Raw genomic sequence first — 57,671 nt, 5'->3', positions numbered from 1 at the left:
GGCCAGAATCAGATGTTCAACGAGGGATACGGTCATGGAGACCGCGATGAGGAACGGCACAGAGAAGCGGTCCCCGCGGATAAGGGGGAGAGTATTGAAAACTATCTGAAAGAGCAGCTTGACAGGAACCGGTACAGCCAGGAAGAGTGGCGCGTCATCGAATTTCTGATCAAAAATCTGGATGACAGCGGGTTCTATTCTACTTCCGTGGAAGAGACGGCCCGGCTGGCAGAAACGACGGCTGAGACGGTTGAAACCTGTCTCGAGGATCTGCGCCAGCTTGAGCCTTTCGGCATCTTTGCAGAGAATCTGTCCGGGTGTCTTTTAAGGCAGATTGAGCTGACCGGGGCGGAAGATCCGGTGCTCACCGAGATTGTCAGAAACCATCTCGGCGATATCGCGGGAGGAAAGATCAGTGCGATCACGCGGAGTCTCGGGATCTCTTCGGCTCAGGCGAGAAAATATATTGCCTATATCAAAACACTGAATCCGCGCCCGCTCTCAGGGTTCAGCCTGGGGGATACCGGATATATCATACCGGATATCCTGTTTTATAAAAAAGGCGATGAGTGGGAAATTGTGCTGAACGATGACTGGATGGGTAAATACCAGCTTAATCAGTACTATATGAAGATGACGATAGAGAGCAGGGATCCGGAACTGAAGGAATACTTCCGGAAGAAGCTGGAGAGGGCAAGATTTATTTTGAGCAGCATCGAGCAGAGGAGGAAAACGATTCTGTCTGTTTCCGGCGCGATCCTTGAACACCAGAAGGAGTTCTTTGAGGGAAAAGGAGATCTGAAACCGCTCACAATGGCGGAGCTGGCGGAGAGTCTGGGCATTCACCCGGCCACCGTGAGCAGGGCTGCCAGTGGAAAATATATCCAGTATCCCGGAGGCGTGGTCCTCATGAAGGAACTCTTCCCGCAGGGAGTCGGGGGAGATCAGGGCAGCGACAATATGACGGCCGGACAGATCAAGAAACTGATCCGGGAGCTGATTGACGGCGAGGACAAAGGCAACCCGTACAGCGACAATAAGCTGTCCCAGGAGCTTAAGAAACGCGGCGTCGTGCTCTCGAGAAGAGGCGTTGCGAAGTACCGCGAGGAGATGGGAATACAGGGGAGTTTTGAGCGAAGAATATACTGACGCGAAAGTATATTGATATATTGGCGGAAAGGATATGATGAGGCGCATATGCGCGGGAACACGGGAGCCCGGGAGTGGATGACACTTCCGGGCTCTTAACTGTCAGTCTTTATTTAACTGTCCGTTTTTATTACCCGTCATCTGCAAATTCAAAGAGATCTTCTGCTGTGATGGGAATCGTACTTTTAATCAAGGGAGCGCGGCTTGTAATATTTATCAAGAATCTTTGTATCGACTCGGTCAAGCTCCTCCTTCGGAAGCCTTCCGAGAAGTTCCCAGCCCAGATTCAGTGTCTCTTCCATGCTGCGGTTCTCATCCATGCCCTGGCCGATATAGCGCTCCTCGAATTCCCTGCCGAATTCCAGGTACTTTTTGTCGATCGGGGAGAGCTCGTCCTCGCCGATAACGGAAGCCAGGTTCCGCGCATCGCCCACTTTGGCGTAGGCGGAGAAGAGCTGGTTGGCCAGATCCTGGTGATCCTCTCTTGTGTAGCCCTCGCCGATACCGTCCTTCATCAGACGGGAGAGGGAGGGGAGGATATTGATCGGCGGGTAGATGGACTGTCCGTGCAGCGGACGGTCAAGAACGATCTGCCCCTCGGTGATATATCCGGTCAGGTCGGGGATCGGATGGGTAATATCATCGTTCGGCATGGTCAGGATCGGGAGCTGAGTCACCGAACCGTTCACGCCCTGCACAATGCCGGCGCGCTCGTAGATCGTGGCGAGCTCGCTGTACAGGTATCCGGGGTATCCCTTACGGCTTGGAATCTCTCCCTTTGAGGAGGAGACTTCACGCATGGCTTCCGCGAAGGACGTCATGTCGGTCAGGATTACAAGGATGTGCATATTCTGTTCAAACGCCAGGTACTCCGCAACAGTCAGCGCAACCTTCGGTGTGATCAGACGCTCTACAACCGGATCGTTTGCCAGGTTAAGGAACATGGCGACATGGTCCGCCACTCCGCTCTCTTCGAAAGTATTCCGGAAAAAGTCCGCCACATCGTGTTTGACACCCATTGCCGCGAACACGATGGCAAACTGCTCGTCGGAGTTCTCTCCGAGCGATGCCTGCTTTACGATCTGGGCTGCGAGCTGGTCGTGGGGAAGCCCGTTTCCGGAGAAAATCGGGAGCTTCTGTCCGCGGATCAGCGTGGTCAGTCCGTCGATGGCCGAGATTCCGGTGTGGATATAGTTGCGGGGATATTCCCTGCGCACCGGGTTTAAGGGCAGGCCGTTGACGTCGCGCTTCAGGGAGGAGACAATGGGCCCCAGATCATCGATGGGCTGTCCGATGCCGTTGAACGTGCGTCCAAGCATATCCGGGGAGAGCGCGATCTCCATCGGATGCCCGGTGAGCTTTGTGTGCGTGTTTTTCAGAGACATGTTCTCCGAACCCTCAAAAACCTGAATCACAGCCCGGTCTTCGTAGATCTCTACAATACGGCCGATTTTGTGCTCTGAGCCGTCTATGACAAATTCCACGATCTCATCATAGAAGGCGTCCTGCACGCCCTCCAGAGCGATGAGAGGGCCGTTGATGCTGCTTAAGCCTAAATATTCGATTGACATAATATCCGGTCCTCCTTACGCGTTTTTCTCAAGCACTCTCTGGTAGAATGCATCGATGTCTCTCCGGTACTGGGCGAACATTTCCGGCCGGTCGTTGGGGACATCGTATTTGATCGAGATGACCCGGTCAAAGATGTTCTCCGACTTCAGCACGGACATGGGATGCCCCATCGTGACGAGAGTGCGGGCCTGATTGTACAGATACAGGATGGTATCCATCATAAGGAACTGCTTCTCCATGGAGACGCAGGTATCGTCCTTGTGGAAGGCGTTCTGCTGAAGGAATCCGAGACGGATGACGCGGGCGATCTCCAGAATCAGCTTCTGGTCGTCCGGCAGCACGTCGCTTCCGATCAGCTTGACGATTTCCAGCAGGCTGCTCTCCTGATTCAGCAGCGCCATCAGTCGGTTGCGGTAGTCCACAAACCGGGGCGATACGTTGTCCTGATACCAGTGACTTAAGTCGTTTAAGTATTCGCTGTAGCTTGTCAGCCAGTGGATGGCCGGGAAATGTCTCGAGTATGCGAGGCTTTTGTCCAGTCCCCAGAAACAGCGGACAAAACGCTTCGTGTTCTGCGTAACCGGTTCGGAAAAATCACCGCCCTGGGGGGAGACTGCTCCGATGATCGTGACAGAGCCGTTGGTTCCGTTTAAGTTGTGCATCATTCCCGCGCGCTCGTAAAACGCGGACAGGCGGGACGCCAGATACGCGGGGAAACCTTCCTCCGCCGGCATCTCCTCCAGACGGCCGGACAGCTCTCTTAAAGCCTCGGCCCAGCGGGAGGTGGAGTCCGCCATGATTGCCACGTCGTATCCCATGTCGCGGTAGTATTCCGCCAGGGTAAGCCCGGTGTAAATGCTGGCCTCGCGGGCTGCCACAGGCATGTTGGACGTATTTGCGATCAGCGTCGTGCGGTCCATCAGGGGATTGCCCGTGCGGGGGTCCGTCAGCTCGCTGAATTCTTCCAGCACCTGGGTCATCTCGTTTCCGCGCTCGCCGCATCCGATATAGATGATGATGTCGGCGTCCGCCCACTTGGCGATCTGATGCTGGGTCATTGTCTTTCCTGTTCCGAATCCGCCGGGAATGGCGGCAGTGCCGCCTTTGGCGATGGGGAACATCGTGTCGATGATACGCTGGCCGGTGATCAGCGGCACGGAAGCCGGGAACCGGTGGTTCGTTGGCCGGGGCACGCGGATGGGCCAGTGCTGGGTCATTGACAGTTCTTTTACAGAGCCGTCCGAAAGTTCCAGCGTGACGAGAATTTCATCGATCGTGTATTCTCCGTCCTCTGCCACAGCGGTTACAGTCCCCTCCACATCCGGGGGAACCATGCATTTGTGTACGATGGCGCGGGTCTCCGGCACTTCTGCGATGATATCGCCGCCCCGGAGATACTGTCCCTTTTCCACTGTGATATGAGTCTGCCATTTCTTCTGTCTGTCGAGAAAATCGACGCTCACGCCGCGGGTGATAAACGCTCCCGCGGAGTCGGCGATACGCTCCAGAGGGCGCTCGATGCCGTCGAAAATATTATTCAGGATTCCGGGGGCAAGCGTGACCGAGACCGCGCTTCCGCTGGCGGTGACTTCCTCGCCGGGATAAAGTCCGCTTGTCTCCTCGTATACCTGTACGGTAGTCATGTCTTTGTCAAGGGAAATGACCTCGCCGACAAGCTTCTGCTTTCCCACATAAACCATCTCGGACATGCGGAAGCCGGTGTTTCCCTTCAGGTAGATGACAGGGCCGTTGATTCCGTATATTGTCGCAGTATTAGCCAATTCCGTCACCTCCCGAGAAAATAAATCTGTCATATTCATTGTCAAGCTGTGTCTTAAAGGAGTTGTCGATCAGGACGTTGCGCGTCCGGATCACGGCGCGCATCCCGCCGATGAAATCCTCCCTGCTGACGGTGAGCTGTGAGCCTGTTTCGCGTTCCAGCTCGTCTTTGCGGTGCTCATCGGATGGATTGATATAGATTGTGACCGCGGCGCCGCCGGCAAAGTGCTCCGCCTGGCGGATGCATTTGATGAGAAATTCGCGGTACGCGTCGGTTTTCATATAATCGTCGACCAGTGCCCGCACCTCTTCAAACAGCTTGTCTTTGAGCTCCTGCTGAACTTTTCCGTTTTCTCTTTTGAGTTCAAGCTGGGACTTGGCCATGGCCTGATTGAGCTTCAGTTTTGCGTTGGTCGTCTCGGCCTTGATGCGGGTTTCCGCCTGGCGGACGGCCTCTGCCTTGTGATCTTCAAACACTTTTTCAAGCGATTCCCTGTGGGAGTCGATGATGGCGTTTCCTTCCGCGCGCGCCTGCTCCATGGAGATTGCCTTGAGGTGTGAGATTTTTTCTTCCAGAGTCAAAGGAATCCCTCCTTTACAGTTTCAGTCCGATTGCTTCGGTAATATACGATGTGATAAAGTCTTTTTTTCGTCCGGTTCCGTGACGGTCCGGGATTTCGACGAGGAGAGGCATCTTCCGTTCCAGCCGGAAGGTGTCGATGATGTCGGGAAATTCCCGGCCGAATTTCTCTGTGAGAAGGACGATGCCGACGCTTTTGTCTTTCAGCACATCCTCCAGAGCCTGATGCAGTTCGTCCCGCTCATGGACGACGACGCCGTCCACACCGGCCAGACGCATGCCGGTGTAGGTGTCAACGTTATCACTGATCAGAAACATTTTCATAACTGCGCTCCTCCGTCAAAAGAATCACTGCTGCTTTTACAGATTTCCGAGTATCATAAAGGAAATGATAAGTCCGTACAGGCATACACCTTCGGCCAGACCTACGAAGATAAGCGACTTTCCGAGTACGCTGGAATCTTCGCTGATCGCTCCGAGCGCTGCGCTTGCCGCACTTGCCACGGCGATACCGCCTCCGATACAGGAGAGTCCTGTCACGAGAGCAGCGGCAAGATAGCCCAGGCCCTCTGCCAGACCGGAGCCGGAAGCGGCAGCTTCCGCAGCCTGTACATCCGGGCCGCCCAGCATCATGACGGACGCGATCACAAATGCCCCGAAGAAGAAAAAGGCATTTGTGCCGATGGCGCGTTTGTAGCGTTTCTTTGTCTTTTCACCCAGCAGATAATAGCCGAATGGAACGATGATGCTCACGATCAGAGCGATGATGAAAACGATTTTTGTTGCTAAAGTCATGGTATAATCCTCCTGATTTCTCTGAAATTTGCCCCTGCAGGGCATAGACTTTATTTCTGCTTTTTCTTTGCGCTTTTCTTGGTATAAGGATCAAATGCATGGCCGCTGCCTTTGTAGAAACGGCTGAACATCTCGTAATATTCCAGTCGGAGAACCTGGATGCCGACGATGAGTCCCTCGAAGGCACATACGAACAGGTTTCCGGCGATCACTCCGATCCAGTTGGGATTTCCGCTCTCCGCGCCCGCAAGCTGGAGCACGACTTCCATAATGGCCGCGTGGCTGACTGCGAAGGCGCCGATACGGATGAATGAGATCGTGTTGGAAAAATAGCTGAGCAGTGTCTCAAACATTTCGAAAAATCCCTGTACAAGAAACATGGCTTTGCCTGTTTCCATCTTTTCGGTACGCTTTTCGATCATATGCGTGATCGGCTCACGGAAGAGCATTACAATCAGCGGAACACCGAACATCACCGCCATGACGATGCTGCCGGGGAGCGGCCTGCCTGTCATAAACAGAATAATCACTGCGACAACCGCCGCGTAGAAGATAAGTCCGGCAAGTCCGTTCGGATCAAACCACGCAGCCCCGACGTCTTTGCTCTTTAAGGCGTTGATGATATGGAGAACCATCGCAACCATGATGAGCAGCATTCCGAATGCTACGGCAACGATAAAAACAGTGTTCAGCTTCCCGAGGAAGGGAAGGGTGGTCATGTGGTTGATGGGCCGGATCCACAGCGCGGGTATCACGTCCTCGAATCCGAAGATACTTCCGAAGAGGAAGCCGAATATCGTGGAGAACACACCGGCTGAAGCGATGATTCCGGCAAGGGGCGCCTTTTTAAAGTGGTAGATTAAAGCGCCTCCGAGAAGGAGCAGAAGTCCTTGCCCGACATCGCCGAACATGGCTCCGAATATGAACGAGTAGGTCAGCCCTACGAAAACCGTGGGGTCCATCTCGTCGTGGGCCGGGAGCCCGTACATCTGCACGAACATCTCAAAGGGCCGGAACAGCTTCGGGTTCTCCAACTTTGTCGGGGGCTCTCCGAAATAGGCGTCATGGTCATCTTCCACGACGACGAACACTTTGTCATCGTCCTTTATCTCTTCTGTAAATTTCTCCACATCGTCCGCCGCCATCCAGCCGCAGAGAATGTAGTAGTCTTCTTTGTCCTCCTCCATCCGCGCGGCAAGCTTGCGCACGTCGAAGTTGTTTGAGAGCTCTTCCAGGCGGTTTCTGGCAGCCACGAGCTGGGGAGCCCGGTCGGAGAGCATCTCTCCTGCCTGTCTGTCCAGATCTTCGATCTCGAGATTGATCCGGGCGATCTCGCTTCCCAGCGTCTGATACGCGTACGCCGGAGCACCCTCAAATTCGTCCTGGAGCTCAATCCGCTCGAAGTGAAGGGAGCGGAACACCGCGTCCACTTTCTGGGCCTCGGAGGGAGCAACAAAATAAGCTCCGTACACAAAACTCTCATCGTGTTCCCCTTCCACGAAGATGGCAGTCAGATCATCCATGAGATATTTCTGCATCTTCTGATAGAATTCCGCTGCGATCCGTCCGAAACGATAGGTGATATAACGGTAGTTCAGGACGCGGTGAAGATCACACTCCACCGGGCGGAAAGGAGCGATGAGCTGCTGCTTTGCGCGAAGCTCCTCGATTTTCTTTTTCAGTTTTTCCTTTTTCTCCTGCATGGACTGATAGTCCTCTCCGGCCTGCCGCACGAGCTCGAACATGTCGTTGAGCCCGAGGGAGGTGTCCGGAGCAACCTCGTCCGCATTAGGCAGGTACCCGACGAATTCCTCGGCTTTGGCGAGTGCGTCGCGGTAGGGGTTAATCTCCACAAAGGGCCTTAAATTGTCCACGGTTTTCAGCTCTGAAAGCGCGGACTCAAGCTGTATCTCATAGCGGGAGAGATACAGGTCAGTCACGCGGTCAATATCACCGCGCGGGCCGGAGATGTTGATGAATTTCATTTTTACGATCATTGTATTCTACCTCCAATGTATGCCAGGGTCTCGCTCGGGCTTAAGCTGTAGCGTACGCATTCCATGGCGGTGGTCAGCTTTTTGAGTTCCTCTTCTTTAAGGAAGAGATAGGTGTTGATCGCTGCGATCGAATACGGGTTGCGTCTGCGGTCGACTTTGTACAGATACCGCAGGCACTCCGTATACATCTGCTCTGTCGTCAGTTTCTGACGGAAACTATAGTGCCGGGCGTAGGTCGTCCTCGCGACGGCCGTCTCAAACGCTTCGAGCCCGTCCGCCTCCACCATCTCCTTGACCTGGTCTGTGGAGAGCTTGTAGTGGATCGGTATGAGCAGAAGATAAATATCCGCGGGTTTCATATTATAATACTTCTTTGCGCGGTAGATCCACTGGAGATTCAGCAGATCGATTCTGGAGCCCTGCTCCCGCATAATCAGTTCCAGATCCGGTTTTTTCAGCACCTTCTTCTGTTCTTTCCATGTGGAAGTGAAAAAATACAGATCCAGCGTAAGATTGTAGTCGTACAGCGTGATATTCTGTGCGTCCTTAAGCTTCTGAAGCGGTGCGTAGTATTCGGTGCCTTTCAGGTTTTCGACAAGTTCGTCAGTTGTCCTCGAAGTGATCAGCTTCTCAATCGAGATCTGCGAATAGCGGTCGAAAAATGGCTTCTTATAATCAAGATCAAAAGGCTTTTTGTAATGATTGATCACGATCCTCAGACAGTAGTTGATCAGATCGATCTCGTAATTCTTCATGATCAGTTTCATAAAACGGCGCTGCTTCTGCCCGCAGAAACGGTACAGCTTCGTATAGTCATGATACAGAGACTGGGTCAGCACCTTTTCGATATTTCCCCTGTGGATCTGATCCTCGCTGAGCGTGTCCAGAATACCGGCATAAGCGGTATTGCTCCTGAGATAGTCGTATATCTCCGGGACACTTTGGAGGTTGGCGATCTCGGTGAACTGCTCCGGTTTCAGAAGCTTTGCCTCCATTGCACGGACTTTTGTCACGATTCCGCTGTATTCGAGTAAGTTTCCCATAGGCTATACCTCGGTGATTCTTTTTAATATCTCGTGTGCGTATTCGGTATGCTTTTCTTCGTAATCTTTTCTGAGAGCCCAGAGAGTCTCGGCTCCGGAGTCGCTCTGATCACTCAGCAGAGAAGAGATCCTTATATCAAGCCCTCTCTGGATGTCATCAAGCCGCTTCTGTGTGCTGGTTTCGAGTTCCTGATCGAAGACGCGGCGCTTCTCTTCGTATTCTCTGTTGAGGACTTCCTTCTGCTCTTCCGCATGGCGGACGATGGCAGATGCGGCATCCTCGATTTCCGTCAATTTGTTTACAATAGAGTCCATAATCAGCCTCCTGTTTGTAAGAAAATGCTAATATGTTTATCATACACCATTTATAGAAAAAAGCAAGTTAAGATCGTGTAGAATATCGCAGCAGTTCTATGCAGTTCTATGGACGAACTGTTGTGATTTATGAGCAGGAACGCTTTGACCTGTATTTGTTCCCGTGTTATGATAAAAGAGAACAAAGTGCCGGTTCTCCGGGATCGGGGCAAGTTCATTTTTAAATAAGGGGAGGTCTGTCTATGAGACTGAGAAATATACCGAGGGCGGACGGAACGATCCGTGCGCACAAAGCAGTGATAAAACGGCCTGAAGATCAGAGGGGATGCTGGGGTCAGGTGTTTGGAAATAAAAATCCGCTGCGGATTGAGATTGGAACGGGAAAAGGCCAGTTCATCCTGCAGATGGCGAAGCTTCATCCGGAGATCAACTATGTGGGGATTGAGCGCTATTCCAGCGTGTTATTAAGAGCGGTGGAAAAGTTCGATACAGAAGAATTTAAGGATCTGCAGAATGTCCGCTTTGTCTGTATGGATGCGAGACGCATCGAGGAAGTGTTTGCCGAGAATGAGGTGGACCGGATTTATCTGAACTTTTCCGATCCGTGGCCGAAGGCAAGACACGCAAAGAGAAGACTTACTTCCACGGAATTTCTGGAGCGGTATGAAAAGGTGCTGCGGCCGGACGGCGTGCTGGAATTTAAGACGGATAATACGGAACTGTTCAACTTTTCACTGGAGCAGGTGAAAGAGGCGGGCTGGATGCTCACGAACTTTACTTATGACCTGCATCATAATGAAGAGATGAACAAAGATAATATCCAGACGGAGTACGAGGAGAAGTTCGCGGGCAGAGGCAACCCTATCAATAAGCTGACTGCGGTGCGGAAATAGGGGAATGAAAAGCCGGTGCGGGAATGAACGAAGAGAGCGGAGTGAAGAGCATAACCGGGAGATTCTGCATATACTGTAATAATTCCGGAAACGGTGCCGCGGCAGGCGGCGCCGGATAAAGCAGGTGGATATTGTGAGAAAAAAGTGCTGGAAAAACTGTGTGCAGGAATTGTGCTACCGCAGGCCGTGCCTGAACAGAAAACTGCTGTGCATACGCAGCTCATTTACGGAAGTCTGCAAGATTTTAAATGCAGACCATGATGTTCCTCATTCCGGATGCAGAAAATGCTGAGCGCGTATGTTCGGCGGAAAACCCGGAGAATGCAGGGGCGCTGCCGGCAGGTTTTCCCCGCCGGCAGAATGAAAAAAGGATGCGGAACAGGCAAAATCCGGCATAAAAGTAAAGAAATTATAAAAAAGAGGAGAAAAAATGTAAAAAAAGGCTTGCATTTTGCTGAAGTCTCGTTTATAATAGCTTTTGCGTCAGTCAGAAAGAGCGACGCAGAAAAATACAGGCAAGCGCCATTAGCTCAGTTGGTAGAGCACCTGACTCTTAATCAGGGTGTCCAGGGTTCGAGCCCCTGATGGCGCATTCAAAATCGCTGTTTTTGCGGACATTGTGAGCCGCGGGGACGGCGGTTTTCTTTATGTAATAATACATGTGAAAATAGTAATACATGTGAAAAGGTGTCGGGGCGCAGTGCGCATTTGCGGAATCTCTATTTCCTGCGCACAGACGACGGTGTATATCCGTACTTCATTGAGATACTGAAGGAAGGATATCCCCATATTTTTTTTGAAAAAACGGCAGAAATATTCCTTACCCAGCCCCAGATGACCGGAAATGTCCTGGAGAGAGACGGGCTCGCGGAAATGATCTTCTACATAAGTGATGACGTTCCGGATGCGGTCAAGGGTCATACGGTCGGATGCGGATGCGTTAGCGGCCGGCTTTATGGAGAAGGACCGGATGAGGCGGGCCAGTATCTGCATAATCAGGCCTTCCGCTTCCATAAGATACGCCGGTGCATTGCGCAGATAGAGGCGGGTAATATCTTCCATCAGCTTACAGACAAAGAGATATTCCGGGAACTGTTCATCCGTGATCTCGTCGGGAATACATTTAATCCGATACAGGTCGATATCCGGCCTGATGATGACAAGCGGAAGCGGAAATGCCTACAATCTGTACCGTATGATGAAATAGAAATCAGAGGTACACATAGATGGAAGAACAGGAGAATATAGGTAAAATGAAGCGCTGACAGGATGTTGAATGAAAAACATTCCGCCGGCGCTTTATTTGTGCCGGAGGGGCTTTCAATCCCGGAATGTTTCTGCATTTCCGGTGTTTTTGTATTATTGAAGGTTCACTATGTAAAAAAATCTGTGAAAATTCTGTTATTTTACGGAACTGTATTGCGCTGGTGCCCGGTGTTGGTTATATTAGACATAACTAATATAACTTATATCAGAGCACAGGAGGAAACAGTTTTATGGGCGGATTCTTTTCACGTTCCAGCAGCAAAAGAAGATATCCCGATCCGAACATGGGAGGGACCCACTATAAAAAGAAAGGTCTCTTCGGAATGCTCTCCGGTCTGGGAAGCAGCTTTTCGGGATCAGGCAGCTATAAAAGGTACGGCGGCTATCCCAACCAGGGATATCCGAATCAGAATTACGGGGGACAGGGGTATCCGAACCAGAACTACGGAGGCCAGGGATACCCGAATCAGCAGTACGGGAATCAGGGGAATTTTCAGCCGAATACACCGGCATCGGCCGGGCAGGCGATCTGCCCGAAATGCGGAGCATCGGTGCCGGCCGGATCAAAGTTCTGCCTCTCGTGCGGAGAAAAAATGACGTCAAACGCGGCATTCTGTCCAAACTGTGGGAAACCGCTCCAGCCGGGAGCAAAATTCTGCTCAGAGTGCGGAACAAAGGTGCAGTGATGGATCTGCGCAGACAGAGAAAGAAAATCGGAGTATACACCGTAGTGTCCTGCATTGGCAGGGGGCGCTACGGTGTCTGTTTTCTTGCCCGTGATCCGGAAGGAAAGAAGGTTGTTCTGAAGCGGTTCAGAACCCGGATGTGGAAAAAGAACAGAACTCAGAATCATTATGAGGCAGTCATTTTATCCGGACTGAAACATCCGGCGGTGCCGGAGCTTCTGGGGGTGGTCAACAGCCGGAGCGGGTATTTTTTTGTGCTGGAATATAAAGAGGGGCTGACGCTGAAAAGCTGGCTGTTTGACAAAAAGAAAGTATTCGGGCCGGACGAAGTTCTGCGTATCGGATCGCAGATGTTTGAGATTCTCGAATATCTGCACGGGCGGAGTGTTGTGCACGGAGATATCAGCATCGCCAATATAACGGATGACGGAGAGCACATCTCGCTGCTCGATTTCGGGCTTGCGCGCTATGCGGACGGGAACGGGATCCGATACAGTCTGGATTATGCCAGAGCGGCGGATGTGCTGCTGTATCTTCTTTATTCAGGTTATGAGGGGAAAGGGCGGCAGGCGTGGCATGAGGAACTTTCTCTTTCGGAAGGGCAGACGGAATTTTTGAAAAAACTTCTGGAAGAGGAAGAGGCATTTGAAGATACAGGCGCTGTAAAGAGAGCATTTTATGAATGTTTTGGAATATTTTGACGTTTTCCTAAGAAAAATATCCGGGTAATATTTCCACTTGAAAACAGAACATATGTTCGATATAATAAGGAGGACAGGAGAAAGATAAAGAGAGGAGAGTTACAGATGGGCGCGGAAACGTCGGAAGGCAGACGATATACGGATGACGGCAGACTGAGCCGGCGGCAGACGGAGATCGCCTGCGGCGTCTGGTTTACAAGCACTGGAAATGCGATGCCTAAAATGATAAAATACAGAGACGAAGACGGAATCATACGTCAGATAGACCATATTCACGTGGTGAATCTGGAAAAGAAGTCTTACGGCGGAAGACCCATACAGGAATACCGGTGCAGTGTGGTGTATGGGAACCGGGAGTACCTGTTCCGCCTGTATTATTATGCGGAATCATGCCGGTGGAAACTGAGCTGGGAAGGCTGGGAAGACTGAAAAACCGGGAGGGACAGAGTATGTGCGGAAGATATTATATAGATGAGAGAACCGGGGAAGAGATCGGAAGAATCGTCGAAGATGCGGCGGCAGGAAATGCGGAGGGAAGAATATGCCGGGCAGAAATGACGGAAGCCAGGGAGGTCTTTCGCGCCGGAGACATATGTCCCTCCCAGAGTGCGGCCGTACTCTGTGCCCACGGAAATCATCTGGAAGTGGAGAACATGAAGTGGGGATTCCCGGGATTTTCAAAGGGCAGCCTTCTGATCAACGCGCGTGCGGAGTCTGCTCTGGAGAAAAAAACATACAGAGACAGTGTCCTGCACAGGCGCTGCGTAATCCCGGCGAAGGGATTTTACGAGTGGAATGCGTCGAAAGAGAAGTTTGCCTTTGAAGACCCGGATGCAGGACTTCTTTTTATGGCAGGATGCTTCAACTGGTTTGAGGACGGAGATCATTTCGTGATTCTGACGACGGAAGCAAAGGGAACGGCAGCCCGTGTGCATGAGAGAATGCCGCTGATGCTTGACAGGGAAGAGATTGAAGCATGGGTCCTCGACGAAAGAGAGACAGAAAAAATTCTGCACAGAGAGACAGAGAAGGATCTTGTATGCGGGACAGAGTATGAGCAGATGAGTCTGTTCTGACGGAATATTATCCTTGTAAAATCCGGCCGACAGGGGGTATAATGCATTTGCGCCGGAGAAGCGCCGGGCGTATGAGGATGAAAATATAAAGGAGAGAGTATCTTGCAGACAACAGAAACAAAAGAAAATCCCCTGGGGTACAGGAGTATACCGTCCCTTTTAAGAAGCTTTGCGATACCGAGCATTATCGCCATGCTGGTCAGTTCCCTGTACAACATTGTAGACCAGATCTTTATCGGACAGGGCGTGGGATATCTTGGAAACGCGGCGACGAATGTGGCGTATCCGCTGACGACAATCTGTCTGGCCATTGCACTGCTTATCGGAATCGGAAGTGCGTCCAGGTTTTCCCTTTATCTTGGCAGCGGACAGAAGGACAGGGCAGAAAAGGTAGTGGGAAACGGCATCGGGATGATGGCGGCGTGCGGAATTGTCTATGCTGTGCTGGTGGAAATTTTTATGCCGGTGCTGCTGACAGCTTTTGGAGCGACAGATGAGATTATGCCGTATGCGGAGACGTATTCGAGGATTGTAGCGGTCGGCATGCCTTTTCTGATTATGACAAATGGCATGAGCAATCTTGCCCGGGCGGACGGAAGTCCGAAATATTCCATGACATGCATGCTGATCGGAGCAGTGATCAATACGATCCTTGATCCGGTTTTTATATTTGTCTTTCATCTTGGCGTTGCGGGAGCTGCCTGGGCGACGGTGATCGGCCAGTTTTTCTCGTTTCTCTTTGCCATTGCGTATATCCGGAAGTTTAAGAGTATTGATTTACATATAAGCGATATCGGGCTTGATCTGAGGGAAAGTCTGCAGACGGCGTCGCTTGGGATGAGCAACAGTCTGAATCAGGTGGCGATTACGCTTGTGCAGATTGTTCTGAATAATTCGCTGACTTACTATGGGGCTATGTCGGTCTACGGAAAAGAAATTCCGCTGGCCGCCTGCGGGATCGTCATGAAGACAAATGCCATTCTTCTGGCGATTATTATCGGACTTTCCCAGGGATCACAGCCGATCATCGGGTTTAATTACGGCGCGCGTCAGTATGACCGGGTAAAGAAGACATACAGGCTGGCAGTCACATGCAATCTGATCGTGTCTGCGATCGGATTTATCCTGTTCCAGTTTTTCCCTTATCAGATTATTTCACTTTTCGGGACAGGAGATGAGATGTACTTTGAGTTTGCGATCCGGTTTATGAGGATATTTCTGTTTATGGTAATTATAAACGGCGTGCAGCTTCTGTCATCCAATTTCTTTGCAGCGATCGGAAAGCCTGTCAAAGGGTTGGTTCTTTCCATGACGAGGCAGATTATCTTCCTTATTCCGCTGGTTCTTATTCTGCCGCTTTTCTTCGGGCTGGATGGAATTTTATATGCAGGACCGGTTGCGGACAGTATCGCATTCATTGTGACGGTGATCTTTATTGTGCGGGAGATGAGGAGTATGAAGGTGGAATAGAGTTATTACTCAGGCGGAGCGGATGATGCAGAAGCAGCCGGATAAGTGACAGAAACAGCAAACAAAAAGGAGAGATCAGAATGGAGTACAGAGACATTCCATATGTTGATAAAAAGGTGTCCCGTATCTTTTTCGGGACAGCGATGGAGCCGTTTTTAAGCGGCGGGGACGGAAGCGGTCTCCTGGACGTGGTGTATGGCCTGGGGGTCAACGCGTTTGACACGGCCAGAGTATATAAGGGCGCGGAGAAGGTGCTGGGAGACTGGATGGAAAAGAGGGGAAACAGGGACGAACTGGTGATCCTGTCCAAGTGCGGACATCCGACGCCGGACTGGAAAAAGAGGGTGAACGAGCGGGAGATGCGCAGAGATTTTGAAATTTCTTCCGGTTATCTGCACACGGACTATATTGATATCTATCTGCTGCACAGGGATGATCCGGAAGTGGACGCAGGTGAGATTGTCGAGATATTTAACGCCATGCATGCGGAGGGAAAGATCGGGGCTTTCGGCGGGTCGAACTGGACATGCAGGCGGATAGAAGAAGCCAACGAATACGCATATAAGCACAATCTGATTCCGTTTACTGTGTCCAGTCCGCAGTTTGGGCTTGCGGATCAGGTGGATGACCCGTGGGGCGGCGGATGCATCTCGATTTCAGGCCCGTTGAACGGAGAGGAGAGGGAGTGGTACCGGAAAACCAGCATGCCGGTAATCGCCTACTCCAGCCTGGCGCATGGATTCCTGTCCGGGAAAGTAAAGAGTGATGCCCCGGAGAACGCCCGGGAGATCATAGGAAGCGAAGCGGACAGAGCATACGCGTGTGAAGAAAATTTCCGACGTCTGAAACGATGCGAGGAAATGGCAGAGAAAAAGGGATGCACGGTGGCCCAGATCGCGATGGCGTGGATTTACCGGCAGAAGCTGAATACATTTGCGGTAGTCAGCGCGTCAAAGGAGGAACGGATGCGGGACAACATTGAGGCGCTTTCCATCGAACTGAGCAGTGAAGAACTTGAGTGGCTCGATCTGGCATAGGGCTGAACCGGCAGACTATACGATAATATAAAATTTATAAGCGGAAAATTAAAGACAACCCCGTCCGGGCGCTCTCGGTGAGTGCAGCCGGACGGGGAATTTTCTGCCCTGATGCACTCGGAACGGGCGGCTGTGTTTTGCTAAGAAATTTTTAAGATTTACATTGAGGTTTTGTTAAGGCGGCGATATTATAGTTATCGTGTAAACACAGAGGAGGGAGACAGAGGTGGACGAGACAATACTTGTAGTGGATGACAACAGAGAGATCGTGTACTCGATCAGCGAGCTTCTGAAATACGAAGGATATCAGGTGGTGAAGGCCTACGACGGGATGCAGGCTCTTGAGGAGATGGAGAAACAGAAGATCGACCTGATCCTTCTGGACGTGATGATGCCGCGGCTGAACGGGCTTTCCGCACTTATGAAGCTGAGAGAAAAATCCCGGATTCCGGTTATTATCCTGTCAGCCAAGACCGAGGAGAGCGATAAAGTGTCCGGGCTTGTGATGGGAGCTGACGACTATGTGGAGAAGCCGTACAACCCGGCGGAACTCATGGCCAGGGTGAAGGCACATCTGAGACGGTATCACGCGTGGGGAGGCGGGGCACCGAAGCCGGACGCCGACAGAATTGTAAACGGAGGACTTGTGCTGGACAAGAAGCAGAGGCTTGTCATTGTAGAGGGAGAACCGGTCCGGCTGACCGCAACGGAATACAATATTCTCGAGCTTCTCATGGAGCATCCCGGGCAGGTGTTTTCCGCGGAGCAGATCTACGAAAATGTGTGGAACGAAGCTTCCAGCTATGCAGTGGAGAACACGGTCATGGTTCATATCCGGCATATCCGTGAGAAGATTGAGATCGATACAAAAAGACCGAGATATGTAAAGGTGGTGTGGGGAATTGGCTATAAAATGGGAAAATACAGCTGAAAAGGCAAAACATTTTCTGAAAGAACAGCGCAGAGCCGTGATCGGCGGCGTGCTGCTCGTGTGCGGGTTTATGCTTTTATTTACGCTTATACAGGATCATGGATCTTATATAACAGATGAGGCTCTTACTCTGGGAGTTTTCGCCAACGCATTCGCGGGAGCCGGAAACTGGATATTTACCGGTGAGATGATGAAGAGAAAGTCCGGCGGCTGGATTCCTGACGACGAGGAAAGCTACGGACAGTGGAGGGAAAAAAGAAAGCGCCAGGAGAGGCGGCTCTGTATCGTGGGAGGGGCGGGGCTTCTCCTCGCATTCTGGTATATGTCATACCTTATGGACGGGGGCGTGTATACGGGTGGCTGGTACTGGAACTACGCTTCCGGCTATGTCGCAATTTTTACCGCGGTGTTTCAGTTTATTGTGACAGGGGCGGCGCTGGAGCGGTTCTGGAGGGAGCAGCTTGACTCCCTGATGGATCAGGCGGCGCAGATCAACAGGAGGAGAGTGGAAGCTGCTCTGGAGATTGAGAGAAAAAGTCTGGAGAAAGTCTCGCGAAGCGATCAGCTCCGGGTGGATCTGATTACCAATGTCTCCCATGATCTGAAGACACCGCTTACATCGATCGTCGGGTATCTTGAGCTGATCCGCAAAGAAGAGTTAAGCGATGTGGTGAGAGATTATGTGGATGTGATTTCGGAGCGGGCGGAGAAGTTGAAGGAGATGATCAACAGTCTGTTCAGCCTGGCAAAGGCGAGCAGCGGCAATGTGGAGCTTCATCCGGAGAGGTTTGAGTTGAACCGCATGATTGAGCAGATTTTTGCGGACATGGACGACCGGATTAGGGAGAGCAGACTGGAATTTGTCACGCAGCTTTCTGAGGAAAACACGGAACTTGTGTCAGATAACACCTACTTTTACCGGATCTGCCAGAATCTGGTGGAAAACGCACTGAAATATTCGGCGAAAGGGACAAGAGTATTTGTGAAAACGTATGTGAAAGGGGCGGATTCTAAGGAGAAGGACCTTTCGGGAAAGCTGTGCCTGGAGATCACGAACACATCAGGTTATCCAATGGATTTTACAAAGGAGGATATCGTGGAGCGGTTTGCCCGGGGAGACAAGGCCAGATCAGGCGACGGGAACGGCCTGGGGCTTGCAATCGTCAGTACCTATGTGAAGGCGCTGGGCGGGGAGTTTGATATCCGGATTGACTGCGACCAGTTCAAGGCGTGTATTGAGATGCCAAGAGATGTCTGACGGGAATTTACTGTCATTACAGGCAGGTCCTGCTTCAGAAATCAGAAATGTGCAGACAGAGAAACAGAAAGGAAGCGGGGGCTTTTATCAGCCGTCCCGCTTCCTGTTTTTCCATATCCAATACACGATAAAAGCCAGCGCGGTTGTCGTCCACGTAACCGGGTAGCTGAAGATGATCGCAGGGATCGTCGGGGATACCTGCATAACGATGACGAGCCAGAGGATTCTCAGCAGGCAGACGCCGATGAGTGTGATAACGACAGGAACGATCACATCTCCCATGCCGCGGAGCGCCCCGGCGAGCACTTCGATGAAAACATACACGATATACCACGGCATAATCAGGACAAGCATGTCGGCGCCGATCTGAATTACGTTCTCATCAGACGTAAAGAGCCGGAAGAGATAAGTTCTTGCCGCAATAATGACGACCACAAGCACGATGGAGACGGCCAGATCGATCAGAAGGCAGACGCGGGTGCTCTTTCTCACCCGGTCCATTCTGCCGGCTCCGTAATTCTGTCCGACAAAGGTCGTGATGGAGATTCCGAATGCGGTACTGATCATCCAGAAGATTGCGTCCAGCTTGCCGTAGGCAGACCAGGCGGCCGCGGTGTCGGTTCCGAATGTGTTGACCGCGGACTGGATGGCAATATTTGTGATCGAGAAGAGGATAGCCTCGAAACCTGTCGGCAGACCCATTTTCAGCTGGGTGACAGCCATTTTCTTTTCAAATCTGATTTCCTTTGGCGCAAGCATTAAAAGACCGTCGGAGCGCATCAGCCTCCGTGTGACAAGAAACGCGCTCACAGCCTGGGCGATCAGTGTGGCCACTGCCGCACCTGTGATGCCCATCCGGAATCCGACGACAAAGAGGATATCCAGTACGATGTTGATAAAACAGCAGACGATCAGGTAATACAGAGGACGTTTTGAGTCCCCGGTCGCCCTTAAAATTGCCGATCCCATGTTATATACAAACACAAAAATAATGCCGGCAAAATATATGCGCAGATACACAACGGAGTCACGCATAATCTCCGCAGGCGTGTTCATAAGCGAGAGGAGTGACGGCGCCAGGATAATTCCGGCAAACGTAAAAAAAATCCCTCCGGCCAGAGAGAGTGCATAGGCATTATGAAGACCGGTGTTGGCTGTTCTTCCATCCTTTGCCCCGACAAACTGGGCGATCGTGATGGAAGCGCCGGAGGAAAGTCCGGTGAAGAAACCGACCACAAGTGTTACAACCTGGGCGGCGGAACCTCCGACACTGGCCAGCGCCTCTTTGCCTACGAACTGTCCGACTATGACTGTGTCAACCGTGTTGTAGAGCTGCTGGAAAAAGGTCCCCAGCAGAATCGGGAAAAAGAAGATAAGAAGCTGTCTCCATATGATCCCCTCGGTGATCTGATTTTTTGTCTGAACTGATGCGTCCATATGAATAACTCCCATTCCTTAAGATATATGTGAGAACATTATATAGGAAGTGATTCCCATATGCAATAGGCAGGAAGAAAGAAGAATTGAGAATTGTGACCGGGTGCGGAAACAGAAAAATATGATATAATGAAAAAAGTATATATCTGAAAAGGGAAGCGCCGGTGTATGCCGGCGTTAAGAAAGAGAGGACGGTTTTATGCTTTCAGCGGCGGCTGCAGTTCTGGTGCTCATCCTGTTTTTCAGCGCCATATGGTTTATTTCCTGCATGGATGTGAGACGAAAGAGGAGACAGTATATCCGTGAGAAATTCGGCAGAATCCCGAAGAACCGTGACTGGAATGAGGCGGTCGGGAATTATTATGACATTGTAAATGACGGAAGCGGTCTGGATGATGTGACATGGAACGACCTGTCCATGAACGAGGTCTTTCAGAGAATGGATCAGTGTGATACTTCTGCGGGAGAGGAGATCCTTTACTGGAAGCTGAGAAAAAATCATATGTCCGGGGAGGAGCGGGAAATACTGGAGAAACGCATCAGATTTTTCTCGGAAGACGAAAAGGAGCGCGAGGCAGCCGAGGGGCTTCTGTGCGAGATCGGAAAGAACAGCGCTTCTTACTATATCCCGGCTTATCTGGACGGAATCGAGATGTATGAGCTCAATAACCGGTGGATCTACCGGGGGCTGCAGCTGCTTCTGGCGGCGTCTTTCCTTTCGATTGTGATCGTGGGAAACGACGTGGCAGCAGGCAGTTTCCTTGTGGCGTGCGCGGTAAATCTGGCGGTTTATTTCTGGTTCCGGATGAAGAGGGAAATTGAGCTGTCCATGGCCGGAACCGCGGTGAGTATTCTGGAAAATGCAAAAAAGATCGCAGCAAGAAAAAGGACAGCGGAACTGTTTCCCGAGCTGAAAAAAGAGCTCGGCGGACTGAAGGGCGTCATGCGGGGCTACCATATTCTGAGCATTATGAGGGCAGGACATGATTCCGGAGACGCGCTTGGCGTGCTGGCGGATTATATTATGGGAATCACTCTGTGCCAGATCACCACATATAATAAAGTGCTCAGACGTCTGAGAAAAAATGCGGAGACATATCTTGCCGTATACCGGTACCTCGGGGAACTGGATGTCGCGATCTGCCTTGCTTCTTTCAGAAAGAGCCTTCCGTGGTACTGTACTCCGGAATTTGCCGATGAAAAAAGAATCCGGATGGAGGAGGCCTATCATCCGCTGATCGAAGATCCGGTGGCAAACAGTCTTGACCTTACGGGAAGCTGTCTGATCACAGGATCCAATGCCTCCGGAAAATCAACGTTTATTAAGGCGGTGGCACTCAACGGGGTTCTTGCCCAGTCTGTCAATACATGTGCGGCAGAGCGCTTTGTTATGCCGGAGTCCGAAGTGATCACGTCGATGGCGGTAAAGGATGATCTGATGGCGGGAGAGAGTTATTTTATCCGCGAGATCAGATATCTGAAGAGGATTCTGGATAATCTGAACGAGGACAGAGTGACGGTCTGTGCGATTGACGAGATACTGCGAGGAACGAACACGGGAGAACGGATCCGGGCGTCCAGAGCGATTTTGGAATATCTGAAGGATAAGAACTGCATCGCACTTGTGGCGACACATGACAAGGAACTGACAGAGCTTCTTGGAGATGCGTATCTGAACTATCATTTCAGTGAGGAGATCGGGGAAGATGACATTGCCTTCAGCTATAAGATTATGGAAGGCCCTGCCACATCCCAGAATGCGGTGAAGCTTCTGGAATTTGCCGGATTCCCGAAAGAGATCATCGAAGCAGCGCAGAGAGATATATAAGTACAGAAGCTGCAGAGAGTGTTTCCCTGCAAAGTGCGGACAGAAGAAAAGGAAGGATAACAGAAAAATGAGAGACGAGATCAGAAAGAAGATGAAGGAAACAGCAGATTATATCTTCTGCCATCCGGAGCTGTCGCTTCAGGAGAAAAAGTCGTCCCGGAAGCTGGCGGAGTTTCTGGAAGGAGAGGGATTTTCCGTACGCTGGGGACTGGCGGGATTCGAGACTGCGTTTCTGGCAGAGTGGGGAGATGACGAGCCGGTAATCGGTTTTCTGGCGGAGTATGACGCCCTCCCGGGACTCGGGCAGGAGCCTGTGCCGGAAAAAAGCAGCCCTTTGGACGGGAAAACAGACAGCGGGCACGGCTGCGGACACAACCTTCTCGGGACGGCATGTGCCGGGGCGGCCTGCGCCCTGAAGGACAAAATGGAGGAGGAAGGACTCAGGGGAACCGTCAGGGTATACGGCTGCCCGGCGGAAGAGATTGTAGTCGGGAAAATCCGGATGAACGAGGAGGGGGTATTCGATGATCTGTCGGCCGCGGTTACGTGGCATCCTTTCGACCGCAACCGGGTGAGCTTTGACATCTGGCAGGCTCAGGATATTAAAAATTACAGATTCTACGGGACAGCAGCCCACGCGTCAAAACATCCGGAGATGGGAAGAAGCGCGCTGGACGCTGCCGAGCTGATGAACGTAGGAGTGAATTATCTGCGGGAACATGTGGCGGATGATGTGAGGATGCATTATACTTATACAAATACGGACGGACCGGCGAACATTGTGCCGCCTTTCGCCTCCACAAACTATTTTATCCGCTCCAATAAGTGGGAACGGACGAAAGACACGTCCGGGCGGGTGGACGACTGTGCGAGAGGAGCCGCCATTATGACCGGAACAAAGGTGGAGATCGAGCGTGTGACGTGCAATAAGGAGATGAAAGTCAACCGGACTCTGGCGGAGGTGTTCTACGGGGAGATGAAGAAGATTCCGACACCTTCCTATACGGATGATGAGCTGAAGTTTGCCGCGGAGATATCAGACAAGGCCGGATTTGACAATCAGGGCACTTATTTCACAGGGCTGGAGCCCCTGGAGGATGAACCGGTGCCGCTTGCGATCGGGACGGATGTGTCAGATGTAAGCCACACGGTCCCAACAGTGATGTTAAGCGCGGCGTGCATGTGCAGGGAGACGCCGCTTCATCACTGGGCCGCAACCGCTCAGGCAGGCATGAGTATCGGACAGAAGGGAATGCTTTATGCCGCGGAGTGCATGGCAATGGGGGCATACCGGCTGATGGCAGAGCCTGAACTGATCAGAAAAGCCTGGGAAGAGATGGACGATGCAGGCGGCGAATCCGGACTGCGGACGAAAATGAAATAAAGGATGAGTGTAAATGAAAAAAAGCAGTAATAAAATTCAGTTGTTTGAGAACGCTCCGATTGCGGAAGCTGTTGCAAAGCTGTCTGTGCCCATGATTTTCAGTTCGCTTGTGATGGTTCTTTACAATATGGCGGACACCTATTTTGTCGGCATGCTGAACAATCCGGTGGAGAACGCGGCGGTATCGCTGGCGGCTCCGGTTCTGCTGGCGTTCAATGCGGTAAACAACCTTTTCGGAGTGGGGACTTCCAGCATGATGAGCCGGGCGATGGGGAGGAAAGATTATGACACCGTCTCTAAAAGCTCTGCGTTCGGCTTTTATTGTTCGCTCATATGCGGGATCGCGTTCGGGCTTTTGTGCGCGGTGCTGAACAGACCTCTTCTTTTGCTTATAGGAGCGGACGCGACAACCAGTGCGGCCACCCACGGTTACATGATGTGGACGGTTTACTTTGGAGCGGCTCCTTCTATTTTGAATGTGGTGCTGGCCTATCTTGTACGGTCGGAGGGCGCCTCCATGCATGCAAGTATCGGTACAATGAGCGGCTGTTTTCTCAATATAATCCTGGACCCGTTTTTCATCCTGCCCTGGGGCTTAAATATGGGGGCCGCGGGAGCGGGACTTGCGACGTTTTTGTCAAACTGCGCGGCGTGCCTGTATTTTTTTGTACTGCTGTATGTAAAAAGAGGAGATACGTTTGTCTGCATTGATCCGAGAAAGTTCTGCCTGCGCAGAGATATTGTGCGGGAAGTCTGCGGAGTCGGAATACCGGCATCTATCCAGAACCTGCTCAATGTAACCGGCATGACCATTCTCAACAATTTTACGGCGGCGTACGGTGCGGATGCGGTGGCCGCCATGGGGATTACATATAAGATCTATATGGTGCCGATGCAGGTTGCCATGGGATTTTCCCAGGGAGTGATGCCTCTGGTCAGCTATACATTTGCGTCAGGCGACAGAGCCAGGATGAAAAAGGCCATCCTGTTTTCCGTCAAGATTATCGTGCCGGTTCTGGCGGCGGTGAGCATTATATATTATGCTGGGGCAGAGCCGCTGATCGGCCTGTTTATGAAAAACCAGACAATTATTATGTATGGATCAGCATATCTGAGGGGATTCTGTCTGGGAATTACATTTCTGGGAATTGATTTTCTTGCTGTCGGCGTATTTCAGGCCCTTGGGTTTGGCCAATATGCCCTTATATTTGCCGTCGTGAGAAAAATTGTGCTGGAGATTCCCGCGCTGTTCCTGCTGAATTACTTTTTCCCGCCTTACGGAATCGCCTACGCGCAGTTCGCGGCTGAACTGATTCTAAGCGTGTGCGCGGTTATTATACTTCGGCGCATTTTCCGGAAATACGGGAATGCGCCCTGGAATATATACTGACCGGAAAATATGACGGAGTGATCCTGGATGTCATGCTGCCCGGGATGGACGGACTGGCTGTGCTGAAAAGCGCAAGGAGCCGGGGGTGTACGGTCCCGGTGCTGATCCTGACGGCAAAGTCAGAGATAGATGACAAGGTGGAAGGGCTGGACAGCGGCGCCAACGACTATCTGACCAAACCGTTTTCGCCGAAAGAGCTTCTGGCACGTATCCGTGTAATGACACGGGGGCAGACACTGTCTGCGGACTCGTCCCTGAAACTCGGAAATATCATGCTGAACCGGGCCTCTTTCTTTTCAGATATATCCGATGATATTATTCGATGAAGCAGTGCGGATCATTCAGGACGGGCGTGAAGATAATACAGTATGTACGGCAATTGTATCAGCATCTTCGATGTGCTATAATTCAGATAATCCGTGTCCGCAAAAGAGGCATGGAGGCGGACAGAAAGAACTGTCCGCCGCAGGAGGAAAAATAATGCGGGTGTACCCGGAGGAAGTAATATGAAGAAAATAGAAAAACGGATTATCCTGGGCTCGGCTTCTCCGCGCAGACGAGAGCTGCTCTCTCAGATCGGCGTGGACTTTGAAGTCAAAGTCAGCAATAAAGAGGAAATCTATACAAGCGATATTCCGGAGGAGATCGTAAAAGAACTGGCGCTTATGAAGGCGGAAAATGTCGCCTCGGAGATGGAGGAAGAGAAGGCGGATGCCGCAGCGTCATCCGGGAAAGCGGGGGCGGAAGCAGCAGACGCAGACGGCGCAGCGGGCGGACGGCTGAGAGATACGGTCATTATCGGGGCGGACACGATCGTTGTGCTGGATGACAAAATACTCGGAAAACCGGCAGATGAAAAGGACGCCGCGCGGATGCTGAGAAACCTTCAGGGCAGATGCCATGAGGTGTATACGGGTGTGGCGATGCTCGATTATGACAGCAGGGGAGAGAAGAGAACGACGGTTCATGCGGTCGGGACAAAGGTGTATGTCAATCCCATGACGAAAGAGGAAATCGACAGCTATATTGCCACAGGAGAGCCGATGGACAAGGCGGGAGCATACGGTATACAGGGAAGATTCGCTGCGTATATCGACCGGATTGACGGGGATTACTACAACGTAGTCGGGCTGCCGGTGTCGTATGTGTATGGGGAGCTTGCGAAAGCAGAAGAAGAGACAGAACTGCCGCGCTGAAGGGAGCGTGAGGATATGGCGAAGAAGGTATCGATCGGTTATCAGGAGTTCGACGATATTATAAAGAATGATATATTTTACATTGATAAGACATCGTTTATAAAAGAATGGTGGGACAGCGCGGACCGGGTCACACTGATCACACGTCCGAGAAGGTTTGGAAAGACGCTGACAATGGACATGCTGAAAAACTTCTTTTCGGCAGAACTGCCCGAGAACGGGGAACTGTTCCATGGACTTGCCATATGGAAAGAGGAAGAATACAGAAAACTTCAGGGCACTTATCCGGTCATTACACTCAGTTTTTCAGATATCAAGGAAAACTCCTATTCCCAGGTACGGAAGAAAATATGTGAGGCGGCTCTCCGGTTATCTTCAGAAATATTACGGCAAAAAGGTGATCATTTTACTGGATGAGTACGATACGCCCTTACTGGGCCAATACGAGTTCCAATCATCTGGCGGACAGACTGATCCGGGAGGGCGGCACGGAAATTAAGATGCAGTTTGAGGAACTGCTTGGCGGCGGACATATCCGTACCCAGATTGACGAGCAGATCGTATATGATCAGCTCTCAGAGCGCTGCTCGCGGATAATCTCCGGGCGATGAATGTATATATGAACCGCGTGGCGGTAAATACATTCAGCTTTGGAATCCCGGCAGAGCAGATCCGCAGATACGGCTTTGCCTTCCGCGGCAAAGAGGTACTGATTGGAAAAGGATAGCTGACAGAAAACAGGGATATTGGGAGACGGTATTACATTATACTGCCTCCCATAGTTTCTGTCCATTCTCCCGCAGCCACTTCTTCTGCCTGCGGTAATCCGGCAGCACGGACTCCACCACTGCGTAGAATGCCCGGGAGTGGTTCATCTCTTTTCGGTGCGCCAGCTCGTGGACAACCACATAGTCGAGCACTTCCTCCGGCGCGAGGATGAGCCGCCAGTTGAAGTTTAAGTTGCCCCTGCTGCTGCAGCTTCCCCATCGGGTTTTCTGCTCCCGGATCGTGATGCGGCCATAGGTGACGCCCATGATCCGGGCGTAATACTCTGTCTTGCGGACAAAGATATCCCGGGCGATCTTCATATAGCGCGCCCGGTCTTTTTCTGAAAGCGGAGGATGGTTATCCTGCGGATGGTTCCTGCGGCGCTCTTCGGCTTTTGCAAGCTGTTTTAGCACCCAGCTTTCCTGCTTTTTTACAAAGGAATCGATAAAGGAGCGGGGACAGCGGTAGGGGGCACGCACTTTTACCGTGCCGTCAGATGTGACCTGGATCGCCACGGTTTTGCGGCTGCTGTATATAATCTCGTAGTTAAACGGTTTTTTCATGAAGTTCTCCCTGGATAATGAATATATGTTTATCTCAGTTCACCAGTGTACAGGAAAAGCAGAGAGATGGCAAGCGCGGGGCGGGAAACATTGAACCGGCGGGAGCAGAAATGTGGAGATGACAGGGACAAAGAGCCGGCAGAAACAGGCACGAATCATGGAGGAACAGAAATGGAACACATTTTAATCATAGAAGACGACGATATCCTTGCCCAGGGAGTGAAGCTCAACCTTACTCTGGCAGGATTTGATGCCGGAATCGCGCCGAACCTGAAAACGGCAGAGCAGATGGTAAAGTCCGGCGGATGGGATCTCCTTATTCTGGACGTAAATCTTCCGGACGGAGACGGCTTTGGCTTCGCAAAAGCGCTTCGAGCGGAGGAGGACGTTCCGGTGATTTTTCTGACGGCAAGAGATATGGATGAAGACATGATGCGGGGATTTTCCGCGGGAGCGGACGACTATATCACAAAGCCGTTCAACGTGCAGATCCTCGTGCAGAGGGTGCGCGCCGTGCTGGGGAGATACCGCTCGGGGAAAGAAAAGCGGGAACAGATCAGAACCGGAAATCTGGAGATAGATTTTGAATCATGGCGGATCTTAAAGAACGGGCGGGAACTGACGCTTACACCGACGGAGTTTAAGCTTCTGAGGAAGTTCTGTGAGAATCCGGGCATTGTCCTGACGCGGCAGGTGCTTTTGGAAGAACTTTGGGACAAGGATGAAAATTTTGTGGACGAGCATACGCTGACGATCTTCATGAGCAGGCTGCGGAACAAGATTTCAGATAAAGAACATTCCTATATAAAGACGATCTATGGAACCGGATATCAGTGGGTTGGAGAATAGCGGTGGAATGTCTGTGGCGTGACAGGAAAATGATATGAAAATGGCAGGAAAATGCGGAGGAAGAACGGATGATGTACCGGGTGATGCTGATCCTGGCTTTTGTGCTGCTTCTTGCGGCAGCTGCGGCCGGGATCTGGCTGGATATGAGAAGAAAATACATTGCCTATACGGAAGCGGTATGCGGCAGTATTGACGATCTGCTGGCAGGAAAAGGGACGGCCGGGTTCCGGCTTGATGAGGATACGCTCCTCTCGAAGACGCAGATGAAGCTGAAGTATCTTAATGAGATTACTGCTGCCGCGGCCAGGGAGAGCGAGCGGCAGAAACTGGAGGTACAGGGAGTCGTCTCGGATATCTCCCATCAGCTCAAAACTCCGATCGCTAATGTGGTGATGTACTGCGACACGGCGATGAACCCGACGCTTTCCGGGGAGGAGCGCAGGCGGTGCATGGAGGTTCTCAAAGGCCAGGTGGCGAAGCTTGATTTCCTTGTGCAGTCCATGATCCGCATGTCCAGGCTCGAGCAGAACATGATCACTCTGCGGCCGGAACCGACAGACTTAAGACAGCTTATGGAGGACGCGGCGGAGAGCGTTGCCGTGTCCGCGGAGAAAAAGCATATCTGCACGGAAGTCGACTGCCCGGAGGATGCCGTGCTTTCCTGCGATGAGAAATGGACGCTGGAGGCGCTCTTTAATATTCTTGACAATGCGGTGAAATATTCTCCGGAAGGAAGCAGGATACGAATCTGCTCGGAGCGGATGGAGATCTACACGAAGATTACCGTCGAGGATGAGGGCATCGGAATCTCTCCGGAACATATCAACGACGTGTGCAGGCGGTTCTTCCGGGAGGAGAAAGCGGCGAAGACGGAAGGACTCGGCATCGGCCTGTATCTGACAAGAGAGATCTTAAGCAGGGAGACAGGATATCTGAAAATCCGCTCGAAAGAGGGGAACGGGACTGCGGTGTCCGTGTATCTTTTAAATGAGGAGCCGTCCGCCGGCTGAGCGGATACGGCATATTTGTACGATTTTTTGTTTCCTGAGACTTTTCTGAAACATTTCCCTGTTATCCTTTCAATATCAACAGAAAGGAGAGGCAGAAAATGAGTATTCTGATCACAGAGAATCTGAAAAAATATTATGGAAAAGAACCGAATATCGTGCGCGCTCTTGACGGGGTGTCGCTCACTGTTGAAGAGGGGGAGTTTGTCGCTGTTGTGGGAACAAGCGGGAGCGGCAAGTCTACCCTCTTAAATATGATGGGCGGACTGGACGTGCCGACAGAGGGCGAGGTCATCATTGCGGGGAAGAAGCTTTCCGGAATGAATGACGAGAACCTGACCATATTCAGAAGAAGGAGGATCGGGTTTGTCTTCCAGAACTATAACCTTGTCCCCATTCTGAATGTGTACGAGAATATTATCCTTCCGGTATCTCTGGACGGGGAGAAGCCGGACGACACGTATATCAAAAAGGTGATCGGGCTTCTCGGCCTGAAAGACAGACTCACTGAGATGCCGGGAAACCTCTCCGGCGGACAGCAGCAGAGAGTGGCGATCGCAAGAGCGCTTGCCGCAAAACCGGCGCTGATCCTGGCGGATGAACCCACGGGAAACCTGGATTCAAAGACAAGCCAGGATGTGCTCGGACTGATCCAGGCGTCAAGCAGACAGTTCAACCAGACCGTTGTCATGATTACTCATAATGAAGAGATCGCCCAGACTGCGGACCGCATTATCCGGATTGAGGATGGAAAAATCACGGAAAGCAGGTGGACTGTATGAGCCGTAAGAGAGACAGAAAAGCAGCGAAAGCCGTAAAGAGGTCCGGGGGAAGAGCGGCGGCGAACAACAACGCCGGGTTTGTGCGCTCCCTTGCGGTCAGAAGTGTGAAAAGCAGCCGGCTGAGAAATGTCTTCGTTATCCTGACGATCGTCCTTTCCGTCAGCCTGCTTTCGGTAATGGCACTTTTCTATTCGGGGATCGAAACTGCCACGAAGCGCCAGGTAGCGGTGATGCAGCACATCATTTACTCCGGGCTTACGGAGGATCAGCTGGGAGAGATGGCACAGGATGACCGGACCAGCTACGTGATCGGCCTGAAGAGCGGCCAGAGCGTACAGATCGACGGAAATATGGTACAGCCCTCGGCCTATACGGCGCCTCTGAAAGAGGACGGGGCGCAGATAACGACGATAGAGCCGTCTGTGGGAGAGATACCGGATGAGCTTGATGAGGTGATGCTCTCAGACGCTTATTTAAACCGGATCGGGAGCACGGCGAAACCGGGAGATACGGTGTCTTTTACATGGCTTGACGGGACCACGGAGACTTACGTGCTGTCCGGCCTCTATCACACAGAAGAACATATGTCGGTATACGGAGTTTATTTCTCCGAGGAGTATGCAAGAGAGGGAAGCCAGCTCAAAGATGTTCCCTGGCAGGCTGCGGTCTGCTTCCACGGGGCGGATGAGCTGACCCAGTCAGAGTTTCAGGAAATGGCATATTCTTTCGGCGATGAGTACGGACTTGCGCGGGAAAATATGAATATCAACAACTATTTCCTCGATGTGCTGCCGGGCAACTCGCTGAAAATGCAGCAGACGTTCGTAATTATCGGCGTGGGAATCGCGCTTCTCTTTATCGGTGTGCTTGTCATTTACAGTGTCTTTTATCTGTCTGTAGTTGGAAGAATCCGGCAGTTCGGACAGCTGCGGACGATCGGCATGACAAAGCGGCAGATCCGGAAAATGGTGCGCATGGAAGGGCTGATTTTAAGCGCGGCCGGGATTCCCATAGGGCTTGTGATCGGCGGGGCGGTCGGATATGCACTGCGTCCGGATGGCTGGAGCTGGATTAATACGGCTGTCATCGCGGCGGCGGTGGCAGCGGCAAACGTCGTCATGGTGCTGATCTCCGTGCAGAAACCGGCAAAGACTGCCTCTTCGATCTCCCCTGTGGAGGCGGCGAAATATTCCGGATATGATGGGGAGAAAGCGGGAAAGACGAAGAAACTGGCGAGAAAGATTACACCCGGAAACCTTGCGTTTATGAGCCATTCCAGAAACAGGAAAAGATCTGCGCTTACGATGCTGTCCATGGGGATCGGCGGTATCCTTTTCATGCTGGCGGCTGTGTATGTGACGTCTGCAAATCTGGAGGACTATGCCCGGCAGGGTGAGCTTGGATACGGGGAGTTTCTCATCAACTATTCTTATAACCTTCAGCAGACAGCGGAGCACGGGCAGACGGATCTGCAGATCGCCCATCCTCTGGGGGACGACCTGCTGCAGCAGATTCAGGATATCGACGGCGTGAAGAAACTTCATGTGATCGAGTCCCTGGAAACTGGCTGGGAGTCAGAGGGATTCGGAGACGACTATACGAATGTACAGCCGTTTTCGCGAGAACGCACGGAACCGCTTCTGAACGCGGACGGTATGGAAGGCGAATTTGACTATGACGATATGGTTGCGCAGGACGGGATAATCTGCTTAAGTTCCGCCTACTGGGAGGAAGTGTATGGATGGGCTCCGGAGCTTGGCGATAAAATAACGCTGAGATGGTATGACGGAGAGGCCATGCAGGAACGGACGTTTACGGTCATGGGAACGATGAGCAAAGTGCTCGACCAGGAGGCCGGAGACACATATGCGGATTTCCTTCTCCCGGAGGATACGTTAAAAGAGATGACAGAGGGGATCAACCTGAGAGAGGCTGTTGTCGTTGAGACGGACATGGAGAAGATGGAGCAGATCGATGCTGCACTGAGCGGGATCGTAAAGCAGGAGCCCTATCTTTCCTGTCATACGCTGGAAGAGCAGATGCTCCAGGTGCAGTCGCAGTTTACGCTTCTCTTCTCGATTATGGTGGGCTTAAGCGCATTCATCATAGGGTTCGCCCTGATCAACCTTGTCAATACGCTGATCACGAATATCCTGACAAGAGATCACGAATTTGCCATGCTCCAGTCTGTCGGGATGACGAGAAAACAGCTTACGAACATGCTGCGTACCGAAGGAATTCTCATGGCTGCCGGAAACATTGCGATCACGCTGATCGGAGGAACGGCTGCGGGATATGCGATGATTCTCATACTGAGGCATTTTGAAGCAGACTATATGAACTTTGTATTTCCGGTCTGGTTTTTCCTCGGATATGCGGTGTTTATTGTGCTCGTTCCGGTGCTGATCACAGAGTGCATGGTGCGCAGATTTCAGAAGAGGACGCTTGTGGAGCGGTTGAGAGAGCAGTAGGCCGAGCAGCTCTATGGCTGAACTGATATAAAAATGTTCGGGACAATTCCGCAACACTGTGGTACAATCTTCTCTATCCAGAACTTAAAAGATAATGAAAGGGAAGAGGGTGCTGCATGTGAGTGAGGAGAAAAAGAAGACGAACGGTCCGGCGCCGGAAGGAGAGCCGCGCAGAAAGGGAAGGCTGAAAAATTTCGGAGAGGCGCTTTACATGGAACTGAGAGAACACAAGAGTTCGTTTATTGTATATTTTACACTGCGTGCTCTTGTGATTCTCATGCTTGTTCTTCAGCTCATTAACAGAAATTATGAAAATGTATTTTTATGCGCTCTGACGCTTCTGCTTCTTGTCATACCGAGTTTTATCCAGATTACGTTCCGGGTGGAGCTGCCGACGACGCTGGAGATTATTATTCTCGTCTTCATATTTGCCGCGGAGATACTGGGAGAGATCAGCGAATTCTATCTGGTATTTCCGTTCTGGGACACGGTGCTTCACACTGTCAACGGATTCCTGGCGGCAGCCATCGGGTTTTCGCTGGTTGACCTTTTGAACCGAAGCGAGAGGACATCATTCCATCTGTCTCCGATATTCACGGCGATTGTGGCGTTCTGCTTCTCCATGACGATCGGAGTTGTGTGGGAGTTTTTTGAATTTTTTATGGACCAGGTAGTCGGCTATGATATGCAGAAAGACACGGTGATCCATGTGATCCGCTCGGTGACGCTGGACCCGGCCGGAAGAAATGTGCCCTATGTGATTGACGGCATCACAGAGACTGCCGTGAACGGACAGGAGCTGGGACTTGGAGGGTATCTTGATATCGGACTGATAGACACCATGCAGGATCTGATTGTCAATTTTATCGGTGCGTTTATCTTTTCCGTATTCGGGTTTTTGTATGTAAAGAACCGGGGGAAGGGGATTTTTGTGGGAAGCTTTATTCCCCGGAGAAAGTCCGCTGACCGGGATTTTCTGAAGATTTCTGTGGAGATGGACGAACTGGAGGAAAAAGGAGTCAAGATCCCGCGGAGACATCCGGGGATGCTACCTCCGCCGCCGCAGGATGCGGAAGACGGCGCCCCAGAGCAGAAAGAGGAGGAAAGCCCCGGTGATGGAAGCGGTGATGTAAACTAGGATGGCCGCGCTGTTTCCGATGAGCGGCACCAGATCGCGGAAGACGATCTGCTGCATCCGGTAATCGGGATTGATGTAAAACATGTTGATTGTTCCGAAGCGGTCAAAAGACAGGTTGAAAATTTCGGCCGCAAGGCAGCATGCCAGATAGAGGAGCGTGCTGCGAAGAAACGGGCGAGGCGGATATTTTGAGGAAAGTGTGCTGGAAAACAGCACGCTTTTCCTTTTCTGCAGCAGATTATTCAGAAACAGGACTCCCGCGCAGAGCCCGATGAAGATGAGGGCAAAATGCCACAGGTATGAGTGGACGGTCAGTATGGGAAGCGGATAGTGCAGCCCGCTTGTGTCTGCGAATACGGCGATGCCGCCCAAAAGGGAATATGTCATGAGAAAGCAGAGAAGCATCCTGCGGATGGAATCACTGCGAAACCACGGCCAGGCGAGAAGTACATACATGGGAATGCTGCAGAGCTGGAAGGGAAAATACCACCAGTTGTACTGGCCGTTTCCGAGGATAAAAGTCAGAGTCAGCTGCTTTGCGGCCTCGCTTCCCGCCAGAATCAGGCCGCAAAGAAAGAAAAAGCGGTCTGAGAATGTGGAAAAATATGAAGCTTTCATATGCCGGATAAAATTCATTGTGTCAGCCTCCCGGATGCGCGGTGTGAACAAAAATGCCTGCGGCTTATCGCCAATTAGTATATATTTCCTATTATAGACAGTATTCCTGATATATCCAGAGATAAGTTTGCTATTTCAGGGCGAAATTATACCGGATTTGGAAAGCGATTTTGACAAAAACTGAATTGGGAATTTGGGGAAAAGCAAATATTACTGTACAAAATTTACAAAAATGTATGATAAAAATAGAGAAATGCATACGAAATTTAACAGAAAAAGAAATACAAAGGCTCCGACACAAAATGATAGATAAAAAATGAATAAAAATTCATATTGTATTGTTGAAAAAAAGGACAAATTGGAATAAAAAACAGGGCTTGCCAAAAAAAGAATCTGCTCGGTATAAATGTTGACAAAACCGGGGCCGGGGCGTAATATTTAGTCAGCTTTCGAGAAAACTATATAATAAGGAAAGCTGTCCTCGTCTGAGAAGAAAAATGTCTTTTCGGGCGCAGGCCTGCCGGGAACTGAAAAGTGAAAAAGGATCTAGGGGGTTCAATGAAGAGCAGCTCTTTTTTTTATGCTCAAAAGACTCTGTCCCGTATCCTTTTCGTACCTGCGGATGAAAAATCAAATGAAAAGGAGGGAGTAATACGGGAGATCTGACAGAAACACTTATGGAAGAACTAAGCTGTGAGACAGTCTTCACTCTTCCGGTCCTGGGGGATATCTCGGAGTCAGTAGCCGTCACCTGGATCATTATGGCGGTACTCGTCATTCTGTCCATTATACTGGTGCGGAATCTGCGTGTTGAGAACCCCGGAAAAGTACAGCTCGCCCTGGAAGCTGCTATCGGATGGGCACAGGATTTCCTGGAAGGGATCCTCGGAAAGGAAGGAAGAAGATACATTCCGTATCTGATCACAGTCCTTCTCTATCTGGCAGCCGCCAATACGCTCGCGCCGCTGTTCGGCTTTAAACCGCCGACAAAGGATCTGAATGTGACGGCAGCGCTTGCGATTATGAGCATGTGTCTGATTGAGTATTCCGGCATCCGCAAAAACGGAGTCGGTCACTGGCTGAGACATTTTACAAAACCTGTGCCGCTTGTGACGCCGATTATGGTGCTTGAGATTGTAATCAGACCGCTGTCGCTGTGTATGCGACTTTTCGGAAACATGTTAGCCGGATTTGTGGTGCTGGAACTTCTGAAGTTTTTCGTGCCTCTTATTATTCCGATCCCGGTCAGTTTTTATTTTGATATTTTTGACGGCCTTCTGCAGGCGTATGTATTCGTATTCCTGACATCGCTGTTCATGACCGAGGAGATGGAATAAGAACATCAAACATTAAATTCAGTTGATAAAAGGAGATTACTATTATGGAAACAATTATTGCTATCGGAGCAGGTATCGCAGTTATGACAGGTATTGGAGCAGGTATCGGAATCGGTGTCGCTACAGGAAAGGCAATGGATGCAATCGCAAGACAGCCTGAGGCTGAAGGCAAGATCAGCAAGAACCTGATTCTCGGATGTGCGCTTGCCGAGGCAACCGCGATTTACGGCTTCATTATCGGACTTCTGATCATCATCCTTCTTTAAATTCAGTCAGAGGCAGATACGGATATAAGATAGTGAGAAAGGCGGGTGGAAAAGGTGATTTCAATTAATATGAGCCTTGTCTATACCATTATAAACCTTGTCGTTCTTTATCTTCTGCTGAGACACTTCCTTATCAAACCGGTGACACAGATCATGGAAAAGAGAAGGAAACTGATCGAAGACGGGCTGAAAAATGCGGAAAATACACAGAATGAAGCCCTTCAGCTAAAGCAGGAATATGAGAATGCTCTGAGCGGAGCAAAAGAGGAATCCATACAGATTATCGAAAAGGCGCGTACAACCGCGAAAGCGGAATATGACCGTATCGTCGGCGAGGCGGGAAATCAGGCGGGCAGCATCATCGAGTCCGCGAAGGAGACGGTACGAATCGAACGCGAGAAGACAATGCAGGAAATGCAGGCAGAGATCGCAGGGCTTGCCGTTGCGTCCGCTGCAAAGCTCATTGGCAGAAATACAGACGACCAGGAAAACCAGGATCTATACGATCAGTTTTTGAAAGAAGCAGGTGAGAGCCATGAAGACGCAGACAACGACTGACGTACGATGCTCTTCTACGGCGGCCGGATACGGCAGAGTGCTGTACGAGCTGAATCTTCCGGAGGAGACCGTGCGGAAAACACGGGAGATCTTTGAGGAAGTTCCGCAGCTTACGGATATCTTTACGAATCCGACCATTGCCCTGAAGAAAAAGCTGAGTGTGATCGACAGAGTATTTCCTCAGGAAATAAGAAATTTCCTGAAAACGGCATGCAAATATCAGAGAATGGATCTCATAAAGGAGATATTTGCGGCGTATGACAGGTGCGTGGATGAGCAGGGAAAGGTACTCAACGCCGTGCTGATATGCACCACACCTCCCAGCGAGGATCAGAAGAAGGGAATGGAGGCGTTCCTCTGCAGAAAATACGGCGCGGGAGAAGCGCGTATCAAAATACGCAGGGACGATACGCTTCTCGGGGGATTTATTCTCCGCGCGGGAAGCGACGAGTATGACTGGAGCATGAAAGGACGCCTGAACAGATTGAAAGAAACATTAACCTGGAGGTGAAAAAGGTGAGTTCATTCAACTCAGATGAGATTATCTCTATACTCCGGGAGGAGATAGAGAATTTTGATAAGATGAGCAAAGACAGTGAAGTCGGAACTGTCGTTGCTGTCGGTGACGGGATCGCTACGATCTACGGAATTGACCATGCCATGTACGGGGAGATCGTCACATTTGAAACCGGACTTAAGGGAATGGTTCAGGATATCCGAAGAGACGAAGTCGGATGTATCCTTTTCGGAAGTGACTCGGAGATCCGCGAGGGCACGAAAGTGACCCGCACGGGAAAGAGAGCGGGTGTTCCGGTAGGCGACGCGTATATCGGAAGAGTCATCAACGCCCTCGGAGAGCCGATCGACGGAAAGGGAGAGATCGAGGCGTCGGACTACCGGCCGGTCGAGAACGCGGCCCCGGGTATTGTCGACAGAAAATCAGTAAGCGTCCCTCTTGATACGGGTATCCTTTCCATTGACGCGATGTTCCCGATCGGCCGCGGACAGCGTGAGCTGATTATCGGAGACCGTCAGACCGGAAAAACGTCTATCGCCATGGATGCGATGCTGAACCAGAAGGGGAAAGACGTTATCTGTATTTATGTTGCCATCGGCCAGAAGGCATCTACGGTGGCGCAGGTTGTAAACACACTGAAAAAATACGGCGCGATGGATTACACGATCGTTCTGTCCTCCACGGCAAGCGACTGTGCGCCGCTTCAGTATATTGCCCCGTATGCGGGAACTGCCATGGCAGAGTATTTTATGTACCAGGGAAAAGACGTGCTGATCGTCTATGATGATCTGTCCAAGCATGCGGTTGCGTACCGTGCGCTTTCTCTTCTGCTGGGGCGTTCTCCGGGACGTGAGGCATATCCGGGAGATGTCTTCTATCTGCATTCCAGACTGCTGGAGAGATCGAGCCGGTTAAGCGAGGAGAAAGGCGGCGGATCTATCACTGCGCTGCCGATTATCGAGACGCAGGCCGGAGACGTGTCCGCGTACATTCCGACCAACGTGATTTCGATCACAGACGGACAGATTTTCCTGGAGAGCGGACTGTTCGCATCCGGAATGAGACCTGCGGTGAACGTAGGACTTTCCGTGTCCCGTGTGGGAGGCGCCGCTCAGACAAAGGCGATGAAGAAGGCGTCGGGAAGTATCCGTATTGACCTTGCGCAGTACAGAGAGATGGAAGTGTTTACGCAGTTCAGCTCTGATCTGGATGCGGCGACAAAGGAACAGCTTGAATACGGAAGCGGCCTGATGGAACTGTTAAAGCAGCCCCTCTATCACCCGCTGTCACTTCACGAGAAGGTGATTACGCTCTGCGCGGCGACTCACAAGCTGATGCTTGGAGTTCCCCGTACAGAGATCAAGAAATTCCAGAACGACATGCTCGCTTATTTTGAGGCGAACCGGCCTGAAATCGGACAGGAAATCGAGGAGAAGAAGGTACTGTCTGACGAGCTCATCGAAAAGATCGTGGAGACGGCAAAGGAATTCAAGAAGAGCAGGTGACAACATGGCAAATATCAGAGAGATACAGGGCAGAATCAACAGTGTCAAAGACACGATGAAGATTACGAATGCTATGTACATGATCTCTTCGTCCAAGCTGACACAGGCGAAGAAAAAACTGAGTGATACAGAGCCGTATTTCTATGCGCTGCAGGGCGAGATATCAAGAATTCTGCGGCATTTGCCGGAGCTGGAGCACAACTATTTCCTCCGCAGGGAAGAGATTCCGGCTGCCGAGCGTAAGATCGCGTCCATCGTGGTGACGGCTGACAAGGGGCTTGCCGGCGCGTACAATCACAATATTGTGAAGCTGGAGGAAGAGATCCTGGCGAAGCCGGGAATCCACAGGCTCTTTATTGTAGGGGAATACGGAAGACATTACTTTTCGAGGCGCGGCGTGGAAATCGACACGCATTTTCAGTATACGGTACAGAATCCGACCATGCACCGGGCAAGAGACATTTCGGGTGTTCTGCTTGAGCAGTTTGAGGCGGGGGAACTTGATGAGATTTATATCGTATACACGCGGATGGAGAATTCGATTCAGTCTGAAGCAGAGGTGGTTAAGCTGCTGCCGCTTGAGAGAAGCTCCTTCAATGAGATGAAAATGCCGCTCAACGTACACCGCGAGTTTATTGAACTGTATCCGTCGGCGGAGAGTGTGCTGGACAGTATTGTGCCAAATTATGTGACGGGAATGATCTACGGATGTCTGGTCCAGGCATATGCGAGTGAGCACAACGCCAGAATGATGGCGATGAAATCGGCTACAGACAGTGCCGAGGAGCTGATTCACGATCTTTCGATCGCGTACAACAGAGCCCGGCAGGCCGCGATCACGCAGGAGATCACAGAGGTCTGTGCCGGTGCAAGAGCGCAGCAGAAATAGCGGAAACGCAGAAACAGAGGCGCGGAAGAAAGCAGCGGATGTGCCAAAGCCGAAGCGTGGAAGCAGAAACAGCGGAAGCAGAGCTGTACCGGCAGGGGCGATGGAATATCGGAGCGCGGCCGGACTGCAGCAGAAAGAGAGACAGAACATGAATAAAGGAAGAATTACACAGGTGATGGGGCCTGTTGTTGACGTATTATTTGAAGACGGCGACCTTCCCTTTATCAAAGATGCGCTGGAAGTTGAAAACAACGGAAAGAAATGCATCATGGAGGTGGCCCAGCATCTCGGAAACAATGAGGTGCGCTGCCTGATGCTGGCTGCAAGCGAGGGGCTTCACAGAGATATGGAAGTCACTGCGACAGGAGCAGGCATCAAGGTGCCTGTCGGAGAGAAGACTCTCGGCAGACTGTTTAATGTACTTGGCAAGACGATTGACGAAGGCGGGGAGATCACAGATTCTCCGCAGTGGGTCATTCACAGAAAACCGCCGACATTCGAAGAACAGAGCCCGGTAGTGGAGATCCTGGAGACGGGTATCAAGGTTATCGATCTTCTTGCACCCTACGCGAAGGGCGGTAAGATCGGACTCTTCGGAGGCGCGGGTGTTGGAAAGACCGTGCTGATTCAGGAGCTGATCCGGAATATCGCTACAGAGCACGGAGGATATTCCATTTTCACAGGAGTCGGAGAGCGTTCCCGTGAGGGAAATGACCTCTGGACAGAGATGAGAGAGTCCGGAGTTCTCGAGAAGACGGCCCTTGTGTTCGGGCAGATGAACGAGCCGCCCGGAGCGCGTATGAGGGTTGCGGAGACAGGACTTACGATGGCGGAGTATTTCCGTGATGAGGAACACAGAAACGTGCTTCTCTTCATCGACAACATTTTCCGTTTCACACAGGCGGGATCTGAGGTGTCCGCCCTGCTCGGGCGTATGCCGTCGGCTGTTGGATACCAGCCTACGCTTGCGACAGAGATGGGTGAGCTTCAGGAGCGTATCGCTTCTACGAAGAACGGATCAGTTACTTCTGTGCAGGCAGTTTACGTGCCGGCCGATGACCTGACAGACCCGGCGCCGGCGACCACATTCGCCCATCTGGATGCAACGACAGTGCTTTCGAGAAAGATTGTAGAGCAGGGAATTTATCCGGCGGTGGATCCGTTGGAGTCAAGCTCCCGTATTCTGGAGGCTGACGTGGTCGGCGAGGAGCATTACACAGTTGCGAACCAGGTGAAGGCAATCCTTCAGAAGTACAAGGAACTGCAGGATATCATTGCGATCCTTGGTATGGAAGAACTTTCCGATGAGGATAAGGCAACGGTAATGCGTGCGAGAAAGATACAGAGATTTTTGTCCCAGCCGTTCTTTGTGGCGGAGACATTTACCGGAACACCCGGCAAATACGTGCCGCTTGCGGAGACAATCCGCGGATTTAAGATGATTATTGACGGTGAGATGGACGAGTATCCGGAGTCCGCATTTTTCAATGTGGGAACAATCGACGATGTGATTGAGAAAGCGAAGGCAGAGGCGGCCGAAGAGGAGAATCGCTAAAACAGGAGTGGATGCACATGGAAACATTTGGTCTTAGGATCATAGCAAGTGACAAAATTTTCTATGACGGGCGCTGCCGGAAGCTGATTATTCCCGCCACGGACGGAGAAAAAGGGATTCTGGCATATCACGAAAATATGGTAATCGCCATTGCAGTCGGAATCGCTCATATGGAGCTTGAGGAAGGGCAGTGGACAGACGTGGCTGTGGGAACCGGATTTGCAGAGATCGTCAACAACCGTGTAACCCTGCTTGTGGACACGGCGGAGCGCCCGGAGGACATCGACGTGCGCCGCGCCGAGGAGCAGCGGGAGAGAGCTGAGGAACAGATGCGGCAGAAGCAGAGCATACAGGAGTATTATCATACCCAGGCATCTCTGGCGAGGGCTATGAACAGGCTGAAACTCGCCCAGGAGAAGAAGTGGAATCTGTAGAAGAGTCTGCGGGATTCTGAAAACAGAACAGGGAACAACCGGAACATCCGGCCGGCAAGGCGCTGTTTTTATACTGAGAGGCAGTATAAAGACAGCGCTTAGTTTTTGTGAGGAAATACATACATTTGTTGACACATGGGGAATCTGATGTTATATTTAGGTTAAAAATATGTAAAATAAACAGCAGGAGGAAGCCAATGTAACATATAGGATATTGCGTGCGGGACAGCACGCCGGCAGTTGTTTTCCAAGTGCTGTTTTTTTGTGCAAAAATACCGGGCCCGCATTTGCCTGAGTCCGTTTGAGCGGCATGGCATTGTAAAAGTCCGGTGTTTTCTGCGCAGTGTCAAGGAATTTCCAACAGACAGAAAGAAGAGGGAGGAACTATGGATATATCATTTTCCGGTTTTTGTGAACAGGTGTTTTCTAATCCGGTCCTGCTGATCACCGTTGCTCTTACACTGGGAGTAATCTTTGTAAACGGCTGGACGGATGCGCCGAACGCGATTGCAACCTGCATCGCGACCCGTTGCCTGAAGGTGCGCACGGCAATTATGATGAGCGCGGCGTTTAATTTTCTCGGAGTTCTTGTGATGACGAAGATCAACAGTGCGGTCGCATCGACCATCAGCAATATGGTTGACTTCGGGGGCGAGACGGATGAGGCGCTTATCGCGCTTTGCGCGGCTCTGTTTTCCATTGTTGTGTACAGTGTTGCCGCTTCCGTGTTCGGAATCCCGACAAGTGAAAGCCACAGTCTGATCGCGGGACTTTCAGGAGCCGCAATCGCCATACATAACGGAATCGGAGGCATCAATTTTGACGAGTGGGTAAAAGTTCTGTATGGACTGGTGCTCAGTCTTGCGCTCGGGTTCTTTATGGGCTGGGGAATCTGTAAGATTATCGCGATTATCTGTGCGGGAATGGACCGGCGCAGGACGGACAAATTCTTCAAGCCGGCGCAGATCTTCGGCGCGGCGTTCATGAGCTTCATGCACGGAGCCCAGGACGGTCAGAAATTTATCGGTGTCCTTTTTCTCGGAATGGCCTTCTGCAATGGTCAGAACAATGTGGTCGGCATGGTGATTCCGGTCTGGCTGATGCTTCTGTGCAGTGTGGTTATGGGTGTGGGAACAAGTGTCGGCGGAGAGAAGATTATAAAATCCGTGGGAATGGATATGGTGAAGCTGGAGAAGTTCCAGGGCTTTTCAGCCGATCTGGCCGGAGCGGTCTGCCTTCTCCTCTCCAGTGTATTCGGTATTCCGGTGTCCACGACACACACAAAGACAAGCGCGATTATGGGAGTGGGCGCGGTGAAACGTCTTTCCGCGATCAACTTCGGCGTGGTGAAGGACATGATGCTGACGTGGATTTTCACATTCCCGGGATGCGGACTGATCAGTTTTATCGTTGCGAAGATTTTCGTCGCAGTTTTATAGAAATTTTCGCCGCGGTTTTATAGAAAAACAGAAAAGAAAAAGAAAACAGAAAAAAATTAAGAAATAGAGAAAATAAGAAACATAGAAAGCAGAAAAAATGTGCCGCAGATCATGCAAGGAAAAGGCGGCCGGACAGATGTCAGAGGAGGAAGAAAAAATGGCAAAGAAACAGGATTCATTCTATTTTGACAATTTTATAGCATGTGCAGAAGATTCATGCAAAGCGGCTCAGATGCTCAAAGAGACACTGGAAAACTTTGATGTGGACAGGCTGAAAGCACAGCTCGACCGGATTCACCAGATTGAGCACAGTGCTGACATGAAAAAGCACGATATGCTGGACCGCCTTGCAAAGGAATTTATTCCTCCGATTGAGCGGGAAGATATTGTTTCCCTGAGCCAGAATATTGACAATATGACGGATAAAGTGGAAGATGTCATGCTCCGCGTATATATGAACAACGTACAGACAATCGAGCCGGATGCTCTTAAGATGGTCGAAGTTGTTGTTCAGTGCTGCGAAGCAGTCCGGGAACTGCTCGTCGAATTTAAGGACTTTAAGCGCTCAAAGAACCTGAAGAGCCTGGTAATCCGTATCAATGACCTGGAAGAAGTGTGCGACAAGCTCTTCCTGAACAGTGTGAGAGATCTTTACGCCGAGTCGAAAGACCCGCTCCGTATTATTGCATGGAGGGATATCTATATTTATCTTGAACGCTGCGCGGATGCGTGTGAACATGTGGCTGATGTGGTAGAAGGGGTTGTGATGAGTAATTCATAACTTGTGATTTTACGAGGAAATAGTATGGTTTCGCCGGAAGGAGGATGCTGGTTTCACCCGCACTTCCGTTCGGGACGCAGCGCAGCGGTGCATAAGGCCGCAAAGGACGCGGCCTAAACACCGGCGCTGCTTTACGGGGTTCAACCAGCATCCTCCTTCCGGCTGGGCGCATCCGGGAACTACATTTATATCAAATTTGTTTATGGGTCAATAAAGTTCCGTCTTTTATCTTTTGTTTTTGCTGATTTGTCGGGCGGATACACCTCTGTTCTGATGCACGCGGATGTTTATCCACTCAGTGCCCCGACAAATCAAAACTTATCCCTTTTTGTACTTTTCCAGTTCCGCGTTTGTGATATTGCAGTAACTTATAATCTGTTCGTCGCTGAGTCCCTGCTGGATCATATTCCGGATAATTTCCCGAAGGTTTTCCTCCATCCCTTCCTGTCTGCCGGCCTCTCTGCCCTCATTCCAGGCAGCTTCGCGCTCCTGCATCATATGACGTTCCTGATTATATTCAAAAATACTCATTTCCTTCGCCTCCGCCCTGTGTTTCTCCAGAAATTCTTTCAGGATTCCTTCGCTGAGACATTCCCTGATAGCGAGCTCCACGGCTTCTTCCAGTTCCATTGTCTTTGTATACTCCCGGATCTTGTCCGTGTACACGGCATAGTCCCGGAGTGTCCGGCACGCTCTTTTTAGAGGAGCGTTATTATCTCCTGAAATATTCAGCATGACGGTTTCCAGCTCCAGCCGGATCTCTTCTGTTTTGAAAGTGTACAGATCAGACAGTTTCCTGACCATCCGCTCCGGCATCTCCTTTTCCCCGTTATAGAAAATGATGAACTCCGGCGGCGGAAGTTTTACTGCCGCCGTACCGTACAGGTTGTCGTTTTTCGTCATTCCCGAGTAGAGCTGGGAAATGTAGAAAAGGAACCTCAGCGGCAGATTCGGGTTGTAGGTGGACTGATGCTCGTACAGGGAAAGCCTGCCGTCGATGAGAAAAGACAGATCGTTTCTCATGGACATGTAAATCGCATTTTTCAGAGTGTTGATTTTCAGCAGCTTGGGATCCGTATAGTGTTTTCCCGTCATTGCATTGTAAAGTTCCAGCAGATTGTTCTTATCTTCAAAGAGCATGATAAACAGTGTGGATTTGAATGTACGGTTGATCGTGTTGCCTGCACCGGCTCTCTTCCATCCGGATTTGCGGTTGCGTTTTGCCATATGACAGCCTCCTTTTTGAATAAATGGTGCAGAAGAGACTGTTTCGTCCAACTGATCCTTCCGAAAAATCTCTCTGCTGTGTTGAATGGGAATAAAAGCATTGAGATTTTCCTGAATGTGATTAGAATTTCTGAAATGGCATCGTGCATTCTTAGAATAAAAACATGCTGGAAATGGTTAATGCTTTGTGTGTATCATAACATATGCGGACGAAAGTTGCCAGTGGCAAGTTGTGATTTGACGGAGTGAGTAGGATACGTCCGCTGTAAGGAGGGTGTTGGTTTCACCCACACTTTCGTTCGGGACGCAGCGCAGCGGTACATAGGTGCGCAAAGTACGCACACCAAGTACCGGCGCTGCTTTACGGGGTTCAACCAACACCCTCCTTACGGCTGGGCGCATCCAGGCACTCTGAAAATCACGGGGATAGGAAAGAAGGCACCGAGGCGCTGGGCGGCGCCTCGATATAAAGTGTGAGTGAGGAATATGATCGAGCTATAACTCAATTATCGGAATGTGGCTTATCGCTGATGCAAAATATATTTACACTGCTGATTTGCCGGAGGAAACAGCTGATTGAATGAAGCCCAGCGTGCGGCAGGTCACGGTGTCCCGCAGCAGGCCGTGAAACAACGCTGGTGCTTAGAGCGTGTCCTTTACGCTCTTATGCACCCACTGCGTTGTTTCCCGAGCGAAAGCGATGCCTGTGAGGGATAGCGTGATCTGATGCATGCGGATGTTTATCCACTCAGTGCCCCTCTCGACAAATCAGCAATTTTTCTTGCATTTTACAGAATGGTATACTACAATAAATATGCTTATGCAATATAAAAGTGACGGCGTATGACGGTGTTTTGGACGGGATTTGACGGAGAATGACAGGTTATGCCGGAAGTGAGAGATCTGATTTATTGCAGTTTTCAGGATTAAGCAGGGGAGAGATGGAAATGAGTGAAAGTTATAAACCACGTTCTCTGATGGAGATTATAAATGATGTCCTTAGTACAGTGCGTGATTATTATGACGCGGAATATGCTTATTATATAGAAAAAGAGCAGGGGGACATCGAGTCGATTTATGAATGGTGTGCGGAGAATGTGGAGTGGCAGAGAGATCGTCTCAAACTGCTTTCCGAGGATCAGCAGCCGAAGTGGATGAAGGAAGAAATTACGGATACGACCGCAGACTGCTACAGTGTGTTCCGTCAGATCACGGATGATACAACGGTGATACTGGCTGTTGTGGGAGTGCACCGGGGCGGATGTACGCTGGATCTGATGCGTGCGCTTCTGCCGTATATTCCGCAGGCAATTGCGCTTCAGAAACTGCAGAAGCAGCAGGAATATTTAAGCTATCACGATGACCTGACGGGTCTGCTTAACCGCAACAGCCTTGTGGATTATCTTGATAATGTGGAGGAACGTTCACTGAAATCGCTCGGTGCGCTTTCGGTTGACATCAACGGTCTGAAAAATTTCAATAAGGAATTCGGACGGGAATACGGCGATGAAGTCGTTATACGTGTCGGTGAAGTCCTGGAGGAACATTTTCACGGCGGCGAAGTGTACCGCCTGACCGGAGATGAATATCTGGTTCTTATGGAGAATACTTCCTACGAAGATTTTACAAAACAGATTTACGCCGCACATACAAAACTTGACAATATCAGTCTCGGACTCGTGTCGATGGGGTATGCATGGGAAAAGATCGATATCGAGGTGGAGAAACTGGTAAATAATGCGGAAGTCATGATGCGCGATGAGAAGAAAAAGTATTATAAAAATCTCAAGAAAGGCCATCATGAACCGATTATAAAACAGGATCTGCTGGAAGACCTGGAGCATGGCAACTTTATTGTATGTCTTGTTCCGAAAGTGGATGTGCATACCGAGCGGGTGGCAGGAGCGGAAGCGGTTGTCCGTTATCATCACAAAGATCTCGGAATTGTCAACCCGGGCAAATACATTAATCTTCTGGAAGAGACAAAGCTGTCCCATTATCTGGATCTGTATGTGTTCGAGGAAGTCTGCCGGACTCTGCACAAGTGGGAAATCGACGGAATCCCGCTGATTCCGATTTCGGTGAACTTCGCAGGGGCGACTCTGCGGCAGGAGAGCATTGCGGATAAGATGCTTCATCTGATTGAGAAGTATCATGTCAGATGCGAGTACCTTGAAGTTGAGGTTTCCGAGTCGGGAAATGACATGAACCAGGAAATGCTTGCAGAGACAAGCAGCAAGATCCGGAAGGGCAACGTCAGGGTAATTCTTGATCATTTCGGCGCGAAAGACTCCAGTTTTTCGATCCTTTCACTTATGGAGTTTGACGGATTGAAACTTGATAAAAGTCTGATTACAAATATTGTGGGAAACTCACGCAGCCGTATTGTGGCGCAGGCGGTAATTGATATCTGCCGTCAGCTCGGCGCGTCGGTACAGGCTTCCGGGGTGGAGACACGGGACCAGCTTAACGTTCTCAAAGAGCTTGGCTGTGATTATGTGCAGGGGGCGCTGTTCAATAAACCGATTACGATCGAGACATTTGAAGTCAGATATTTAAGAGGCTGAGATATGGTCAGAACTTGGATAGCAGATGTTACGCCGCTTTTTGAAAGCGACTGCTATGAAAGATATTACAGGGAGCTGCCCGAATTCCGAAGGAAAAAGGCGGATGCGCTTCAGTCCGGTGTTATGAAGGCACAGAGCGCGGGAGTGTGGGTTCTGTGGCAGAGGGTAAGAAAAAGATACAGTCTGCCGGAGAATGCTCCGTTTAACCTTTCTCATTCGGGCTCGTATGTGATGTGCGCCGCCTGTGTAGACGGCAGGGACGGCGGAAATGTACGGGTGGGGTGCGATCTTGAGAAGATGGGCCCGCTCAAGATGAAGCTTGCGAGACGTTTCTTCTGCCCGGAAGAAGTCCGTGCAATTGAAGAGAAGGAATCGGAGCAGGAGAAGGCAGATCTTTTTTACCGCTACTGGGTGCTGAAGGAAAGTTTTATGAAAGCAACGGGCAAAGGAATGGCGCTGCCTGTGAATTCTTTCTGCATCTGTCTGGGAGAGCCTCCGGTTCTCGCAAGGCAGCCGGAAGAATTTCCGGAAAATTATTACTACAGAGAATATTATGCGGAAGGACTGCCTTATAAAATGGCGGTGTGCTCTACAGATGATGAGATTGATGCAGAACTGCACATGGAGTTGTTGCTATGAGACGAATAAGAACAAGTACTAAACTGAAAAGAATGTTTGTCATGGGAATCATTCTGGGCGCTGCGGCGGGAATCCTTTTTACCATTTTGATAGCGTATCAGGTACTTTCTTCTGACAGAGCTGAATTTGCATCGGCAAACGCAGAACTGACGAAAGAAAATGAAAGCCTGAAAGAACAGGCGATGAAAACACAGGCCGTTGAGAACAGTGCGGAACTTCTGGCAAGTGATTCCGACGACTGGGCGCTTGCTCTTGTAAATGAGGATCATCCGCTTGATACTTCTTATGCTCCGGCGGAGATGACTGAAATTGACACGGAGAGATCTGTGGACTCCAGAATTGCGGAGGATCTTCAGAATATGATGTCCGATGGGGCGGAACAGGGGCTGAGCATGTATGTGGCCTCGGCGTACCGTTCCTATGAGCAGCAGAGAAGTGTGTTCAGTTCGACGATGCAGGACTGGATTTATCAGGGGTATTCTCCGTTGGATGCCTATGATGAGACGAAACTCTCTGTGGCGGTTCCGGGAACAAGTGAGCATGCCACGGGTCTGGCGGTGGATATTATTTCGTCAGAGTATGAGGCGCTGGATGACAGACAGGGAGATACAGAAGAACAGAAATGGCTGATGGAGCATTGCTGGGAGTACGGTTTTATTCTGAGATATCCGGAAGACAAGGGAGATGTGACCGGAATTATATATGAACCGTGGCATTACCGATATGTCGGAAAAGATGCGGCAAAAGAAATCACAGAACAGGGGATTACACTGGAGGAATACCTTCAGCAGTGAGAATGTCCTGAGCACGGATGTTCTGCAGCCGGGAGGGGAATTTAAAATTACATAAGGAGGAAGAATGAAGAACATGGAAGATTTGACATTTGGGGAGCAGGTTAAAATCATCCTTGGCAGAAAAGGAATGACAATCAAACAGCTTGCGGAGCTGATTGAAGTGAATACCGGAAAGAAGATGTCCAGGCAGAATCTGACACAGAGACTCGGCAGGGATAATTTTCAGGAACAGGATATGCGCATGATCGCTGAAATTCTGGGCTGTCCGTTTCATCTGAGCATTATGTCGGGTGAGATGCAGACACAGCACCGCAGCATTTCAGCATTGGAGAAGGCTGCCGCTGTCCGGGTGGAAGCTGTAGAACAGCAGAAGGTGCATATGGCGGATGCGACAGCACAGCCGCAGGAGATGGCCGTATCAGAGGAGCCTGAGCAGCCGTATGAGGAAGAAGCAGCTGAGCAGCCGTACGAGGAAGCAGCGGAAGAAGCACAGTCATATGAGGCGGCTGTGACAGAGGAGACTGCACAGCCGGAGAGCGGCGCCGGAGAAGTGGATATGACAATCGGTGAGCTGTACGACATGCACAAAGAACTGGCTGAGCTGGAAGAGAATGCAAAGGCCGGGGAGCCGGTGGAGGAGATCAAGAAAGAGCTTGAGAGACCAAAGAAAGACTGGTTCCACACAGGAGGTATATTTTTAAGGAGAAAACGCCGTGATGCACAGGAGACGGAACCGGAAGAGAAGAACGGAACGGAAGCTGCATCTGCAAGTCAGGCGGTGAATGAGCAGCAGGCGGAAGCGGTACAGCAGCCAGAGGCTGAGGAATATAAAAACGGAATGGAACCGGAGTATACAGAAGAAGCCGGAGAGGAAGCGGCAGGGGAGCTGGACGGATATGACGGAGAAATGGCAGAAGAATCCGCAGAAGAGCCTGCAGCAGCGTATGAGGAGCCGGCGGCAGAACCGGAAAGTGACTTTGAACCTGTTATTGCCCACAATGACGCCGCGGAAGATACTGTGGTCGGAGAGGTGAATCCGTACACCGGACGGGAGTACCAGTCCAACAGTGTGAGGATGCATCCGACGAGAATCGGTTATGTACAGGTGTACGACCGCACCATCCACAAATGGACGGATATGACGGAATGGGCTTTCCTCGGACTGCAGGAACGCAAGAAGGCTCTTCTCGGAAAGGCGTATGAGCCTCCGATTTATCTGGACTGACCGGAGATGCCGGGACAGTGCGGACCGGGGCAGTATTTTCCGGAGAAATAATATGACACGTATAGTAGGAGATACAAAGGCCCCGCAGTGTATTCTGCGGGGCAGTCATATGCTACGGGACGAACAGAGAAGAAAGGAGAGCGCGGATGGAATGGAAGAAACTGCTCTCGAAAAAGCGGGAGCGCGAGAGCTCGGGGAGACAGAAACCGGCGGATTTAAGGAGCGAGTTTGAGAAAGATTACCACAGAATAATCGGAAGCGCATCTTTTCGCAGGCTGCAGGACAAGACACAGGTGTTTCCGCTTGATAAAAGTGATTTTATCCGGACGAGGCTGACCCATTCGCTGGAAGTGTCATCGCTGGGAAAGTCTCTGGGACAGAATATCGGTGAAAATATATTAAAATACAGGAGAAATTCCGGTTTTACGCCGCAGATGAAAGAAGACATCTCCCATATTCTCGAATGTGCCGGACTGATTCATGACATCGGCAACCCGCCTTTCGGACATTTCGGGGAGGTGGCCATAAGAGAGTGGTTTACGGCGAATCTGCCGAAGCTTACCTTCCGCGGTGGAAAAGTGGAAGATATGCTGAACGAGCAGATGAAACAGGATTTTTATCATTTTGAAGGAAATGCCCAGGCGCTCAGGCTGGTCACGAAACTTCATTATCTTGTGGATGAGCACGGGATGAATCTGACATACGCACTGCTTAATACAATCATAAAATACCCTGTGCCGTCTGTCGGTATCCGCGAGGAGAGCGGGAATATCAGGGAGAAAAAGATGGGATACTATCTCGCTGATGAGGAGATTTTCCGGAAAGTGACGGAAGAGACGGGAGCGGGAAACTGCCGCCATCCGCTTTCTTTTATTCTGGAGGCGGCCGATGACCTGGCCTATAAGACTGCCGACATAGAGGATGCGTTTGTCAAGGGATATATCAGCTACTATACTCTGGAGAAAGAGCTCGCACCGCTTGAGCGGGAGCAGAGCACACAGTCGGCATCAGCCTTTCTTCCGCTGACGAAACTTCACAGGCTGTATGAGAGAGGAATGCAGAAAAATGTAAGCGATCCGGCCTCCTATGCGGTGAAAAACTGGATTGTAAGCGCGCAGGGATTTCTGATCAACTGTGCCACGTTTGGATTCACGTCAAATTATGACAGCATTATGGCGGGAACCTGGGAGAAAGATCTGTTTTACGGTACATTTGGTGAAAAGCTGATGGATCTGCTGGGCGATATGGCGTATCGGTATGTGTTCTCTTCGATGGACATCTACCGGATGGAAGTGGCGGAATCGACGATTTTGAACTATCTTATGGACAGGCTTGTACATGCGGTTCTGTACTATGATACAGGGGAGAAGCAGGGGACGATCGACAGGCGGGTTGTCTCATTTATTTCTGACAACTACAAGAATGCGTACCGGATATGCGCAGAGGGCAGGAGCGAAGCGGAGAAACTGTATCTCCGCCTGCTCCTTGTGACAGACTATATCTGCGGTATGACGGACAGCTATGCAAAGCGGCTTTATCAGGAGATGAACGGAATCATTTAGGGTGACTTAGGGCGATTTGGGGCGGCACAGGCCTACGCAGCGGCACCAGTGCCCGAAGTCTCTGGAGGTGTCTCTCTCGTTTTCTGCAAGATCGAGAGCTGCGGTGCATGAGCGCACAAAACGGGGAAAGCCGAAAAGCTCTGCGGCCCGCGCTTCGTGTTCGTCATAGATTCCGGGAACCCCGAGCCATGTGCGGCCGTTCTCTTCAAAGAGTACGAGATGGCCGTAATTGTGGTATCCGTGCAGCAGAAAACTGTTGCTGGAAAGCTGCCAGAATTTCCGGGGGAGATCGGAGAGATCCGAGTGGCGGATCTTTCGGATACCGGAAGAGCGTTCCGGAGCCGCTTCCGTCGGAATGGATGCCGCGTGAACGGGATCGCTCTGAACAGGATCACCTGATTCTTCCTCACGCGGTTCTGCGGGTTCTGTGGGGTCTGCGGTTTCGCTTCCGGAATTTGACGGCTCAGGGGATTCCGCGGCGGATTCCGGAGCTGGGGTTTCGCCGATGTCTTGCAGAATGTCGGTGTTTATATCAAAGAAAAATGCCGAGGCCATCCAGAAGAGCGGGCAGTCACTTTCGGGAAGGCGGATGATAAAGCCGTCGATCTGCGCCAGAGGGCGCCCTTCCGGAAAATGCGCTTCCGCTACGGAAAGCCGCTCGGATATACTGTGTCCGAAACAGCTGAGCGATGCGATGTGGGTTCTGTTCAGCCTTCCGTCCGGTTCGCGGCAGAATGCATACAGTTCAAGAGAAGTCCCGTTTCCCGCAGGAATTCCTCGTGCGCGGATCTGAAGAAGACAGGACTGATAGTGCCGTGATATTTTGATAAAGCCCACATTGCGCCGCCGTTTGTTTTGAAGATATTCGTACAGATAGAAAGTACCTGGATTCATAGATTACCTCTGGTCTTGTCTTGTCTCAGTCTAATGTATTCAGAGTATGAGTGAAAAAGAACACGGGAATGAAAGGAAAGCGATCTGGCATGAGAGAGGAAAATACGGAAAGCAGCCGGGAGCTCAGAAAAGCTGATGAAAAATACATGAGAGAGGCCATACGGCAGGCAAAGAAGGCGTATCGTCTTGAGGAAACCCCGATCGGATGCGTGATCGTGTGTGACGGGAAGATTATCGCCAGAGGATATAACCGGCGCAATACGGAAAAAAGCCCTCTTGCACATGCGGAACTCTCTGCAATTAAGAAGGCGAGCAAAAAAACAGGGGACTGGCGCCTTGAAGACTGTACGCTGTATGTAACGCTGGAGCCGTGTCAGATGTGCGCAGGAGCAATTGTGCAGGCGCGTGTCGCGAGAGTGGTAGTAGGGTGCATGAACCCGAAAGCGGGATGCGCGGGTTCCGTCCTCAACCTGCTTAACATGCAGGAATTTAATCATCAGGTTCAGCTTGAGACAGGAGTTCTGGAGGAAGAGTGCAGTGCGCTTATGACGGGATTTTTCAGAGAGCTCAGAGACAAGAGAAAACGCATGAAGAGTATAAAAAAAGCAGGACTTGGCGAACCCTGCGATTTCTGAAAAAGGAATTCTTTTCTTTTTTTTCGTGCATTGCGCTTCGAGCATGACCAACGGACGTTACCCCGGCAGTTAACTCAGCCCAGGCACCCTCACGGCACCCGGAAGGTCCTGCTTAGTGCTGCTCCGTTCCCGGCCTGACACGGTTCACAGGTTCCCGTCGCGTGAGACCCAGACATCAACGTCACTTACCGGGGGCAGCCCCGCCGGCTGCCGCCCTCTGCGCAATATCACCCCTGCTATAGCGGATTGCAGGTACAAGGTACCGCTAACACCCCGGCTGCACGAGTCTTAATTTTACATTGTTTTTGGGGAAATGTCAACGGCTGAGGGGAAATTTACCGGGCGAACAGCGGCGGAGACTTATCAAAAGCGCTTCGGAAAGCGCTGCGTTTCATAAAGAGGAGAAGAAAGATACCGATGAAGATTCTTTTGGCAGCGGTCAACGCAAAATATATCCACTCCAACCTGGCGGTATACAGCCTGCGGGCGTATGCGGGAAAGTACGGGCAAGAGACAGACATAGCAGAATATACAGTAAACCAGCCGGTGGACGAGATCCTGATGGATCTGTACGGGCATGCCCCGGATGTGCTCTGTTTTTCCTGTTATCTTTGGAACATCACGTATGTGAAACAGCTGGTCAGAGAACTGCCGAAAATTCTTCCCGAAACGAAGATCTGGCTGGGCGGACCGGAAGTTTCGTACAGCGCCCGCCGGATGCTGGAACAGAACCCCGGTGTGAGCGGTGTTATGTGCGGAGAGGGAGAGGAAACGTTTCGGGAGATTGCAGAATACTACCATAACCGGCTCCTTCAGGGAAAAGAGAAATCGGACGGAGGACCGTCCCTGGCCGCCATCCGGGGAATCGTGTACCGGGATGCAGAGGGAACTATCGTGGAAACCGGGATGCGTCCGGTGCTTGATCTGAGCAGCATTCCTTTTGTGTACAGCAGGATTGAGGACTTCCGGAACCGAATCATTTACTACGAATCAAGCCGGGGCTGTCCTTTTTCGTGCAGTTACTGTCTCTCGTCCGTCGATAAATGCCTCCGGTTCAGAGATCTGGAGCTGGTGAAGAAGGAACTTCAGTTTTTCATTGACCATGAGGTTCCGCAGGTGAAATTTGTAGACCGGACGTTCAACTGCAGACACGATCACGCACTGGAGGTGTGGCGCTATATACGGGACCATGACAGGGGGATTACGAACTTTCATTTCGAGATCGCGGCGGACCTTTTAAATGAGGAGGAGATCCGCCTGATCCGGAGCATGCGCCCGGGACTGATTCAGCTTGAGATCGGCGTTCAGTCGGCGAACGGGCAGACGATTCAGGCGATAAACAGGAAGATGGATCTGGAAAAGGTGGAGCGGACGGTGAAGGCAGTCAGGGAGAAGCGGAATGTACATCAGCATCTGGATCTGATCGCAGGGCTTCCGTACGAAGATTTTGAAAGCTTTGCCCGTTCTTTCAACCGGGTCTATGCGATGAAGCCGGATCAGCTTCAGCTTGGATTCCTGAAAGTGCTCAAGGGATCTCCCATGCATGAAAAGGCCGGGGAATACGGACTTGTCTGTCAGGAACGTCCGCCTTATGAGGTGCTTTCCACAAGATGGATGTCCTACAGGGATATCGTCCGGCTGAAAAAAATCGAGGAGACAGTGGAGGTATACTACAACAGCGGGCAGTTTCAGAATACAATGCGGCATCTGGAAAAAGAGTTTTCCGCGCCCTTTGAAATGTACAGCGCGATCGCGGATTACTATGAGGAGAACGGACTCTTTAAAATCAGTCATTCCCGCATTGCGCGCTACGAAATACTGAGCCGCTTTCTGGGGGATAAAGCGGCTTTGTACAGAGAATGGTTGACATTGGACCTGTATCTGAGAGATAATGTGAAAAACCGCCCGGACTTTCTGGGCGCGGAAAGCGTGAGCAGCGATGAGGCTGCCGCTTTTTACAGAAATGAGGAAAAAGAGCGGAATTATCTGAGTGGCTACGAAGAGTGCGACCGGAGACAGATGCGCAAGATGACGCATCTTGAACGCGTCGGAGAGAAGCTTCTGCTCTTTGACTACAGGAAGCGGGATCCGCTTACCGGGAATGCGTCGGTTCTTGAGATCACCGAAATTCCGGAGAAAAATGATGAAAAGAGGAGACAGTGATGAACTTTAATGACAGAAGGGTAAGACGTATCATTTCAATCATCATTCTGCTTGTGATTGCGGCAATGGTGCTGACCATGGTACTTCCCTATATCGCATAGATGTGCTGCGCAGACGATTGGAAAGTCTGGTCAGACAGAGAGAAGAACGTGATCCGGGAAGGGAAGAGCAGATGAGAATTGGCAGGATTACGCAGACCGCATGGAACCGGTCTGTCAGAAGACAACTTCATACAAAGCGGAGCGAGTGTCTGTATGAGCTGTCCCCTCTTGAAAACTGTTCCGGAATATCCGCCGGCGGCGCTGACGCGTTTGTCTGGGCGGGAGGAACAGTCTGCGGGGATTCTCCGGACGCCGGGTTTTATGCGGTGATGCATGCTGCGGGAGAGCTGGCAGCCAGAGGCGTATGTCCCACCGGGGTCTCTGTGACTGTTCTTGCCTCACCGGAGGCGGAGGAAGACGTGTTCCGGGATGCGGCCGCAGCTGCGGATGAGGCATGTGCCCGCATTGGCGCCCAGGTGACTGCGGTTCACGGGGAAGTCCTGCCTGCTGTGTCAGGGATCGTGGTGACTGCGGATGCCGCGGGGGCCGTGGAAGCTGCAGAGTCTGCGGATGCTGCAGGAGCTGCAGGGTCTGTGGGGAATGTGTCGGCTGCAGGGAGAAATTCTGCGGCCGCTCTGAGCGGCGTGCAGAATGTTCAGGGCAAACCGGGAGACGGATGGGAGATACTTCTCTGCGGGTATGCGGGACTGGAAGGAACGCTGCGGATCGTGGATGAGGCAGGAGAGGAGCTCGGGACAAGATTTGTCGCCTCTTTCCTGGAACAGACGAGAGCGCTTTCGGACCAGCTTGTGACACCGCGCCAGATTGCCGCTGCCTTTCCGGCCGGCTCATCCTGTCCCGTTGTCCGCCATATCGGAAGCGGCGGCGTTTTTGCGGCGCTGTGGGATCTGGCGGAGATATCCGGAATCGGATTTGAGATCGACATGCGGCAGATTCCTCTCCGGCAGGAAACCGTGGAGATCTGTGAATATTACAGGCTGAATCCCTATCAGCTCACCTCGGCGGGCAGTTATCTGATCCTGACGGATCATGCCGCGGAGGTGGCAGACGCCCTTGCCGGGGCGGGGGCGCGAGCCGTCAGGCTTGGGACTGCCAGAGCGCAGAATGCGCGGGTGATCTCAAGCGGCGAGGAAACAAGATATCTTGACCGGCCGGCTCCGGATGAGCTGGTGCGCTGGCTGGCGGAAAGGCAGTCCGGAAGCAGATGACCGGACGGCAGTGAAAAAGAAAACGATTTATCTTAGGAGGTAATATACAATGAATGACAGAAAAGAAGCCTTAAGGCTTGAGATTCTCAGATATCTCGAAAAACACAGCAGGGTAGACCTGGGAGAACTGGCTGTCCTGATGGGCGCAGAGGAGGCGGAAGTGGCAAACGAGGTTGCCGAGATGGAGAAAGAGCGGATTATCTGCGGATATCATACGCTTATTGACTGGGACAAGACCGGCGTTGAGCTGGTGACAGCGCTGATCGAGGTGCGCGTGACGCCTCAGAGAGACCGGGGATTCGACCGGATTGCGGAGCGTCTGTATAATTATCCCGAGGTGTATGCGGTGTATCTTATTTCGGGAAGCTATGACCTGCTTGTCACACTGGAGGGAAAGACGCTGAAAGAAGTGTCCCGCTTCGTGTCCGAAAAACTTTCGCCCATTGACGGTGTGCTCAGCACGGCAACCCACTTTATCCTTAAGAAATACAAAGACCACGGAACCATTATGGGGACGAAGAAAGAGTCGGAAAGGATGCTGGTGACGCCGTAATGAGAAATCCATTATCCAAGAAAATCGTAGATATAGAACCTTCCGGAATCCGCAAATTTTTCGACGTGGCAAACGAGATGAAAGACGCCATCTCTCTGGGGGTGGGCGAGCCGGATTTTGACACGCCGTGGAGAATCAGAGAAGAAGGAATCTTTTCTCTGGAAAAGGGAAAGACATTTTACACGTCAAACGCCGGATTGAAGGAGCTGAGGACAGAGATCTGCCGGTATCTGAACCGCAAGATCCATGTGTCCTACGATCCGATGAAGGAGACGCTTGTCACTGTGGGAGGAAGCGAGGCGATCGATATCGGGCTTCGCTGCATGCTTGATCCGGGGGATGAAGTTCTGATTCCTCAGCCGAGCTATGTATCCTACCTGCCCTGTACGGTCATGGCGGACGGCGTTCCGGTCGTTATCCCGCTTCAGCATGAAAACGGGTTTAAACTGACAGTGGAAGACCTGGAGAAGTACACGACCCCGAAGACAAAGGTGCTGGTTATGCCGTTTCCGAACAATCCGACCGGCGCCATTATGACAGAAAAAGATCTGGAACCGGTGGCCGCGTTTGTGAGGGATCATGATCTGTATGTCATTTCGGATGAGATTTATTCCGAACTGACGTACCAGTCGGAGCATGTGTCCATTGCAAGCCTTCCGGGAATGAGGGAGCGGACGATTGTAATCAACGGATTCTCAAAAGGGTTTGCCATGACGGGATGGCGTCTCGGATACTGCTGCGGCCCGGAGTGCATTATTGAACAGATGACGAAGCTTCATCAGTACGCAATCATGTGCGCGCCTACGACGAGTCAGTACGCGGCTGTGGAAGGACTGAGAAACTGCGAGGACGAAGTGGAGGAGATGCGAAAGGCTTACAACC

The 57,671-nt window shown here is 51.2% G+C and carries 56 protein-coding genes, 1 tRNA gene and 1 other RNA gene (2 of these 58 running past the window's edge); 43 read left to right on the top strand and 15 right to left on the bottom strand.

Going from position 1 to position 57,671, the window contains the following annotated elements:
* Positions 1-1,149, top strand: the 3' portion of a protein-coding gene (rpoN, locus tag LKD70_RS01125) for an RNA polymerase factor sigma-54 (protein WP_227706213.1). 192 nt of this gene lie to the left of the window's left edge; the window shows 1,149 of its 1,341 coding nt (coding positions 193-1,341); the start codon falls outside the window, past its left edge; it ends in the stop codon at positions 1,147-1,149.
* Positions 1,150-1,334: 185 nt separating this feature from the next.
* Here the strand turns inward: rpoN and LKD70_RS01120 are convergent, their stop codons facing one another.
* Genes LKD70_RS01120 through LKD70_RS01085 form a run of 8 tightly spaced genes read right to left on the bottom strand, consistent with a single transcriptional unit; the run spans position 1,335 to position 9,230 of the window.
* Entirely contained in the window at positions 1,335-2,720 is a 1,386-nt protein-coding gene (locus LKD70_RS01120; RefSeq protein WP_227706212.1) for a V-type ATP synthase subunit B, read from the bottom strand.
* 15 nt (positions 2,721-2,735) lie between these two features.
* A complete protein-coding gene (locus tag LKD70_RS01115; protein WP_227706211.1) occupies positions 2,736-4,502 on the bottom strand; it encodes a V-type ATP synthase subunit A in 1,767 nt (588 codons plus the stop codon).
* Positions 4,495-5,082, bottom strand: a complete 588-nt coding sequence (locus tag LKD70_RS01110) for a V-type ATP synthase subunit E (RefSeq protein ID WP_227706210.1) — start codon at positions 5,080-5,082, stop codon at positions 4,495-4,497. The genes LKD70_RS01115 and LKD70_RS01110 overlap by 8 nt, the downstream gene beginning before the upstream one ends.
* A 13-nt stretch (positions 5,083-5,095) precedes the next feature.
* Entirely contained in the window at positions 5,096-5,404 is a 309-nt protein-coding gene (locus tag LKD70_RS01105) for a V-type ATP synthase subunit F (protein WP_227706209.1), read from the bottom strand.
* A gap of 36 nt (positions 5,405-5,440) precedes the next feature.
* Positions 5,441-5,875 (bottom strand): ATP synthase subunit C, encoded by a 435-nt coding sequence (locus tag LKD70_RS01100; protein ID WP_227706208.1) that lies wholly within the window; start codon positions 5,873-5,875, stop codon positions 5,441-5,443.
* A 50-nt stretch (positions 5,876-5,925) separates the two neighbouring features.
* A complete protein-coding gene (locus tag LKD70_RS01095; RefSeq protein ID WP_227706207.1) occupies positions 5,926-7,872 on the bottom strand; it encodes a V-type ATP synthase subunit I in 1,947 nt (648 codons plus the stop codon).
* Complete coding sequence (locus LKD70_RS01090; protein WP_227706206.1) at positions 7,869-8,915, bottom strand: V0D/AC39 family V-type ATPase subunit; 1,047 nt, start codon at positions 8,913-8,915, stop codon at positions 7,869-7,871. The genes LKD70_RS01095 and LKD70_RS01090 overlap by 4 nt, the downstream gene beginning before the upstream one ends.
* 3 nt (positions 8,916-8,918) lie before the next feature.
* On the bottom strand, positions 8,919-9,230 hold the full coding sequence (locus tag LKD70_RS01085) for a hypothetical protein (RefSeq protein ID WP_227706205.1): 312 nt from the start codon (positions 9,228-9,230) through the stop codon (positions 8,919-8,921).
* Positions 9,231-9,472: 242 nt separating this feature from the next.
* On the opposite strand from LKD70_RS01085, the gene trmB reads away from it, so the two are divergent.
* Complete coding sequence (gene trmB / locus LKD70_RS01080) at positions 9,473-10,123, top strand: tRNA (guanosine(46)-N7)-methyltransferase TrmB (RefSeq protein WP_227706204.1); 651 nt, start codon at positions 9,473-9,475, stop codon at positions 10,121-10,123.
* 519 nt (positions 10,124-10,642) lie between these two features.
* Positions 10,643-10,715 (top strand) — tRNA-Lys (locus LKD70_RS01075).
* 53 nt (positions 10,716-10,768) lie between these two features.
* Here LKD70_RS01075 and LKD70_RS18665 read toward each other — a convergent pair.
* Positions 10,769-11,044, bottom strand: coding sequence for an AraC family transcriptional regulator (locus LKD70_RS18665; RefSeq protein ID WP_227706236.1), 276 nt, complete (start codon positions 11,042-11,044; stop codon positions 10,769-10,771).
* 575 nt (positions 11,045-11,619) lie between these two features.
* On the opposite strand from LKD70_RS18665, the gene LKD70_RS01065 reads away from it, so the two are divergent.
* The 8 genes from LKD70_RS01065 to LKD70_RS01030 all read left to right on the top strand — a co-directional run bounded on the left by LKD70_RS01065 (position 11,620) and on the right by LKD70_RS01030 (position 18,548).
* The gene (locus LKD70_RS01065) at positions 11,620-12,075 is read left to right on the top strand and encodes a zinc ribbon domain-containing protein (RefSeq protein WP_227706203.1); all 456 of its coding nucleotides are present in this window, start codon (positions 11,620-11,622) and stop codon (positions 12,073-12,075) included.
* Positions 12,075-12,776, top strand: coding sequence for a serine/threonine protein kinase (locus LKD70_RS01060; RefSeq protein ID WP_227706202.1), 702 nt, complete (start codon positions 12,075-12,077; stop codon positions 12,774-12,776). Before LKD70_RS01065 ends, LKD70_RS01060 begins: the two co-directional genes overlap by 1 nt.
* A gap of 105 nt (positions 12,777-12,881) precedes the next feature.
* Positions 12,882-13,205, top strand: a complete 324-nt coding sequence (locus LKD70_RS01055) for a hypothetical protein (RefSeq protein WP_227706201.1) — start codon at positions 12,882-12,884, stop codon at positions 13,203-13,205.
* Complete coding sequence (locus LKD70_RS01050; protein ID WP_227706200.1) at positions 13,166-13,852, top strand: SOS response-associated peptidase; 687 nt, start codon at positions 13,166-13,168, stop codon at positions 13,850-13,852. Before LKD70_RS01055 ends, LKD70_RS01050 begins: the two co-directional genes overlap by 40 nt.
* A gap of 99 nt (positions 13,853-13,951) precedes the next feature.
* On the top strand, positions 13,952-15,322 hold the full coding sequence (locus tag LKD70_RS01045; RefSeq protein ID WP_456115002.1) for an MATE family efflux transporter: 1,371 nt from the start codon (positions 13,952-13,954) through the stop codon (positions 15,320-15,322).
* An 80-nt stretch (positions 15,323-15,402) separates the two neighbouring features.
* Positions 15,403-16,359, top strand: coding sequence for an aldo/keto reductase (locus tag LKD70_RS01040; protein ID WP_227706198.1), 957 nt, complete (start codon positions 15,403-15,405; stop codon positions 16,357-16,359).
* A gap of 226 nt (positions 16,360-16,585) precedes the next feature.
* Entirely contained in the window at positions 16,586-17,290 is a 705-nt protein-coding gene (locus LKD70_RS01035; RefSeq protein ID WP_227706197.1) for a response regulator transcription factor, read from the top strand.
* Positions 17,262-18,548 carry a sensor histidine kinase gene (locus LKD70_RS01030; protein WP_227706196.1) on the top strand — a complete coding sequence of 429 codons (1,287 nt, stop codon included), beginning with the start codon at positions 17,262-17,264 and terminating at the stop codon, positions 18,546-18,548. The genes LKD70_RS01035 and LKD70_RS01030 overlap by 29 nt, the downstream gene beginning before the upstream one ends.
* 87 nt (positions 18,549-18,635) lie before the next feature.
* On the opposite strand, the gene LKD70_RS01025 is transcribed toward LKD70_RS01030, so the two are convergent.
* The gene (locus LKD70_RS01025) at positions 18,636-19,985 is read right to left on the bottom strand and encodes an MATE family efflux transporter (RefSeq protein ID WP_227706195.1); all 1,350 of its coding nucleotides are present in this window, start codon (positions 19,983-19,985) and stop codon (positions 18,636-18,638) included.
* 199 nt (positions 19,986-20,184) lie between these two features.
* Here LKD70_RS01025 and LKD70_RS01020 point away from each other — a divergent pair, with 199 nt between their 5' ends.
* The 7 genes from LKD70_RS01020 to LKD70_RS18580 all read left to right on the top strand — a co-directional run bounded on the left by LKD70_RS01020 (position 20,185) and on the right by LKD70_RS18580 (position 26,394).
* On the top strand, positions 20,185-21,813 hold the full coding sequence (locus LKD70_RS01020) for a MutS-related protein (protein WP_227706194.1): 1,629 nt from the start codon (positions 20,185-20,187) through the stop codon (positions 21,811-21,813).
* Positions 21,814-21,880: 67 nt separating this feature from the next.
* Complete coding sequence (locus tag LKD70_RS01015; RefSeq protein WP_227706193.1) at positions 21,881-23,197, top strand: amidohydrolase; 1,317 nt, start codon at positions 21,881-21,883, stop codon at positions 23,195-23,197.
* Between the two features lie 13 nt (positions 23,198-23,210).
* Positions 23,211-24,587: an MATE family efflux transporter gene (locus tag LKD70_RS01010; protein ID WP_227706192.1), complete on the top strand. Its 1,377-nt coding sequence runs from the start codon at positions 23,211-23,213 to the stop codon at positions 24,585-24,587.
* Positions 24,588-24,604: 17 nt separating this feature from the next.
* Positions 24,605-24,913, top strand: a complete 309-nt coding sequence (locus tag LKD70_RS01005; RefSeq protein WP_407690871.1) for a response regulator — start codon at positions 24,605-24,607, stop codon at positions 24,911-24,913.
* A 180-nt stretch (positions 24,914-25,093) separates the two neighbouring features.
* Positions 25,094-25,783, top strand: coding sequence for a Maf family protein (locus LKD70_RS01000; RefSeq protein WP_227706191.1), 690 nt, complete (start codon positions 25,094-25,096; stop codon positions 25,781-25,783).
* Positions 25,784-25,798: 15 nt separating this feature from the next.
* Positions 25,799-26,200 (top strand): AAA family ATPase, encoded by a 402-nt coding sequence (locus LKD70_RS00995; protein WP_320442571.1) that lies wholly within the window; start codon positions 25,799-25,801, stop codon positions 26,198-26,200.
* Entirely contained in the window at positions 26,197-26,394 is a 198-nt protein-coding gene (locus tag LKD70_RS18580; RefSeq protein WP_320442570.1) for a hypothetical protein, read from the top strand. The genes LKD70_RS00995 and LKD70_RS18580 overlap by 4 nt, the downstream gene beginning before the upstream one ends.
* A 153-nt stretch (positions 26,395-26,547) precedes the next feature.
* Here LKD70_RS18580 and LKD70_RS00990 read toward each other — a convergent pair whose 3' ends face one another.
* Positions 26,548-27,114: a M48 family metallopeptidase gene (locus LKD70_RS00990; RefSeq protein ID WP_227706190.1), complete on the bottom strand. Its 567-nt coding sequence runs from the start codon at positions 27,112-27,114 to the stop codon at positions 26,548-26,550.
* Positions 27,115-27,285: 171 nt separating this feature from the next.
* Here LKD70_RS00990 and LKD70_RS00985 point away from each other — a divergent pair, with 171 nt between their 5' ends.
* The 5 genes from LKD70_RS00985 to LKD70_RS00965 all read left to right on the top strand — a co-directional run bounded on the left by LKD70_RS00985 (position 27,286) and on the right by LKD70_RS00965 (position 33,361).
* A complete protein-coding gene (locus LKD70_RS00985) occupies positions 27,286-27,963 on the top strand; it encodes a response regulator transcription factor (RefSeq protein WP_227706189.1) in 678 nt (225 codons plus the stop codon).
* 68 nt (positions 27,964-28,031) lie between these two features.
* Positions 28,032-28,973: a sensor histidine kinase gene (locus tag LKD70_RS00980; RefSeq protein ID WP_227706188.1), complete on the top strand. Its 942-nt coding sequence runs from the start codon at positions 28,032-28,034 to the stop codon at positions 28,971-28,973.
* Positions 28,974-29,071: 98 nt separating this feature from the next.
* Positions 29,072-29,752: an ABC transporter ATP-binding protein gene (locus tag LKD70_RS00975; RefSeq protein ID WP_227706187.1), complete on the top strand. Its 681-nt coding sequence runs from the start codon at positions 29,072-29,074 to the stop codon at positions 29,750-29,752.
* A complete protein-coding gene (locus LKD70_RS00970) occupies positions 29,749-32,223 on the top strand; it encodes an ABC transporter permease (protein WP_227706186.1) in 2,475 nt (824 codons plus the stop codon). The genes LKD70_RS00975 and LKD70_RS00970 overlap by 4 nt, the downstream gene beginning before the upstream one ends.
* Before the next feature lie 211 nt (positions 32,224-32,434).
* Positions 32,435-33,361, top strand: coding sequence for a hypothetical protein (locus tag LKD70_RS00965; protein WP_227706235.1), 927 nt, complete (start codon positions 32,435-32,437; stop codon positions 33,359-33,361).
* Here LKD70_RS00965 and LKD70_RS00960 read toward each other — a convergent pair.
* Complete coding sequence (locus tag LKD70_RS00960) at positions 33,272-33,997, bottom strand: hypothetical protein (protein WP_227706185.1); 726 nt, start codon at positions 33,995-33,997, stop codon at positions 33,272-33,274. The two genes, LKD70_RS00965 and LKD70_RS00960, sit on opposite strands and share 90 nt — an antisense overlap.
* 659 nt (positions 33,998-34,656) lie before the next feature.
* Between LKD70_RS00960 and LKD70_RS00955 the strand changes: the two genes are divergently transcribed.
* The 10 genes from LKD70_RS00955 to LKD70_RS00910 all read left to right on the top strand — a co-directional run bounded on the left by LKD70_RS00955 (position 34,657) and on the right by LKD70_RS00910 (position 43,260).
* Complete coding sequence (locus tag LKD70_RS00955; protein WP_227706184.1) at positions 34,657-35,316, top strand: F0F1 ATP synthase subunit A; 660 nt, start codon at positions 34,657-34,659, stop codon at positions 35,314-35,316.
* A 44-nt stretch (positions 35,317-35,360) separates the two neighbouring features.
* The gene (gene atpE, locus LKD70_RS00950) at positions 35,361-35,582 is read left to right on the top strand and encodes an ATP synthase F0 subunit C (protein WP_227706183.1); all 222 of its coding nucleotides are present in this window, start codon (positions 35,361-35,363) and stop codon (positions 35,580-35,582) included.
* A 54-nt stretch (positions 35,583-35,636) separates the two neighbouring features.
* Entirely contained in the window at positions 35,637-36,140 is a 504-nt protein-coding gene (gene atpF, locus LKD70_RS00945) for a F0F1 ATP synthase subunit B (RefSeq protein WP_227706182.1), read from the top strand.
* Complete coding sequence (gene atpH / locus LKD70_RS00940; RefSeq protein WP_227706181.1) at positions 36,118-36,651, top strand: ATP synthase F1 subunit delta; 534 nt, start codon at positions 36,118-36,120, stop codon at positions 36,649-36,651. The genes atpF and atpH overlap by 23 nt, the downstream gene beginning before the upstream one ends.
* Positions 36,648-38,162 carry a F0F1 ATP synthase subunit alpha gene (atpA, locus tag LKD70_RS00935; RefSeq protein WP_407690870.1) on the top strand — a complete coding sequence of 505 codons (1,515 nt, stop codon included), beginning with the start codon at positions 36,648-36,650 and terminating at the stop codon, positions 38,160-38,162. Before atpH ends, atpA begins: the two co-directional genes overlap by 4 nt.
* Positions 38,163-38,166: 4 nt before the next feature.
* Positions 38,167-39,051, top strand: a complete 885-nt coding sequence (gene atpG, locus LKD70_RS00930; protein ID WP_227706179.1) for an ATP synthase F1 subunit gamma — start codon at positions 38,167-38,169, stop codon at positions 39,049-39,051.
* Between the two features lie 148 nt (positions 39,052-39,199).
* Positions 39,200-40,606: a F0F1 ATP synthase subunit beta gene (atpD, locus tag LKD70_RS00925; protein ID WP_227706234.1), complete on the top strand. Its 1,407-nt coding sequence runs from the start codon at positions 39,200-39,202 to the stop codon at positions 40,604-40,606.
* A gap of 17 nt (positions 40,607-40,623) precedes the next feature.
* Positions 40,624-41,040, top strand: a complete 417-nt coding sequence (atpC, locus tag LKD70_RS00920; RefSeq protein WP_227706178.1) for an ATP synthase F1 subunit epsilon — start codon at positions 40,624-40,626, stop codon at positions 41,038-41,040.
* Between the two features lie 386 nt (positions 41,041-41,426).
* Positions 41,427-42,479, top strand: a complete 1,053-nt coding sequence (locus LKD70_RS00915; protein WP_227706177.1) for an inorganic phosphate transporter — start codon at positions 41,427-41,429, stop codon at positions 42,477-42,479.
* Positions 42,480-42,636: 157 nt separating this feature from the next.
* Positions 42,637-43,260: a DUF47 domain-containing protein gene (locus LKD70_RS00910; protein ID WP_227706176.1), complete on the top strand. Its 624-nt coding sequence runs from the start codon at positions 42,637-42,639 to the stop codon at positions 43,258-43,260.
* A 318-nt stretch (positions 43,261-43,578) separates the two neighbouring features.
* Here the strand turns inward: LKD70_RS00910 and LKD70_RS00905 are convergent, their stop codons facing one another.
* Positions 43,579-44,487: a hypothetical protein gene (locus LKD70_RS00905; protein ID WP_227706175.1), complete on the bottom strand. Its 909-nt coding sequence runs from the start codon at positions 44,485-44,487 to the stop codon at positions 43,579-43,581.
* A 947-nt stretch (positions 44,488-45,434) separates the two neighbouring features.
* Here LKD70_RS00905 and LKD70_RS00900 point away from each other — a divergent pair.
* The 5 genes from LKD70_RS00900 to LKD70_RS00880 all read left to right on the top strand — a co-directional run bounded on the left by LKD70_RS00900 (position 45,435) and on the right by LKD70_RS00880 (position 51,274).
* Positions 45,435-47,054, top strand: coding sequence for a bifunctional diguanylate cyclase/phosphodiesterase (locus LKD70_RS00900; protein ID WP_227706174.1), 1,620 nt, complete (start codon positions 45,435-45,437; stop codon positions 47,052-47,054).
* A 3-nt stretch (positions 47,055-47,057) separates the two neighbouring features.
* Positions 47,058-47,693, top strand: coding sequence for a 4'-phosphopantetheinyl transferase family protein (locus tag LKD70_RS00895; protein ID WP_227706173.1), 636 nt, complete (start codon positions 47,058-47,060; stop codon positions 47,691-47,693).
* On the top strand, positions 47,690-48,487 hold the full coding sequence (locus LKD70_RS00890) for a M15 family metallopeptidase (protein ID WP_227706172.1): 798 nt from the start codon (positions 47,690-47,692) through the stop codon (positions 48,485-48,487). Before LKD70_RS00895 ends, LKD70_RS00890 begins: the two co-directional genes overlap by 4 nt.
* Positions 48,488-48,551: 64 nt before the next feature.
* Entirely contained in the window at positions 48,552-49,712 is a 1,161-nt protein-coding gene (locus tag LKD70_RS00885; protein ID WP_227706171.1) for a hypothetical protein, read from the top strand.
* Between the two features lie 146 nt (positions 49,713-49,858).
* Entirely contained in the window at positions 49,859-51,274 is a 1,416-nt protein-coding gene (locus LKD70_RS00880) for a deoxyguanosinetriphosphate triphosphohydrolase (protein ID WP_227706170.1), read from the top strand.
* Between the two features lie 6 nt (positions 51,275-51,280).
* Here the strand turns inward: LKD70_RS00880 and LKD70_RS00875 are convergent, their stop codons facing one another.
* Positions 51,281-52,168, bottom strand: a complete 888-nt coding sequence (locus LKD70_RS00875; protein ID WP_227706169.1) for a DUF6128 domain-containing protein — start codon at positions 52,166-52,168, stop codon at positions 51,281-51,283.
* An 89-nt stretch (positions 52,169-52,257) separates the two neighbouring features.
* Between LKD70_RS00875 and tadA the strand changes: the two genes are divergently transcribed.
* Positions 52,258-52,803, top strand: coding sequence for a tRNA adenosine(34) deaminase TadA (tadA, locus tag LKD70_RS00870; protein ID WP_227706168.1), 546 nt, complete (start codon positions 52,258-52,260; stop codon positions 52,801-52,803).
* Between the two features lie 23 nt (positions 52,804-52,826).
* On the opposite strand, the gene ffs is transcribed toward tadA, so the two are convergent.
* An RNA gene (gene ffs, locus LKD70_RS00865) (signal recognition particle sRNA large type) lies at positions 52,827-53,088 on the bottom strand.
* A 132-nt stretch (positions 53,089-53,220) separates the two neighbouring features.
* Here ffs and LKD70_RS00860 point away from each other — a divergent pair.
* The 4 genes from LKD70_RS00860 to LKD70_RS00845 form a co-directional block, all read left to right on the top strand.
* Positions 53,221-54,966, top strand: a complete 1,746-nt coding sequence (locus LKD70_RS00860; protein WP_227706167.1) for a B12-binding domain-containing radical SAM protein — start codon at positions 53,221-53,223, stop codon at positions 54,964-54,966.
* Positions 54,967-55,138: 172 nt separating this feature from the next.
* Positions 55,139-56,236 carry an AIR synthase-related protein gene (locus LKD70_RS00855; protein WP_227706166.1) on the top strand — a complete coding sequence of 366 codons (1,098 nt, stop codon included), beginning with the start codon at positions 55,139-55,141 and terminating at the stop codon, positions 56,234-56,236.
* Positions 56,237-56,285: 49 nt separating this feature from the next.
* Positions 56,286-56,789 (top strand): Lrp/AsnC family transcriptional regulator, encoded by a 504-nt coding sequence (locus tag LKD70_RS00850; protein WP_227706165.1) that lies wholly within the window; start codon positions 56,286-56,288, stop codon positions 56,787-56,789.
* On the top strand, positions 56,789-57,671 hold the 5' portion of the coding sequence (locus tag LKD70_RS00845) for an aminotransferase class I/II-fold pyridoxal phosphate-dependent enzyme (RefSeq protein WP_227706164.1). It continues 290 nt past the right edge of the window; only the first 883 of its 1,173 coding nucleotides appear in the window; the start codon lies at positions 56,789-56,791; its stop codon lies off the right edge, out of view. The genes LKD70_RS00850 and LKD70_RS00845 overlap by 1 nt, the downstream gene beginning before the upstream one ends.

Source organism: Ruminococcus turbiniformis (assembly GCF_020687545.1).
In the GTDB taxonomy this organism is placed as follows: domain Bacteria; phylum Bacillota; class Clostridia; order Lachnospirales; family Lachnospiraceae; genus Mediterraneibacter; species Mediterraneibacter turbiniformis.
Note: the sequence above shows the minus strand (reverse complement) of the source record. Positions and strands in the feature narration are given on the sequence as shown.

Excerpts from the sequence above, each read along its gene's own strand:
- LKD70_RS01120 (WP_227706212.1), bottom strand. The coding sequence starts at position 2,720 with ATGTCAATCGAATATTTAGGCTTAAGCAGCATCAACGGCCCTCTCATC.
- LKD70_RS01105 (WP_227706209.1), bottom strand. The coding sequence starts at position 5,404 with ATGAAAATGTTTCTGATCAGTGATAACGTTGACACCTACACCGGCATG.
- LKD70_RS01100 (WP_227706208.1), bottom strand. The coding sequence starts at position 5,875 with ATGACTTTAGCAACAAAAATCGTTTTCATCATCGCTCTGATCGTGAGC.
- LKD70_RS01095 (WP_227706207.1), bottom strand. The coding sequence starts at position 7,872 with ATGATCGTAAAAATGAAATTCATCAACATCTCCGGCCCGCGCGGTGAT.
- LKD70_RS01090 (WP_227706206.1), bottom strand. The coding sequence starts at position 8,915 with ATGGGAAACTTACTCGAATACAGCGGAATCGTGACAAAAGTCCGTGCA.
- LKD70_RS01085 (WP_227706205.1), bottom strand. The coding sequence starts at position 9,230 with ATGGACTCTATTGTAAACAAATTGACGGAAATCGAGGATGCCGCATCT.
- trmB (WP_227706204.1), top strand. The coding sequence starts at position 9,473 with ATGAGACTGAGAAATATACCGAGGGCGGACGGAACGATCCGTGCGCAC.
- LKD70_RS18665 (WP_227706236.1), bottom strand. The coding sequence starts at position 11,044 with ATGACCCTTGACCGCATCCGGAACGTCATCACTTATGTAGAAGATCAT.
- LKD70_RS01065 (WP_227706203.1), top strand. The coding sequence starts at position 11,620 with ATGGGCGGATTCTTTTCACGTTCCAGCAGCAAAAGAAGATATCCCGAT.
- LKD70_RS01060 (WP_227706202.1), top strand. The coding sequence starts at position 12,075 with ATGGATCTGCGCAGACAGAGAAAGAAAATCGGAGTATACACCGTAGTG.
- LKD70_RS01055 (WP_227706201.1), top strand. The coding sequence starts at position 12,882 with ATGGGCGCGGAAACGTCGGAAGGCAGACGATATACGGATGACGGCAGA.
- LKD70_RS01050 (WP_227706200.1), top strand. The coding sequence starts at position 13,166 with ATGCCGGTGGAAACTGAGCTGGGAAGGCTGGGAAGACTGAAAAACCGG.
- LKD70_RS01040 (WP_227706198.1), top strand. The coding sequence starts at position 15,403 with ATGGAGTACAGAGACATTCCATATGTTGATAAAAAGGTGTCCCGTATC.
- LKD70_RS01025 (WP_227706195.1), bottom strand. The coding sequence starts at position 19,985 with ATGGACGCATCAGTTCAGACAAAAAATCAGATCACCGAGGGGATCATA.
- LKD70_RS01020 (WP_227706194.1), top strand. The coding sequence starts at position 20,185 with ATGCTTTCAGCGGCGGCTGCAGTTCTGGTGCTCATCCTGTTTTTCAGC.
- LKD70_RS01015 (WP_227706193.1), top strand. The coding sequence starts at position 21,881 with ATGAGAGACGAGATCAGAAAGAAGATGAAGGAAACAGCAGATTATATC.
- LKD70_RS01010 (WP_227706192.1), top strand. The coding sequence starts at position 23,211 with ATGAAAAAAAGCAGTAATAAAATTCAGTTGTTTGAGAACGCTCCGATT.
- LKD70_RS01000 (WP_227706191.1), top strand. The coding sequence starts at position 25,094 with ATGAAGAAAATAGAAAAACGGATTATCCTGGGCTCGGCTTCTCCGCGC.
- LKD70_RS00995 (WP_320442571.1), top strand. The coding sequence starts at position 25,799 with ATGGCGAAGAAGGTATCGATCGGTTATCAGGAGTTCGACGATATTATA.
- LKD70_RS18580 (WP_320442570.1), top strand. The coding sequence starts at position 26,197 with ATGAGTACGATACGCCCTTACTGGGCCAATACGAGTTCCAATCATCTG.
- LKD70_RS00990 (WP_227706190.1), bottom strand. The coding sequence starts at position 27,114 with ATGAAAAAACCGTTTAACTACGAGATTATATACAGCAGCCGCAAAACC.
- LKD70_RS00985 (WP_227706189.1), top strand. The coding sequence starts at position 27,286 with ATGGAACACATTTTAATCATAGAAGACGACGATATCCTTGCCCAGGGA.
- LKD70_RS00980 (WP_227706188.1), top strand. The coding sequence starts at position 28,032 with ATGATGTACCGGGTGATGCTGATCCTGGCTTTTGTGCTGCTTCTTGCG.
- LKD70_RS00975 (WP_227706187.1), top strand. The coding sequence starts at position 29,072 with ATGAGTATTCTGATCACAGAGAATCTGAAAAAATATTATGGAAAAGAA.
- LKD70_RS00970 (WP_227706186.1), top strand. The coding sequence starts at position 29,749 with ATGAGCCGTAAGAGAGACAGAAAAGCAGCGAAAGCCGTAAAGAGGTCC.
- LKD70_RS00965 (WP_227706235.1), top strand. The coding sequence starts at position 32,435 with ATGGAACTGAGAGAACACAAGAGTTCGTTTATTGTATATTTTACACTG.
- LKD70_RS00960 (WP_227706185.1), bottom strand. The coding sequence starts at position 33,997 with ATGAATTTTATCCGGCATATGAAAGCTTCATATTTTTCCACATTCTCA.
- LKD70_RS00955 (WP_227706184.1), top strand. The coding sequence starts at position 34,657 with ATGGAAGAACTAAGCTGTGAGACAGTCTTCACTCTTCCGGTCCTGGGG.
- atpE (WP_227706183.1), top strand. The coding sequence starts at position 35,361 with ATGGAAACAATTATTGCTATCGGAGCAGGTATCGCAGTTATGACAGGT.
- atpH (WP_227706181.1), top strand. The coding sequence starts at position 36,118 with ATGAAGACGCAGACAACGACTGACGTACGATGCTCTTCTACGGCGGCC.
- atpG (WP_227706179.1), top strand. The coding sequence starts at position 38,167 with ATGGCAAATATCAGAGAGATACAGGGCAGAATCAACAGTGTCAAAGAC.
- atpD (WP_227706234.1), top strand. The coding sequence starts at position 39,200 with ATGAATAAAGGAAGAATTACACAGGTGATGGGGCCTGTTGTTGACGTA.
- atpC (WP_227706178.1), top strand. The coding sequence starts at position 40,624 with ATGGAAACATTTGGTCTTAGGATCATAGCAAGTGACAAAATTTTCTAT.
- LKD70_RS00915 (WP_227706177.1), top strand. The coding sequence starts at position 41,427 with ATGGATATATCATTTTCCGGTTTTTGTGAACAGGTGTTTTCTAATCCG.
- LKD70_RS00910 (WP_227706176.1), top strand. The coding sequence starts at position 42,637 with ATGGCAAAGAAACAGGATTCATTCTATTTTGACAATTTTATAGCATGT.
- LKD70_RS00905 (WP_227706175.1), bottom strand. The coding sequence starts at position 44,487 with ATGGCAAAACGCAACCGCAAATCCGGATGGAAGAGAGCCGGTGCAGGC.
- LKD70_RS00900 (WP_227706174.1), top strand. The coding sequence starts at position 45,435 with ATGAGTGAAAGTTATAAACCACGTTCTCTGATGGAGATTATAAATGAT.
- LKD70_RS00895 (WP_227706173.1), top strand. The coding sequence starts at position 47,058 with ATGGTCAGAACTTGGATAGCAGATGTTACGCCGCTTTTTGAAAGCGAC.
- LKD70_RS00890 (WP_227706172.1), top strand. The coding sequence starts at position 47,690 with ATGAGACGAATAAGAACAAGTACTAAACTGAAAAGAATGTTTGTCATG.
- LKD70_RS00885 (WP_227706171.1), top strand. The coding sequence starts at position 48,552 with ATGAAGAACATGGAAGATTTGACATTTGGGGAGCAGGTTAAAATCATC.
- LKD70_RS00880 (WP_227706170.1), top strand. The coding sequence starts at position 49,859 with ATGGAATGGAAGAAACTGCTCTCGAAAAAGCGGGAGCGCGAGAGCTCG.
- LKD70_RS00875 (WP_227706169.1), bottom strand. The coding sequence starts at position 52,168 with ATGAATCCAGGTACTTTCTATCTGTACGAATATCTTCAAAACAAACGG.
- tadA (WP_227706168.1), top strand. The coding sequence starts at position 52,258 with ATGAGAGAGGAAAATACGGAAAGCAGCCGGGAGCTCAGAAAAGCTGAT.
- LKD70_RS00860 (WP_227706167.1), top strand. The coding sequence starts at position 53,221 with ATGAAGATTCTTTTGGCAGCGGTCAACGCAAAATATATCCACTCCAAC.
- LKD70_RS00855 (WP_227706166.1), top strand. The coding sequence starts at position 55,139 with ATGAGAATTGGCAGGATTACGCAGACCGCATGGAACCGGTCTGTCAGA.
- LKD70_RS00850 (WP_227706165.1), top strand. The coding sequence starts at position 56,286 with ATGAATGACAGAAAAGAAGCCTTAAGGCTTGAGATTCTCAGATATCTC.